Below are 56,373 nucleotides of genomic sequence, written 5' to 3'. Positions count from 1 at the left end.
GTGATCGCGGCCGACTACGAGAGCTACACGGCCGGCAACGTGATGGTCGAGACGGCCGACAAGCTGACCGAGGCCGAGGCGGGTCTGCAGCAGTACCTCCTGCTCGTCGGGGCCCTCCGCTCGCTCGCGCGGCACGAGCACGCCCCCCAGCTCACGCTCGACTCGTACCTCTTGCGTGCGCTCAGCATCGCGGGCTGGTCGCCGAGCTTCGGCGACTGCGCCGTGACCGGTGCCCCCGGGCCGCACTCGGCCTTCGTCGTCCAGCTCGGTGGCGTGGTGGCCGACTCGCACGCGCCTCCCGGCGCTCCGCGCTTGACGCAGGAGGCGCTGGCCCTGTTGGGCGCGCTGCTCACGGGGGACTGGGACCACGCCGAGGACGCACCCGACGCGACCCGTAACCAGGCGAGCGGCGTCGTCGCCGCCTACACGCAGTGGCACCTCGAACGGGGACTGCGATCGCTGCAGCACGTCGACCGGGTGCCCGGAAGAGAGAGACCGTGAAGAAGACCCACCGCGACGCCGCCGACTTCCGCCCCCTCGACTGGACGGGCGTCCACCCGCCCGAGATGCCGCGGGGCGCCGTGCCCGAGCACGTCGCGATCGTGATGGACGGCAACGGCCGCTGGGCGAACGGGCGCGGGCTCACCCGCGTCGAGGGCCACAAGGCCGGCGAGATGTCGCTGCTCGACGTGGTCGCCGGGGCGATCCAGATCGGCGTGAAGCACCTCAGCGTGTACGCGTTCTCGACCGAGAACTGGAAGCGCTCGCCCGACGAGGTGCGCTTCCTGATGGGCTTCAACCGTGACGTGCTGCACCGACGTCGCGACCAGCTGAACGCTTGGGGCGTGCGGGTCCGCTGGGCCGGGCGGAAGCCGCGGCTGTGGGGGTCGGTGATCAGGGAACTGCAGTTCGCCGAAGAGCTGACCAAGGGCAACGACGTCCTGACGTTGACGATGTGCGTCAACTACGGCGGGCGGACCGAGATCGCCGACGCGGTGCGCTCGATCGCCGACGACGTCGCCGCCGGTCGGCTCAAGCCCTCGGCCGTCGGCGAGAAGCTGATCCAGAAGCGGCTGTACGCTCCCGAACTGCCCGACGTCGACCTCTTCGTGCGCAGCTCGGGCGAGCAGCGCACGAGCAACTTCATGCTCTGGCAGTCCGCCTACGCCGAGATGGTGTTCCTCGACCGGCTGTGGCCGGACTTCACCCGGACCGACCTCTGGCAGGCCGTCGAGACCTATGCCTCGCGCACCCGTCGTTTCGGGGGAGCGGTGGACGCCCCCGGTCCGGCCTGACCGGACGCCCGTCAGAACTGGATGTTCGCGCCCAGGAAGATCCGCTCGGCCGGCCACAGGAACTGCAGGGTCAGCGGTCCGTCGCTCGCCCGGTGGAACCAGGCGTTGGCGAAGACGGTCGACTCGCCCGGCAGCAGGTACCAGTTCGCGCTGTCGGCGGGGAACTTCGACTCGAGCGAGGTCTCGTAGCCCAGCTGGGTCAACAGATCCTGCCCGGCGAAGACGTCCTGCGTGGCGAGGTCGTTGCCGTACGACGAGTAGTCGGCGCTCAGGTCGGTCAGGTCGAGCCGACGCTGCGAGTTGTTCGTCAGCACGTAGGCCGTGACCTCGACGTCGGTGCCCGCGGGGTAGGGGTCGGTGCCGTCGGGGCGGGCGTAGATCGAGGGCGCCGAGGTCGTCAGCTCGCCGACGCCGTAGACGTAGATGGTGAGGTCCTTGTAGTTGACCTGGCCGAGCAGCGTGCCTCCGGGGGCGAGGGCGTCGGGCTGCGACCCCGTGCCGCCGCCGGTGCCGGGAGCCCCGGTGACCTGGGGCTGCGGCGCGCCGGTGGCTCCCGGGCCGGGGGTCGACGCCGATCCGCCCGCACCGGCCGGCGTGAGGTCGTCGAGGCTCGGGAAGCAGCCGGTCAGCCCGACGAGGGCCAGCACCGAGACGGCGATGCCGACGGTCAGTCTTGTGCGCACGACCTGCACCTCTCCTGGTTCGTCGGGCCAGCCTAACCCGGAGGCACGGACGGCTCGCCCCGTGGCGCCGGCACGAGGCCCAGCGCGTCGCCGTCCACCTGCTCGAAGGCGTCGAGGACCGCCCGCACGCTCGGCACGCGGTCACCCCCACGCCCGTGGACCACGTGCACGACGCGGGCGAGGCCGTCGTCGAGCTCCACCACCCGCACCCCGCGAGGCACGGCGGCGGACACGAGCGAGAGCCCCGGCAGCAGGGCGACGCCGAGGCCCGCCGCGACGAGGCCGAGCACGGCCAGGGCGTTGTCGGTCTCGAGCACGATCTCGGGCTCGAACCCGGACGCGGCGCAGGTCGCGAGCAGTTGGCTCCGGCAGCGGGGGCATCCGCCGATCCACCTCTCGTGCGCGAGGCCGCCGAAGTCGTCGCCTCGCGTGAACGGGTGGGCAGACGGCACGGCGAGCACCGTGCGGTCGACGAAGGAGGCGCGGTGCAGCAGACCGTCGAGGTCGCGTTCGCCCCCGGGGTCGCCCCCGTGACGGAAGGTGACCGCGACGTCCGCCGAGCCGTCGCGCAGTCGTGCCAGCGCCTCCGGGGGTTCCGCCTCGACGTAGTCGACCGTGAGGCCCGGGTGTCGGTCCCGCAGGCGCGAGAGCACGTCGGGGACGATCGTCGACGACGCGCTGGGGAACCCGGCCAGGGTGACGTGGCCCGTGGCGACGCCGCCCAGGTCGTCGAGGTCCTGCCGCGCGGCGTCGAGGGCCGCCTGCACGTGGACGGCGTGCGCGGCGAGCCTGTGCCCGGCCTCGGTGAGGGCGACGCCGCGCCCGGCGCGGAGCACGAGCGGTTGCCCGACCTGGCGTTCGGCTCGACGCAGCTGCTGGCTGACGGCGGGTTGGCTGTAGCCGAGCAGGGCGGCCGCCGCCGTGATGGTGCCGGTGTCGGCCACGGCGCGGACGACGCGCAAGGACGCGAGGTCGAGATCGTCGGGCACGGTCGAATCATAAGCCGTGGTGATGATCGGCCTCAGACACTGGTGGTTGTCCTCCGGTCTCGACGGGGGGAACCTGAGGACATGACCGAGCCCCGACCCGACCTCTTCGCCCCGGCACCGGGTTACCTCGCCGCCTGCACCATGGGCCTGCCGCTGCGGTCCACGGTCGAGGCGTCGCGCGCCGACCTCGACCGGTGGTCGTCCGGTCGGGCCGGCCCGGTCGCCTACGGCGCCGTCGTCGAGGAGGCGCGTGCGGCCTTCGCCCGACTGGCCCGGGTCGGCGTCGACCGCGTGGCCATCGCGTCGCAGACGTCGGCGATGGTCGCCGTCATCGCGGCCTCGGTCCCGGACGGCGCCGAGGTGCTGGTGCCCACGGGCGACTTCAGCTCGATCGTCTACCCCTTCGTGGTGCAGGAGGCGCGGGGCGTCCGGGTGCGGAGCGTCCCGCTGGCCGAGCTGGCCGGCTCCGTCGGGCCCGGCACGCACCTCGTGGCCTGGTCGGCCGTCCAGTCCGCCACCGGCGAGGTCGCCGACGACGCCGCCATCGTCGCCGCGGCGGCCCGACACGGGGCGTTGACGCTGTGCGACCTCACGCAGGCGGCGGGCGTGCGGCCCGTCGACGCCTCGCGGTACGACGCCAGCGTCACGCACGCCTACAAGTGGTTGTGCTGCCCGCGAGGGGTGGCGTTCCTCACCGTGGGGGAGCGGCTGCAGGAGGCCATGGTCCCGGCCCAGGCCGGCTGGTACGCGGGCGATGACGTGTGGGCCTCGTGCTACGGCCCCGACATGAGCCTCGCCACGGACGCGCGGGCCTTCGACGTGTCGCCCGCCTGGCAGGCCTGGGCCGGGGCGCTGCCCGCGCTCACGACGTTCGCCGCGCTCGACCCCGACGAGACCTGGGCGCACGCCGCCGGGACGGGCGACGCGCTCTGCTCGCGGCTCGGGATCGAGGCGCAGGGCCGCGCGATCGTGACCTGGGCCGATCCCGACGGACGCGACCAGCGCCTCCTCGGCGACGCCGGTCTCGTGGTCTCGGGGCGCGCCGGTCGCGTCCGCGTGGCCTTCCACCTCTGGAACGACGAGGGCGACGTCGAGGCCGTCGCCGTCGCGCTCGGCCGGTGACGCACCGCCGGTAGAGTTGCCGGGTACCTCGACCGACCGGGCACCCAGCTCGGGCCTCAACTCATCGGAGCATCACACGTGGCAGCACCCAACCGTCTCGATTCCGTCATCGCCCTGGCCAAGCGCCGCGGCTTCGTCTTCCAGTCGGGAGAGATCTACGGCGGTTCGCGCTCGGCTTGGGACTACGGGCCCCTCGGCGTCGCCCTGAAGGAGAACATCAAGCGTCAGTGGTGGCAGACCATGGTGCAGGGCCGCGACGACGTCGTCGGCCTCGACTCGGCGGTCATCCTGCCGCGCCAGGTGTGGGAGGCCTCCGGGCACGTCGAGGTCTTCAGCGACCCGCTGGTCGAGTCGCTGCACACCCACAAGCGCTACCGCGCCGACCACCTGCTCGAGGCGTACGAGGCCAAGCACGGCCACCCGCCCGAGAACGGCCTGGCCGACGTCCGCGACCCCGACACGGGCCAGCCCGGCTCGTGGACCGAACCGCAGAACTTCTCCGGTCTGCTCAAGACCTTCCTCGGCCCGGTCGACAACGAGCAGGGCATGGCGTACCTGCGACCCGAGACCGCGCAGGGCATCTTCACCAACTTCGACAACATCCTGCAGTCGTCGCGCATCAAGCCGCCGTTCGGCATCGGCCAGATCGGCAAGAGCTTCCGCAACGAGATCACGCCCGGCAACTTCATCTTCCGCACGCGCGAGTTCGAGCAGATGGAGATGGAGTTCTTCGTCGAGCCCGGCAGCGACGAAGAGTGGCACCAGTACTGGATCGACCAGCGGTTCCAGTGGTACGTCGACCTCGGCATCGACCCCGAGAACCTGCGCCTCTACGAGCACGCGGCCGAGAAGCTCTCGCACTACTCCAAGCGCACCGTCGACATCGAGTACCGCTTCCGGTTCGCCGGCGGCGAGTTCGGCGAGCTCGAGGGCATCGCGAACCGCACCGACTACGACCTCAAGACCCATGCCGCCGCCTCGGGCAAAGACCTGACCTACTTCGACCAGGCCAAGAACGAGCGCTGGACCCCCTACGTCATCGAGCCCGCGGCAGGTCTCACCCGCTCGCTCATGGCGTTCCTCGTCGACGCCTACACCGAGGACGAGGCGCCGAACGCCAAGGGCGGCGTCGACAAGCGCACCGTGCTGAAGCTCGACCGTCGCCTGGCACCGATCAAGGTGGCCGTGCTGCCGCTCAGCCGCAACGAGCAGCTGTCGCCGATGGCCCGCGGGCTCGCCGCCGACCTCCGCAAGTACTGGAACATCGACTTCGACGACGCGGGCGCCATCGGCCGACGCTACCGCCGCCAGGACGAGATCGGCACGCCGTTCTGCGTCACGGTCGACTTCGACTCGCTCGAGGACGACGCCGTGACCGTGCGCGAGCGCGACACCATGGCCCAGCAGCGCATCCCCCTGGCCGGGCTGCGCGCCTACCTGGCCGAGCAGCTGCTCGGCGCGTAGCCGCCGGGGCGCCTCGCGCCCGCCCCTCCGAGACGGGCCCCCGTCGTGCACGCGTTGCACGACGGGGGCCCGTCTGTCGTCGGCAACTCCTGCCTCCCGCCGCGACCCGCGCCGCCCACGCGGCGTGTCGCTGATCCACGAGGCACGGGGCAGGAGTTGCCGACCGCCCAGCGCCTCCGCACCCCCTCGCGCTCAGCCGATCGCCGTGCGGCTCCGCACCCCCTCGCGCCGCCCCGCCGCTCCGCGCACCCTCGTGCCGCCCCGCGCCCGGTCGCGTCGACCCGTGCCGCCCTTCGCCTCCGCGCCCGGTCCGTTCGTGGGGCGATGCGTCGGCAACTCCTGCCTCGTGCCGCGACCCGCGCCGCCCACGTGGCGTGTCGCGGGCCCACGAGGCACGGGGCAGGAGTTGCCGTCGCCCGAGTCGCAGTCCCCGCGACGAGGTCTCGGCCCCAGGGGAGCGATGTGACGCCGCCGTCCCCAAGCCGCCCTCGGACGCCCCGGGAGAGGGGCACCGCTCGGCACGCTGTCGGCATGACCACGATCGCCGAACTCGTCTCCGACGCCGGTGGCCTGCTGCACAAGCGTGACCTGGTCGCGCTCGGTGCCACGGACCGCCACCTGACCGTCGCCGTGCGCGCCCGCACGGTTCGTCGTCCCCGACGTGGCTGGTACTCGACGTGGCCGCCCCACGACCCGAGGTTCGTCGCCGTCGCAGTGGGTGGCCGGCTCACGGGGGCAGCTGCCCTGCACCAACTCGGCGCTTGGTCGTGGCGACGCCCGCGGATCACGGTCTCGGTACCCGAGACCGCCTCCCGCCTCCGACGTCGACGGGGCGTCCGGGTGGTCTGGGACCCCGTCGCTCTGGGAGCCCGCGGCTCGACCTGGATGGTGGACCCACGTGACGCCCTCGCCCGCGCGGTCGTCGAGGCGGCATCGCTCGAGGACGCGGTGATCCTGGTCGACTGGGCCCGCAGCATGGGCCTCGTCACCGACGACGAGGACGCCGCCGAGGTCCTCGCCCGGAAGCGTGCCGATGCCGTGGGCCTGGTGGCCTGGAGCGACGGGGGAGCACAGAGCATCCTCGAGTCGGCGGCCGGGACGCGGCTCCGGTTGGCCGGGCACCACGTCGTGCGGCAGGTGCCCGTCGGCACCACGGGCAAGGTCCTCGACATGCTCGTCGACGGCATCGTCGGTCTCGAGACCGACGGTCGCGAGCACCACGAGAGGCGGTTCGACCAGGATCGCCTCAAAGACGCCGACATCGCTCTCGACGGGCTCGTCCCGTTCCGTGCGGGGACGATCATGGAGCGTGACCTGTGGGCTCGCACCTCGGCCGCGATCGACGCCCTGGTGGCCACGGCGGGTGGCCCCACGCCCGGGTCACGTGTCGGCAACTCCTGCACGCCCCGGGTGCTCGGCCCCCGCGGCCGCAGGAACTGGCGGCTCGCCGTACTCGGGCAGCGCACGAGGCAGGAGTTGCCGACAGGGGAGGAGCCGGAGGGGGAGGAGCCGGAGGGGGCGCCTGAGGGGGGCGGAGGGACGGCGCGGGGAATGGCGGGGCACGGCCGAGGGTTGGGCCTGCCGTGACCGCAGACCCAGCCACCCCGTCCGCGACCGTCAAGGTCGACATCTGGTCCGACATCGCCTGCCCGTGGTGCTTCATCGGCAAGCGCAAGTTCGAGGAGGCCGTGCGACGTTTCGACGGCCCCGTCGAGGTCGAGTACCACTCGTTCGAGCTCTCGCCCGACACCCCGGTCGACTTCGAGGGCGACGAGGTCGACTTCCTCTCGAAGCACAAGGGCATGCCCGCCGACCAGGTCCGCGGCATGCTCGACACCGTCGCCGGCATCGCGTCCGAGGTCGGCCTCGCCTACGACTTCGAGCACCTGCAGCACACCAACACGGTCAAGGCGCACGAGCTGCTCCACTTCGCCAAGGCGAACGGGCGTCAGGCCGAGATGAAGGAACGCCTCCTCCACGCCTACTTCGAGGAGGGCCGCCACGTGGGCCGCGTCGACGATCTCGTCACGTTGGCCGCCGAGGTCGGCCTCGACGAGCAGGAGGCGCGCGACGCTCTCGAGACCGGGCGTCACCTCGACGACGTGCGGGGCGACCAGGCCCAGGCGCAGGCCTTCGGCATCACCGGCGTCCCGTTCTTCGTCCTCGACGGCAAGTACGGCATCTCGGGCGCCCAGGCTCCCGAGACGTTCGTCCAGGCCCTCGAGCAGGTCGCCTCCGAGGTGGCCCGATGAGCGATTCCCGCGGGGCCGGGGCCGGGTCCGTGGCCGGGCTCGCGACGCCGTCCGCGCCGTTGACCATGCTCGGGGCACCGGGCGCCGTCGCCTGCGAGGGGGACTCCTGCCTGGTCGTCCCCCCGGTCGCCGAGGGCACGTCCGCGGTCGGGTCCCCGGCCGCCGAGCCCGGGAGGCGCGGCGTCAGTCGCTGACGTCGGCCACGGTCGCGTCGTACGCGGCGACGAGGTCGTCGGCCTCGACGAAGGCGCTGAAGCCGTGTGCTCCGGCACCCAGGGCGACGCGCCTCCCCACGATTCGGGAGTCCGCGACCACGGGCCACGCGGTCGAGCTGCCCAGGGGGGTGATGGTGCCCCGCTCGTACCCGGTGACCTCGAGGGCGACGTCGGCGCTCGGCATCGACAGCTTGTTGACGCCCACGACGGCTCGGAGCTTCGCCCACGAGATCTGTCGGTCGCCCGGCACGAGCGCGAACAGGAACGAGCCGTCGTGTCGCTTGACCACCAGGCTCTTCACGATGTCGGACGGCTGCAGCCCGAGCAGAGCGGCAGCGGCCTCGAGCGAGTCGGCCGCGGGGCGCGCGACGATCTCGACCGCGAGACCGCGCGCAGCGGCGTCCGCCCGCACCCGGTCCGCGCCGTCGGGTCGACCCTGGTCGCCCCCGACGTCCGCGTCGTCCACACCACTCGTCAGCCCGCCGTCGCTCATGGGAGAATCGTAACGATGTCCACCACCACCCTGCCCTCGCGCGGCCTTTCGATCGGACCGATCGACGTGGCCTCGCCCGTCGTGCTCGCCCCCATGGCCGGAATCACCAACACGGCGTACCGCCGCCTCTGTCGCGAGTACGGCGCCGGCCTCTACGTGAGCGAGATGATCACGAGTCGGGCGCTGGTCGAGCGCACGCCCGAGTCGATGCGCCTCATCCAGCACCACGAGTCCGAGACGCCGCGCAGCATCCAGCTCTACGGCGTCGAGCCGAACACGGTGGCCGAGGCGGTCACCATGCTCGTCGCCGAGGACCGCGCCGACCACATCGACCTCAACTTCGGCTGCCCGGTGCCCAAGGTCACGCGCAAGGGCGGTGGCTCGGCCCTGCCCTGGAAGATCGGCCTCTTCCGCGAGATCGTCGAGGGTGCCGTCAAGGCCGCCGGCGACATCCCGCTGACCGTCAAGATGCGCAAGGGCATCGACGACGACCACCTCACCTATCTCGAGGCCGGTCGAGCCGCCCAGGGGGCCGGCGTCGCGAGCATCGCGCTGCACGCCCGCACGGCCGCCGATTTCTACTCGGGCACCGCCGACTGGTCCGCCATCGCCACCCTGAAGCAGACCGTGACCGACGTGCCGGTCCTCGGCAACGGCGACATCTGGTCGGCGGCCGACGCCCTGCGCATGGTCGACGAGACCGGGTGTGACGGGGTCGTCGTGGGTCGCGGCTGCCTCGGTCGGCCGTGGCTGTTCGGCGACCTCGCCGCGGCCTTCCGCGGCGAGGACCTGAAGGCCGAGCCGACGCTCGGCGAGGTGGGACGGGCCTTCCGGCGCCACGCCGAACTCATGGTCGAGTTCTGGTCGGGCGACGAGGGCCGCGCCTGCCGTGACATGCGCAAGCACGTCGCGTGGTACTTCAAGGGCTACCCCGTGGGCGGTGAGGTCCGGGCGGCTCTCGCCCTCGCCGACTCGTTGCAGCAGATCGACGACCTGCTCGCCACGATGGACCCCCACGAGCAGTACCCCGGCGAGGCGGCCGAGGGGCCGCGTGGCCGTGCGGGCAGCCCGAAGCGGCCCGCCCTGCCCGACCGCTGGCTCGAGAGCCGCGAGCTCGACGAGGCCTTCAAGGCCGAGCTCGCCGCGGCCGAGCTGCACCACAGCGGCGGCTAGGCACCCCCTCCCGAGATCCCTTCCCGTCCCGACCGAGAGGCCCCGGTGTCCACCGAAGCCCTGCCGAGCGCCACCCCCGGGTACGACCCCGCCGACTCCGAGCGCTGGGCGCCCGAGCAGCACTCCAACCGGCGAAGCGACTTCGCCCGCGACCGGGCCCGGTTGCTGCACTCCAGCGCGCTCCGGCGCCTGGCGGCCAAGACGCAGGTGCTGAGCCCGACGGCCGGCCTCGACTTCGCCCGCAACCGGCTGACGCACTCGCTCGAGGTGGCGCAGGTCGGTCGCGAGCTCGCCACGAGCCTCGGCCTCGATCCCGACGTCGTCGACACGGCCTGCCTCGCGCACGACCTCGGCCACCCGCCGTTCGGGCACAACGGCGAGCGGGCCCTGAACGACTGGTCGACCGACATCGGCGGCTTCGAGGGCAACGCGCAGACCCTACGACTGCTGACCCGCATCGAGCCGAAGGTCATCGACGCGACGGGACGCAGCTTCGGGCTGAACCTCACCCGTGCCAGCCTCGACGCCAGCTGCAAGTACCCGTGGCCCGCGGCCCAGGGCATCCCCGACCCGGGCGGTCGCATGAAGTTCGGTTTCTACGACGACGACACGGCCGCGTTCGAGTGGCTGCGTCGGGGTGCCCCGCGTCGACGGCGGTGCGTCGAGGCCCAGGTCATGGACCTCAGCGACGACATCGCGTACTCGGTCCACGACTTCGAGGACGCCGTGGTCAACGGCTACGTCGACGTCGCCGCCCTCGGGGCGCGGGTCGACCACGACTCGCTCGTGACGGCCATGCACGAGTGGGTCGGCGGGGAGCTCAGTCGCGACGAGTTGACCGAGGCCTTCGACCGGTTGCAGGCGCTGCCGTTCTGGCTCGAGTCGTACGACGGCAGCCGGTTCGCGCAGGCCCGTCTCAAGAACCTCACGAGCCAGCTGATCGGACGCTTCGCCGGTTCGGCCACCCAGGCGACCCGTGAGTCCTATCCCGGTGACGCCCTGATGCGCTTCGGCGCGTCGGTGGTCGTCGCCCCGGACGTGATCGGCGAGATCGCCGTGCTCAAGGGCATCGTCGCGGCCTTCGTCATGACGCGGGACAACCGGCAGCCCATCTACCTGCGTCAGCGCGAGGTCCTGACGAGCCTCGCCGACGCCCTGTGGCAGGCGGGCCCGTCAGAACTCGACCGTGGCTTCGCCGCCGACTGGGCCTCGGCGGACGACGACGCCGCGAGGCGTCGGGTCGTCGTCGACCAGGTCGCCTCGCTGACCGACCAGAGCGCCATGGCATGGCACGACCGGCTCACCGCCGGCCGCTGACGGCGGGTCGCCGAGGAGGCGCGGGTCCCGACCGGCCGCACCGCGCCTCCTCGTCCTCCCGCGGCCGACCTCCCGGGTCGGCGTGGTCGGTGGCTCGACCTACAATCGACACGTGCCCGGCCTGATCAAACGCAACGACATCGACGAGGTCCGGTCGCGCACCAACATCGCCGACATCGTCGGCGACCACGTCACGCTCAAGGGGGCGGGCGTGGGGTCGCTCAAGGGGCTCTGCCCGTTCCACGACGAGCGCAGTCCGAGCTTCCACGTGCGGCCCCAGGTGGGGCGATACCACTGCTTCGGCTGCGGTGAGGACGGCGACGTCTTCAGCTTCGTCATGAAGACCGACCACACGACCTTCCAAGAAGCGGTCGAACGCATGGCGGCGCGCATCGGTTTCGAGCTCCACTACGAGGACGGCGGGCAGGCCAGCGACCACGGCAACAGGGCGCGTCTGATCTCGGCGAACGAGGCCGCGCGCGAGTTCTTCGTGGACCACCTCACGGCCGCCGACGCCGAGCCCGCCCGCCGGTTCCTCGGCGAGCGGGGGTTCGACCCGGCCGCGGCCGAGCGGTTCGGCGTGGGGTTCGCCCCCAAGTCGTTCGACGCCCTGCGGTCGCACCTCAAGGGGCTCGGTTACCGCGACGACGAGCTCGTCACCGCGGGGTTGCTGAGCCAGGGCGACCGCAGCCCCTACGACCGCTTCCGCGGGCGGCTGGTGTGGCCGATCCGCGACGTCACGGGGTCGACCATCGGGTTCGGCGCGCGTCGGTTGCTCGAGGACGACAAGGGCCCGAAGTACCTCAACACCCCCGAGACGCCGATCTACCACAAGTCCCAGGTGCTCTACGGGCTCGACCTGGCCCGTCGGGACATCTCGAAGGGCAAGCAGGTCGTCATCGTCGAGGGCTACACCGACGTGATGGCGTGCCACCTGGCCGGGGTCACGACGGCCGTCGCGACCTGCGGCACGTCGTTCGGCGTGGACCACATCAAGGTGCTGCGACCCATGCTCGGCGACGTCAGCGGGGCCGACACCTCGACCGGCGGCGAGGTCGTCTTCACCTTCGACCCCGACGAGGCGGGCCAGAAGGCGGCGTCACGCGCGTTCGCCGAAGAGCAGCGGTTCGCCGCGCAGACCTTCGTCGCCGTGGCCCCCGACGGGCTCGACCCGTGCGACCTCAGGCTGAACCGCGGCGACGACGCCGTGCGCCGCCTCATCTCGACCAAGCGTCCGATGTTCGAGTTCATGATCCGCCGGCTCATCGACGGGCACGACCTCGAGACGGTCGAGGGTCGCGTGTCGGCGCTCCGGGCGGCCTCGCCGGTGGTGGCGGGCATCCGGGACCGTTCGATGACCCAGGGCTACGTGCGGTCGCTGGCCGGGTGGCTGGGGCTCGACCCGGCCGACGTCGCGCGGTCCGTCGACGACGCGGGTCGCGCCTCCTCGGCCCAGAACGCGCTCGAACGGTCGCAGCCCAAGAACGCCACCGACGGCCGACAGTCGATCACGAGCCTGCCGCCGGTGCCCGACGAGCCGGCCGGCCCGAGCCTGTTGACGCTGCCGGCCGACCTGACGACCCGCACCGAGCGCGACGCGCTCATGGCGATGCTCCAGCACCCGGCGACGGTCGGCTTCGAACTCATGCAGCGGGCGGCACGGGCACGCATCGAGAACGGTGCGCTGGCCGTCGTCCGCGACGCGATCGGCGCGAGCCTCGACCGGTTCGACTCGGCCGACTGGCTCGACGTCGTCCTCGGCCAGACGCCGTCGCCGTTCGACGCCCTGGCGAAGGAGCTCGCCGTCGCCCCCATCCCCGAGCGCGAGGGACGCGAGATCACGACCTACTGTCGCGGCATCGTCGTCTCGATCGTCGAGCGCGACCTGATCCGCGAGAAGTCCGAACTGCTCGGGCAGTCGTTCCGCACCGACATGAAGACCGAACCCGAACGCTGGCGTGAGATCCAGGTGCGGATCGCCGCCGTCGAGGCCGAGCGCCGGTCCATCCGCCAAGAGTGAGGTCGGCAGCCGTCACGCGGTGCCCCGGCCTGAACGCGCATACATCACGAGGATGCGCCGCCGGCCTCGAGACGACCAGTTGGCAAGGGTTCGTTGCGGGCCTGTAAACAGTTGCGCGATGAGCCCGTCTCGCGCTCACGTGTGTGTTACCAATGGACGTTCCCTGAAACGGCCGCGTCCACAGCACGGCCCGGGGCCCCTTGCACACAGAGAAAGAGGTAACCGGATATGACATCCGACTCCACGCTCGCCCGACGCGCCCTCGCCGTCGTCGGTGGCGCCGCTGCCACCGCACTCGTCCTCTCGGGCTGCGCCTCCGGTGGTGACGCGACCGACGCCCTCGACGGTCTCAGCATCGGCACGACCGACGTCATCACGTCGCTCGACCCGGCCGGTTCGTACGACAACGGCTCGTTCGCCGTCCAGAACCAGGTGTTCGGCTTCCTGACGAACGCCCCGTACGGCAGCCCCGACGTCGAGCCCGACCTGGCCGAGTCCGCCGACTTCACCAGCCCGACCGAGTACACGGTCAAGCTCAAGGACGGACTGACCTTCGCGAACGGCAACGCGCTCACCTCGAGCGACGTCAAGTTCAGCTTCGACCGCCAGCTGGCCATCGCCGACCCCAACGGCCCGTCGTCGTTGCTCGGCAACCTGGCCAGCACCGACGCGCCCGACGACACGACCGTCGTCTTCACGCTCAAGTCGGCCGACCAGACCTGGCCCCAGGTGCTCTCGAGCCCCGCCGGCCCGATCGTCGACGAGGACGTCTTCTCGGCGACCGGGCTCACCGACGCCGACGACATCGTCAAGGGCAACGCCTTCTCGGGTCAGTACACGATCACCGACTACTCGCAGAACGAGACGATCGCCTACGAGGCGAACGACGCCTACGACGGCGTGCTCGGTGCCCCGAAGACCGACTCGGTCACGGCGACCTACTACACCGAAGAGACCGACCTCAAGCTCGCCGTCCAGAACGGCGACGTCGACGTCGCGAACCGCAGCTTGAGCCCGACCGACCTGGCCGACCTGGCCAAGGACGACGCGCTCACCGTGCACAACGGCCCCGGCGGCGAGATCCGCTACCTGGTGTTCAACTTCAACACCATGCCGTACGGTGCCACGCAGCCCGACGCCGACCCGGCCAAGGCCCTCGCCGTGCGTCAGTCCGTGGCCGACACGGTCGACCGTGCCGCCCTGGCCAAGGACGTCTACAACGACACCTACACGCCGCTCTACTCGGTCGTCCCCGACGGCCTGACCGGTGCGACGACGCCCCTCGAGGGCCTCTACGGCGACGGCCAGGGCGGCCCGGACGTCGACAAGGCCGCCGCGGCCCTGTCGGCCGCCGGCGTCAGCACCCCGGTGTCGATCGACCTGCAGTACAGCCCCGACCACTACGGTGCGTCGAGCGACGAGGAGTACGCGCTGATCAAGTCGCAGCTCGAGGCGAGCGGCCTGTTCACCGTCAACCTCCAGTCGACCCTGTGGGACACCTACAGCACCGAGCGCCGCGAGGACGCCTACCCCGTCTACCAGCTGGGTTGGTTCCCCGACTTCTCGGACGCCGACAACTACCTGACGCCGTTCTTCAGCGCGGACAACTTCGTCGGCAACCACTACGACAGCCCGACCGTCCAGGGTCTGCTGACGAAGGAGATCGGTGAGCAGGACGCCTCGGCTCGTGAGGCGACCATCGGGGACATCCAGGACGCCGTCGCGGCCGACCTGCCGACCCTGCCGCTGCTGCAGGGCACGCAGGTCGTCGTCTCGCAGTCCGACGTGAAGGGCGTGGACGACACGCTCGACGCGTCGTTCAAGTTCCGTTACGGTGCGCTGAGCCGCTGACGCGCCTCCCCGTCCCCTGAGTCCCGCCGGTCCGCCGGTCGGCCTCCGGGGTCGGGGGACTCCGCACCACGGCCGTACGCCGAGGGGGCGACCCGCGACACCGCGGGGCGCCCCCTCCGGTCTGCGACCGGCACCACACCATCGAAAGGCCCAACGACGTGACCCTGATCACCGACGGTTCCCTCACGGCACCGCCCACCTCCAGTCCCGGGAAGTCCCGGAGTTCCGGCGGCGGCGGCCTCGGACGCTACATCGTGATCCGCGCGATCCTCATCGTGCCCACCGTGTTCATCCTCGTCACGCTCGTGTTCTTCCTGATGCGCGTGGTCGGCAACCCGATCACCGCCTCCGTCGGCGGGCGTCTCACCGAGGCCCAGCTGCAGGAGCGTCTCGCCGCCGCCGGCTACGACCGCCCCGTGATCGTGCAGTACCTCGAGTACCTCGGCCAGATCGTCCGAGGCGACTTCGGCACCACCGCGACCGACAACCGCGAGATCAGCGGCATCCTGCTCCAGTACGGCAGCGCCACGATCGAGCTGGTCTTCTACGCGCTGATCGTCGCGCTCGTGCTGGGCATCCCGCTCGGCATGCTCGCCGCGTACGTGCGCGACCGTTGGCCCGACGCGATCCTGCGCGTGCTGGCGATCCTCGCCTATGCGACCCCGGTCTTCTTCGCCGGCCTGCTGCTCAAGCTCACCTTCTCGGTCTGGCTCGGCTGGCTCCCGCTCGGCGGTCGTGCGAGCACGCGGGTCGCCATCGCCCTGGGGCGCATCGACAACCCCACGGGCATCTACATCGTCGACGCCCTGCGGACCGGCAACTCGACGATCATCGTGGACGTCCTCTCGCACGCGGTGCTGCCCGCCCTCGCGCTCGGCGTGCTGACCGCCGGCATCTTCCTGCGCCTGGTGCGCACCAACGTCATCGGCACGCTCGGTTCCGAGTACGTCGACGCGGCGCGGTCGCGGGGCGTCAGCGAGTTCCGGCTCGTCCGGGCTCACGCGCTCAAGCCCGCCCTGATCCCGATCATCACCGTCATGGGGCTGCAGATCGCGATGCTGCTCGGCGGCTCGGTGCTGACCGAGACCACCTTCGGCTGGCGGGGGCTGGGCTTCCAGCTGCAGCAGTACCTGTCGGCCCGCGACTTCATCGCCGTGCAGGGCATCGTCGCCGTGCTCGCCGTCATCGTCGCCGTCACCAACTTCGTGGTCGACGTGATCGCCGCCCTGATCGACCCCCGCGTGAGGTACTGACCATGACCGATTCGACCGTCGCGGCCGACCGCCGCGAACCCCTCTACAAGCGCCTCCCCGTCGTCGCCCAGATCCGCCGTTCGGTGGGGCTGCAGCGCGGCATGCTGCTGACCGGCGTCGTGATCGTCGCCGTGTTCGTGCTGCTGGCGATCTTCGCCCCCCTCATCGCGCCCTACGGCTTCGGCCAGCTGCGCGGTGCCACCGAGGCCTTCCCGCGCCAGGCGCCACCGTCGGCCGAGCACCTGTGGGGGACGACTGTCGGCGGCTACGACGTGTTCAGCCGCGTCATGTGGGGCACCCGGACCGCCGTGGCCGTCGTCATCGTGGCCGTGGTGCTGTCGATCACGATCGGCGTGACGCTCGGCCTGATCTCGGGCTACCTCGGCGGGTGGCTCGACCGCGTGCTCGTCGTCGTCGCCGACGCGGTCTACGCGTTCCCCTCGCTGCTGCTCGCCATCGTCGTCTCGATCGTCATCAGCGGGGGCCAGTCGAGCCTCTGGGGCGGCATCGTCTCGGCGGGCATCTCGATCACCGTGGTGTACGTCCCGCAGTACTTCCGCGTCGTCCGCGCCGAGGCCACGAGGCTCAAGGCCGAGGCGTTCGTCGAGTCGGCCAAGGTCAACGGCAGCAGCACGGGCCGCATCATGTTCAAGCACGTGCTCCGCAACGCCACGCGGAGCCTGCCCCTGATCCTCACGCTCAACGCGTCCGAGGCGATCCTGACCCTGGCGGCCCTCGGCTTCCTGGGGTTCGGCATCGGCCCGACCGCGGCGGCCGAGTGGGGGTACGACCTGAACCGCGCCCTCTCCGACACCGCCAGCGGCATCTGGTGGACCGGCGTCTTCCCCGGTGCGGCGATCGTGCTGATGGTGCTCGGCATCACGCTGATGGGCGAGAGCCTGAACGACCTGGCCGACCCGCGCCTCCGGACCCGCCGTCGCGCGAAGCGCAAGACCAAGGGCACCCGACGCACCGAGCAGGCCCCGACCACGACCCACGACGAGGTGACCGCATGACCGCCGACACGACCACGACCGGCCGACCCGCGACGCCGCGCGACGAGCGCCCCGTCGCCGTCGGCATCACCGACCTCGAGGTGACCTTCGCGACCGACGGCGGCGACGTCGCGGCCGTCCAGGGCGTGACGCTCGACGTCCGCGCCGGCGAGGTGCTGGCGATCGTCGGCGAGTCGGGGAGCGGCAAGACCGTCACGGCGAAGACGATCCTCGGCCTCTTGCCCGAGACCGCGGTCGCCACCGGTGCCGTGCTGCTCTCGGGGCAGAACGTCCTCGAGGTCGGCCCGAAGAAGGTCCGCGAGCTCCGCGGCACCGACGTCGCCATGGTCTTCCAGGAGCCGTCGACCGCGCTCAACCCCGTCTACACGGTGGGCTGGCAGATCGCCGAGGGCCTGCGGGCCCACGGCAAGGTCGGACGCAAGGAGGCGCGGGTCAAGGCGATCGACATCCTGCGTCGCGTGGGCATCCCCGACCCCGAGACCCGCGTCGACTACTACCCGCACCAGTTCTCGGGCGGGCAGAAGCAGCGCGTGGTCATCGCGATGGCGCTCGTGCTCGACCCGTCGGTGATCGTCGCGGACGAGCCGACCACGGCCCTCGACGTGACCGTGCAGGCCGAGATCCTCGACCTGTTGCGCCGCTGTCGGGACGAGTTCGGCACGGCCATCGTGCTGATCACCCACAACATGGGCGTCGTCGCCGACCTCGCCGACCGCGTCGCCGTCATGTACCTCGGCAAGGTCGTCGAGCAGGCCCCGGCCGTCGAGCTGTTCGCGAACCCGCAGGACGACTACACGAAGCGCCTGCTCGGCTCGGTGCCGAAGCTCGAGGCGCGCGGCCACACGCAGCAGGAGCAGCCCGCCGACAGCGAGGTCGTCGTACGTGCCCGCGGTCTCGAGATCGAGTACCCCGGTCGCCTCGGCCGCGGCGGCTTCCGAGCCGTCAAGGGCGTCGACTTCACCATCGCCCGCGGCGAGGTCCTCGGCCTCGTCGGCGAGAGCGGTTCCGGCAAGACGACGATCGGACGGGCCATCGCCGGGCTGACGAAGGTCACCGGGGGATCGCTCGAGGTGCTGGGCATCGAGATGAACGGGGTGCACGAGCGTGACTTCAAGCCGAAGCGCGCCGACATCGGCTTCGTCTTCCAGGACCCCGCGTCGAGCTTCAACCCGTTGCTGACGATCGCCGAGTGCGTGGCCGAGCCGCTCATCGTGCACGGTCGTGCGAAGGACGCCCGGGCCGCCCGTCCGCGCGTCGACGAACTGCTCGAGGCGGTCCAGCTGCCCAAGTCGTTCGCCGACCGGTACCCCCACGAGCTCAGCGGCGGGCAGCGTCAGCGGGCGAGCCTCGCCCGGTCGCTCGCCCTCGACCCGACGCTGTTGATCGCGGACGAGCCCACCAGCGCGTTGGACGTCTCCGTGCAGGCCCGGGTGCTCGAGCTGTTCACCGAGTTGCAGTCGCAGCTGGGCTTCGCCGCCTTGTTCATCAGCCACGACCTCGCGGTCGTCAACATGCTGGCCGACCGGATCGGCGTGCTGTTCCACGGCGACCTGATCGAGAGCGGACCGAACGACCAGGTCCTCGGCGCGCCCGAGCATCCCTACACGCAGCGCCTGCTGGCGTCGCTGCCGGTGCCCGATCCGATCGAGCAGGCGTCCCGCCGCGAGCGGTTGGCCGAACTCGACCGCCGGGCGGCGGGCGACCCGGAGCGCGGAACCGACACCGTCGGGGCGGCCTGACGGTGCCGGGTCGCGAGCTCGACCTCGACCAGCCGGTCGTCACCGACGACCTGTCGCTGCTCTACCCCGCCCGGGCGGGCCATCCGGCCGTGCGTGCCGTCGACGGGGTCACCCTGCGGGTCGAGCCGGGCGAGATCGTCGCCGTGCTCGGCGAGAGCGGTTCGGGCAAGTCGACGCTCGCGATGGCCCTCGCCGGACTGACCGGCACGGGCCGCGTCGACGAGGGGCGCCCGCGTCTGGTCGGTGGGACCGCACGGGTCTTCGGCCAGGACGTCGGCAAGCTCTCGGGCCGGCGCCGGGACCGGCTCTCGGCCATGGTCGGCTACCTGGCGCAGGACGACGGCGAGCGGCTGAGTCCCGACCTGACCGTCGGCGAGGCCATCGCCGAGCCGATCTACCAGCGCGACCGCAAGTTCGACCGCACCGAAGCCGGGCGCATCGTCGCGACGCTCGTCGACGGCGTGCACCTGCCGCTCGGCACCATGCTCAAGCAGACCTGGGAGCTCAGTTCCGGTCAGCGACAACGCGTCGCCCTGGCCCGCAGCCTCGTCCTCGAGCCCCCGCTGCTGATCGCCGACGAGCCCGCCCGGGGGGTGGACGTGCTCGTCCGCCAGGCCGTCCTCGACGTCATCGGGAACCTGCACGAGGGGCGTCAGTTCTCGGCGCTCGTCGTCACCTCCTCGGTGGCCGAGGCCCGAGCGATCACCGACCGCGTCGCCGTCATGCGCGGTGGCCGTCTGGTCGGACTGGGCGACATCGACGAGGTCCTGCGGACCGGCATCGACCCCTACGTCAAGGTGCTCTCGCAGACGACCCCGATCGACATCATCCGCCCGGAGGAGCGCGAGGCCGGGCGACCGCTCGACCCCGACGCCGGCCTCCGCGGAGACCGGCCCTCGTGACCGCCGAGCCGGCCACGGGCCCGACCACCTCGGACGCCGCAAGGGCGACGAGCCCGGGAGGCGCGCGCGGCCACCGCGCGGTCGTCACCGCGGGCCCCGTCCTCGCCCCGGGGCGACGCCCGACCCCGGGTGCCGTCTCGGTGGCCCCCCGCCCCACCCCGGTCTTCGTCGACGCCGTGAGGGCCGGGGGAGCGGACGTCGTCCCCCTGGGCCCGGAGACCCGTGGCCTGGTCTGGCTCTCGTACCGCGACCCCGACGGCCTGGCCCGCGCGCTGGACGAGAACCCGGGCATCGAGTGGGTCCAGCTGCCCTACGCCGGGGTCGACGCCTTCTCCGAGGTCATCACGGCCCGTGCCGACCGCGCGCTGCCGCTCTGGACGAGCGCCAAGGGGGCGTTCGCCGAACCCGTCGCCGAGCACGCCCTCATGCTCGTGCTGTCGCTGCTGAGGGTCGTTCCCCAGCGCGTGCGCGCCACCTCCTGGGCCACCGAACAACAGGGCCGGTCGCTCTACGGACGGCACGTCGTCATCGTCGGGGCGGGGGGCATCGCGATCGAGCTGATGCGCCTCCTGGCCCCGTTCGACGTCCGGGTTACCATCGTGCGCCGGTCGAGCGAACCCGTGCCCGGGGCCGACCGGACCGTCCCCGTCGAGCGACTCGACGAGGTGTTGCCCGAGGCCGACGTCCTCGTCCTCGCCGCCGCCGCGACGCCCGGCACGGCAGGCCTCCTCGACGCGCGTCGGCTCGCCCTGCTGCCGGCGACGGCCGTGCTCGTCAACGTCGCGCGGGGCAGCCTGGTCGACACGGACGCCCTCGTCGAGGCGGTCAGGGCGGAGCGACTCTGGGGCGCGGGGGTCGACGTCACCACGCCCGAGCCGCTCCCCGACGGGCACCCGCTCTTCGGCGAGCCGCGTGTCGTCGTCACGCCGCACCAGGCGGACACCCCCGAGATGACGGCCCCGCTGCTGGCCGAGCGCATCCGGCTCAACGTGCGGGCCTTCCTCGGCGACGGGGAGTTCGTCGGCGTGGTCGATCCGCACGACGGGTACTGACGCGGCGGTCGGAGCCGTGCGACGCGCCGCGTCGTCGGCGTGGTCCCTCGGGGGCTCAGATCTTTGCTAGTGTTGTCTCCGCTGTCACGGACGAAAGTCCGGGGCGGTTGCCATTCCTCGATAGCTCAATTGGCAGAGCAGCCGGCTGTTAACCGGCAGGTTGTTGGTTCGAGTCCAACTCGGGGAGCGAAGGCCCAGAGGCTCCACCCTCTGGGCCTTTTCTCTTTCCCGGTCCGTCCTGGGCCTTTCTCGCCGTTCCGTTCCGTTCCGTGCCCGAACGAAAAGGAGGCGCGTCCTGCGGTTCGCAGGACGCGCCTCCTCGGTCTCGGGGTCGGCCGGGGCCGGCCGTCAGTCCTCGAGGTGGTCGACGCCCGGCAGCCAGGTGCTGCCCGGTTGTCCCCAGCCCTTCTTGCGGACCGCCTTCGCGGCCGCCTTGTGGAAGGGATGCTCGAGCCGGTCCGCGTACAGGATGCCGTCGAGGTGGTCGTACTCGTGCTGGAAGACGCGGGCGAGCCAGCCCCAGGCCTCGATCTCGACCGCGTCGCCGTCGAGGTCGGTGGCCCGCAGCACGACGCCGTCGGCACGCCGCAACGGGAACCTCTCGCCGGGCACCGAGAGGCAGCCCTCGGACTCGGAGTCGTCGTCGAGCGGCTCGATCGAGAGCGGACTCTGCCAGAGCGTCGGGTTGATGGCCACGCCGCGCCACAGCTCGCCGTCGTCGTCGGTCCACGAGTAGACGAACAGGCGCTTGCCGACGCCGACCTGCGGGCCCGCCAGACCGACGCCCGGGGCGGCGTCCATCGTCTCGAACATGTCGGCGACGAGGGTGCGCAGGTCGTCGTCGACGACGGTCACCTCGGAGGCGGGGGAGTGGAGCACGGGGTCACCCGTGATGGAAATGGGTCGAACGGCCATTCGTCCAGACTATCCAGCGCCACGGCACTACCGTGGACGCCGTGACGACGGACATCGGGGAGCTCACCCAGCAGGTATCCCTGACCCCCTATCAGGCGCTCGGCATCCCGATCGCGCTGATCGGCGCGGTGTTCCTCTCGATCGGCGCCCAGCTCCAGCACCAGGGCGTCGCCAAGGTCGAGCGACGGATCGGTGCGGCGAAGAGCGGCATGAACGTCCGCCAGGTGCTCGCCCTCGTGGGCCGCCCCTCGTGGGTGCTGGGCACGCTGATGCTCGGCCTCGCGATCCTCTTCCAGCTGACCAGTCTGCGCATCGCACCGCTCCTCGTGGTGCAGCCGCTCGGGGCGGTCGCCCTCGTCATCACGGCGGTCCTCAACTCCCGTTCGACGGGTCGACGACTCGACCGGCGCGCCAAGCGGGCCATCCTCTTCTGCGTCGGCGGCGTCGGGCTCTTCGTCACCGTGGCGGCCTTCACGGCCATCGAGCCCGAGATCACCACGCGGCAGCTCGTCACGGTCCTCGTGATCCTTGCCGTCGTCGGCTCCGTGCTGGGCGTCGCCTTCGCCCTGTTGCGCCGCCGTCGCAGCGCGCTGTTCTACATCATCGCGGCGGGCGTGCTCTACGGCTTCGTCGCGACCCTCGCCAAGGTCGTCCTCAACCGGGTCTTCGCGGGCAACTTCGACTGGTTGACGATCGTGTGCATCGTGTTCCTGCTCGCGGCCGGACTGCTCGGCGGGTACTTCGTGCAGAACGCCTACTCGTCCGGCCCACCCGACCTCGTCATCGCCGGTCTCACGGTCGTCGATCCGCTCATCGCGGTCGGCATCGGCATCATCGTCCTGGGCGAGGCGCAGAACGCCCCCGCGATCGCCGGCGTCTTCTTCGTCGTCGCGGCCGCCATCGCGGTCTACGGCGTGTTCCAACTCGCCAAATACCATCCCCAGACCCGAGCCTGAGCTAGCGTGGGGTCGTCTCGCCCGCCGGTCGACGATCGTCCGGGCGAACGACGCGCCGCACACCCCACCGAGCACGAGAAGGACGCCACGACCCGTGACACCTGCCCCGACGCCCTCGGAACCCGGCCGACCCGACGACGCGACGTCGGCTGACGTCGCGACCCGCGCCTCCTCGGGGTCGTCCGACCGCCTGACCGTCCTGATCGCGGGCGACACCTTCCCGCCCGACGTCAACGGCGCCGCCAACTTCACGGAGCGGCTCGCCGTGGGGCTCGCCCAGCGCGGCCACGACGTGCACCTCATGGTGCCCGCGGCCAGCCGGCACCACGGCACCTTCCTCGAGCAGCACGGCGGCGTGACCCTGACCGTCCACCGGCTGTACTCGACGCGGTGGCCGCTGCACGACTGGCTGCGCTTCGCCACCCCGTGGCGCGTGCAGGAGCACGCCGAGGCGATCTTCGACGAGATCCACCCCGACGTCGTCCACATCCAGTCGCACATCGTGATGGGCCGGGGCGTCGCCCAGGTCGCCGAACGCCGGGGCGTGCGGATCGTGGCCACGAACCACTTCATGCCCGAGAACCTGCTCGAGCACACCGGTCTGCCGAAGGGGTTGCGCGCCAAGGCGACCCAGATGGCGTGGAACGACGCGAGCAAGACGTTCCACAAGGCCGCGGCGATCACGACCCCCACGCAGAAGGCGGCCACGTTCCTCGAGAAGTCGGTCGCGGTCACCGGAGTGCTCGCCGTCTCCTGCGGCATCGAGGCCGGGCACTACACCGCCCTCGACACCCGTCCGTCCGAGAACCGCATCGTGTTCGTCGGCCGCGTCACGGCCGAGAAGCAGATCGACGTGCTGCTCAAGGCGATGACCCTGCTCGACCCGGCCCTCGGCGCGACGCTCACGATCGTGGGCGGCGGAGACCTCTTCAAGCAGCTCCAGACGACCAGCCGCGACCTCGGCCTCGCCGACGTCGTCACCTTCGCCGGGTACCTGTCCGACGACGAGTTGCGGCGCACGCTGACCGAGTCGACGGTCTTCGCCATGCCGTCGATCGCCGAACTCCAGAGCATCGCCAGCCTCGAGGCGATGGCGTCGGGGCTGCCCATCGTCGTGGCCGACGCCATGGCCCTGCCGCACCTGGTCGATGAGGGCCAGAACGGCTACCTCTTCCGCCCGGGCGACAGCCGCGACCTCGCCGACAAGCTCACGACGGTGTTGACCGCCCCCGACGACGAGTACCTCGCGATGCGCCGGGCCAGCCTGAAGATGATCGAGGGGCACGACATCGAGCGAACGCTCAGCGTGTTCGAGAGCCTGTATCGTGGTCAGCCGGTGGTCCCCTCCACCGACGCGGCGTCCGACCGCGCGCACTGACGGTCGACCGCGGCACCGCCCCGGCCGGCCACGGCTCGCACCGGTGGGCCGACGCGAGGGGCGGTAGCTCAGCCGGTTAGAGCAGTCGACTCATAATCGATCGGTCACGGGTTCAAGTCCCGTCCGCCCTACTCGTGGTGTCCGGTGGCGCCTGCCCCGGTTCCGGTCGGTTCGCGGCCTCCGGGCCTGCTGTGAGCGCGGCCGCGTCGTCGCCCGGCGTCCGTCGTGCGTGGCACGATGTCGTCCATGTTCACCAAGCGGCCCCGACAGCCGGAGCCCGACCCCGACGCCTGGGGCGGCGCCTCCTTCGACGACGCCGGGCGATCCGGCCCGGCGCGCATGGGCGTGGCGGCCCAGGTGTACGTCCTCGACTCCGACGAGGACCCTTCTACGCCGTTCCCGTACGGCCCGACGGGCATCGTGGTCCGGGCTGGGGGCAGCGCCTGGCAGGGGGTGTCGGCCATCGGCGGCTCGGCCCGGACCTGGTGGGTCGAGTTCGACTCGCCCCAGATCGACCGCGACGGCGACGGGCCCGTCTCGCAGGCGCAGGTCGCGGAGCGCTGGCTGCGCCTCGCCCCCCTCGCCTGACCCGCCGCCGCACCGCCTCGCCCCGCCCCGGCGCGCCCCACCCCCTCCGCACCGCCCGCTACGGCGTGTGCCGCGCTTCCTGCATGACTTCTCGCCATGGTGACTTCGGCCACCCCGCCGCGTGGTCGGCAATTCCTGCCCCCTGCTGCGTCGGTCGGCGCGGGCCCCGTGTTTCCGGGCCCGGGCGTTCGGGGTGGAGCGCGAGTCCGGAGTTGCCGACACGTCCCACGTCGCGCACGGGGGTCGAGGTCGAGGCCAGGTCGTCCGCTGCACGTTCCCAACGGCCGTCGCACGCCCCGGGAATGCCACGGCCCACCCCGAGGTTCACCGAAGTGCATGCAAACGCATGCAGAGGTTCTAAGGTGGAGCAATGCAGTTCGGAATCTTCAGCGTCGGCGACATCACGACCGACCCCACGACCGGTGCCACCCCGACCGAGGGCGAGCGCCTCCAGGCGATGGTCACCATCGCGAAGAAGGCCGAGGAGGTCGGCCTCGACGTCTACGCCGCAGGCGAGCACCACAACCCGCCCTTCGTGAACTCGAGCCCGACGACCCTCCTCGCCTACATCGCCGCGCAGACCGAGCGCATCGTGCTCAGCACGGCGACGACGCTCATCACGACGAACGACCCGGTCAAGATCGCCGAGGACTTCGCGATGCTCCAGCACCTCGCCGGTGGCCGGGTCGACCTGACGCTCGGTCGCGGCAACACGGGCCCGGTCTACCCCTGGTTCGGTAAGGACATCCGCCAGGGCATCAACCTGGCGATCGAGAACTACGCCCTGTTGCACCGTCTCTGGCGCGAGGACGTCGTCGACTGGAAGGGCCACTTCCGCACGCCGCTGCAGGGCTTCACGGCGACCCCGCGTCCCCTCGACGGCGTCGCGCCCTTCGTCTGGCACGGGTCGATCCGCAGCCCCGAGATCGCCGAGCAGGCCGCCTACTACGGCGACGGCTTCTTCGCCAACCACATCTTCTGGCCCGCCTCGCACACGAAGCAGATGGTCGAGCTCTACCGCAGCCGCTTCGAGCACCACGGGCACGGGCGTGCCGACCAGGCGATCGTCGGTCTCGGCGGTCAGGTCTTCCTGGCGAAGAACTCGCAGGACGCCAAGCGCACCTTCCGTCCCTACTTCGACAACGCCCCGGTCTACGGCCACGGCCCCTCGATGGAGGACTTCACGAGCCAGACCCCGCTCACCGTCGGCAGCCCCCAGGAGGTCATCGACCGCACCCTCGGCTTCCGCGACTACGTCGGCGACTACCAGCGCCAGCTCTTCCTCATGGACCACGCCGGCCTGCCCCTGAAGACGGTCCTCGAGCAGCTCGACATCCTCGGCAGCGAGGTCGTGCCGGTCCTCCGTCGCGAGTTCGCCGCGAACCGTCCGGCCGACGTGCCCGACGCCCCCACGCACGCCTCGCTCGTCGAGGCCGCGACCCGGGCGTCGCGGTCCACGGCCACACCCACCGCGCACGACGCGCTCACCGCGTCGTCCGCCCGCTGAGACACGCAGGAGGCGCGCCATGAGCACCAAGAGGATCGTCGCCCTGTCCGCGGGGCTGGGCCAGCCGTCCTCCACCCGTCTGTTGGCCGACCGGCTGGTGGAGGCCACCACGCGTGACCTCGTCGGCCGCGGCTCGTTCGTCGAGGTCGAGGTCGTCGAGCTGCGCGACCTCGCGCACGAGGTGACGGACGCGATGCTGACCGGCTTCGCGCCTCCCGCCCTCGCCGAGGCGCTCGAGAAGGTGACGAGCGCCGACGGTGTGATCGCGGTCACGCCCGTCTTCTCGTCCTCGTACAGCGGCCTGTTCAAGTCGTTCGTCGACGTGATGGACCACAAGGCGCTGACCGGCACGCCCGTGCTGATCGGGGCGACCGGCGGTACGGCCCGCCACTCGTTGGCCCTCGAGTACGCGGTGCGACCCCTGTTCGCCTACCTCCAGGCCGTCGTCGTGCCCACCTCCGTGTTCGCGGCGTCCGAGGACTGGGGCGAGGGCGACGGCACCTCCACGACGCTGTCCGAGCGGGTCACGCGCGCCGCGGGGGAGTTCGCCGAGCTCGTGGCACGGCACGAGGGCGCGCTCGACGACCCGTTCGCCGCGGTCGTCCCGTTCGACGAGCAGCTCCGGCGCCTCGCCGTGGGCGGCGACGACCTGCAGGACTGAGACGTCGGACGAGGAGGCGCGGTGCCGGTCCCGACCACGTCCCGTCCGTCGGGGCATGAACCGCGCCTCCCCGGCGTTGCCCCTCGTCAGACCCCAGGAGGACCGATGACCGACAGCACCGCCGACACCACCCGCCCGTCCGAGCACGCGGCCGCGCAGGCCGAGCTCGACCGCTTCCACGTCCTGCGCCGCACCCGCGCGGTGTCGCCGCAGGGTCCGCTCGCCCTGACCGGCACGCAGTGGGTCGACCACGAGCAGACCGTCTGGGGCGTGCCGGGCCGCTGGGCGCCGACCCCTCAGGGCGTGTCGGGATTGGCGTTGACGGCCGCCGCCGCGGACGGCATCCACGTGGACGGCGACCTGGTCGACGGCACCGTCGTCGTGGCGGGTGACGACGCGATGGTCCCGAGCAGCCTCCGGTTCTCGGAGACCACGACCGGCACGGTGATCGCGAACGACGACCACACCGGGTACGCCCTACGCGTCTGGGACTCCGCGTCGGACGCCGTGACGGGCTTCGGGTCGATCGACGCCTTCCCGTTCGACCCGGACTGGGTCGTCACGGCCGACTTCGTGCCGACCGCGCCCGACACCCAGGTCGACATCCGTCACCAGGCGGACCTCGAGCTCAGTCGGCCCAAGCCGTTGCCCGGGCTCATCCGCTTCACCCGCGACGGGGTCGACCACGAGCTCGCGGCGTTCCCGTCGGGTGACGGTGACCGGTTGCAGCTCGTCTTCGGCGACGCGACCAACGGCGACAGCACGTACTCGGTCGGGCGGTTCCTCTTCCCGACCCCGAACGGCGACGGCACCATCACGCTCGACTTCAACCGGGCCGTCCTGCCGCCCTGCGCCTTCTCGTACGCCTTCAACTGCCCGATCCCGCCGGCCCAGAACCGGTTCGCGTCGCCGATCGAGGCGGGCGAGAAGAACGTCCTCGACGCCGCCGGACAGCCGCTGCACTGAGAACGGGCCGGCGGTGTCGGCGCGGGGTGGGATGATCAGGCGGTGTTCTTCCTGCTGCGCCGACTGCCCGACGGCGACGTCGAGCTGACACGGTACGAGCGCGGCGCGTCGGGGTTGCTCGAGGCGGTCGGCGTGGAGACCATCCCCGCGGCCGACCTGCCGGCGCGCGTGGCCGGCCTCGAGCGCGAGGCCTCGCCCCGCTGGGTCTGGGACGACACCCCGCGGTGGTACCCGCGCCTCCTCGACGCCGGGGTCACGCTGGCGCGCTGCGTCGACCTCCGGCTCGTGCACGCGATCCTGCGACGGTCGACGTCGGCGCCCGCCTTCCCCCTCGGAGGCGCGGCTCCCGGGCCGTGGGACGTCGCCCAGGCGTCGCCGGGGGAGTCCGACGGCCTCTTCGAGGTCCTCCCCGAGTCGCTGCCCGACCCGGCGGCCGAGTTCCTCGCCCAGCGCGAGGCGGTCGAGGCGTCGCCTGCCCGGGGTCGACTCGAGCTGCTCGTCGCCGCCGAGTCCACCGGTGCGTTGATCGCGGCCGAGATGCGCCACCGGGGCATCCCGTGGTCGCCCCGGGTGCACGACGAACTGCTGACCGCCGCCCTCGGGCCGAGGCCCGCCCCGGGAGAGCGACCGGCCCGCATGCGCGACGCCCTCGACGAGGTGCGGCAGGCGCTCGACGCGCCCGATCTCAACCCCGACTCGCCCGCCGAACTGATCAGGGCCCTGAACCGGGCGGGCGTGCTCGTGCAGTCGACGCGGCAGTGGGAACTGCAACGGCACGAGCACCCCGCCATCGAGCCGCTGCTCCGCTACAAGAAGATGCAGCGCCTGCTCGTCGCCAATGGCTGGGCCTGGCTCGACGCCTGGGTGCACGGCGGGCGCTTCCGTCCCGACTACGTGCCGGGCGGCGTCGTGACCGGCCGGTGGGCCACGAGCGGAGGAGGCGCGCTGCAGCTTCCCCGGGCGGTCCGCGGGGCCGTCGTGGCCGACCCGGGCTGGAAGCTCGTGGTCGCCGACGCCTCGCAACTCGAGCCGCGCATCCTGACCGGCCTGTCCGGCGACCGCTCGATGGCCCGGGCCGGGTCGGGCGACCTGTACGAGGGCATCGTCGCCAGCGGAGCCGTCGCCACGCGGGCCGAGGCCAAGGTCGCGATGCTCGGCGCGATGTACGGCGCGACCCAGGGCGAGAGCGGCCGACTCGTGCCCCGCCTGGCGCGGCGGTTCCCCGACGCCATGGCGCTCGTCGAGACTGCGGCACGCACGGGCGAGGCCGGGGGAGTCGTCGACACCCTGCTCGGCCGCAGTTCACCGCGGCCGTCCGACGACCCGGACGCCTCCGGGGGCGCCGGGGTGGGCGCGCTGCCTCCCGAGATGGGCGTGCGGCCGGCCGATCGCGACGCACGCTCGTGGGGTCGGTTCACGCGCAACTTCGTCGTGCAGGGCACCGCCGCGGAGTGGGCCCTCTGCTGGATGGGCGCCCTGCGCCGTCGTCTGCACGCGCGCTGGGGGACCGGCGTCCCGGCACCCCACTTCGTGTTCTTCCTGCACGACGAGGTGGTGGTGCACGCCCCCGCGGCCGCCGCCGACGAGGTCGCCGCGCTGGTCGCCGACAGCGCGGTCGAGGCCGGCCGGCTGCTCTTCGGCGACGCCCCGGTGGCCTTCCCGGTCACGGTCGCGGTCGTGGACGACTACTCGCAGGCCAAGTGAGCCGACAGGCCGTGCGAGACGCCGCACCATTCGCAGGTGTTACACAGTTGTGATTTCTCAGGCGGGTCGGTCATAATTCACAGAACGGGCACCGTCCCGCGCATCACCGGGTCCCGGCCCGCACAATCGAAGAACGCACACGAATCACGTCTGACAGGTCGATGGGGAAGTCGCACCTGAACCAGATGGAGGAATCGTGGCTGCTGCAACCGCTCGGGGAGTGCTCTACGTGCACTCGTCCCCTCGTGCACTGTGCCCACACGTCGAGTGGGCCGTCGGTCGTGCCCTCGGGCACGGCGTGAACTTCGCCTGGGTCGACCAACCCGTGCTGCCCGGCGCCCAGCGCACCGAGTTCTCGTGGCAGGGTGACGAGGGTTCCGGCGCGCGCATCGCCTCTGCTCTGCGGGGCTGGGAGCACCTCCGCTACGAGGTGACCGAAGACCCCGGCGAGACCCACGACGGGGGGCGCTGGATGCACTCTCCCGACCTGGGCGTGTTCTTCGCCCAGACCGACACCGCCGGCAACACGGTCATCCCCGAGGACCGCATCCGCTACGCGATGGAGATCGCCGGGTCGAACACCCTCGAGTTGCACCGCGAGCTGCGTCTCGCCCTCGGCCAGGCCTGGGACGACGAACTCGAACCGTTCCGCTACAGCGGCGAAGGCAACCCCGTCGTCTGGCTGCACAAGGTCAGCTGACCCGCCCCTGCCCGGGGAGGGGCGTCCCGGGCGCACCGGGTGACGACGCAGGAGGCGCGGGTGGCGTGATCATGCCACCCGCGCCTCCTGCGTCGGTCGCCTCGTTCAGACCGAGCGGAACCCGACGACGGCGTTGTGGCCGCCGAAGCCGAACGAGTTGCTGATGGCCACGATCTCGCCCTCGGGCAGGGGGCGCGGTTCTCCGACGACGACGTCCATGTCGATCTCGTCGTCCATCTGCGTGACGTTGATCGTCTGCGGTGCCACGCGCTCGTGCAGCGCCTTGACCGTGAACAGCGCCTCGATGCCGCCCGCGCCGCCGAGCAGGTGGCCCGTGGCCGCCTTGGTCGCCGAGACGATCAGCTTCGAGGTGTGGTCGCCGAAGACGCGCTTGATGGCGTGGTACTCGGCGATGTCGCCGACCGGGGTGCTCGTCGCGTGGGCGTTGACGTGGACGACCTGGTCGCGGTCGACCCCCGCGTTCTCGAGCGTCGCGATGACGGCCCGGGCGGCGCCGGTGCCCTCGGGGTCGGGAGCGGTGATGTGGTACGAGTCGCTGGTGACCGCACCACCGATGAGCTCGGCGTAGATGCGGGCCCCGCGGGCCAGGGCGTGCTCCTCGGTCTCGAGGACGAGCGCCGCGCCTCCTTCGGCGAGGACGAAGCCGTCGCGCGTGACGTCGTAGGGACGCGAGGCGGTGGCGGGGTCGTCGTTGCGCTTCGAGAGGGCCTGCATGGCCGCAAAGGAGGCCAGGGGCATCGGGTGGATGGCCGCCTCGGAACCGCCGGCGACGGCGATGTCGGCGAGGCCGGACTGCAGGTGCTCGTAGGCCATGGCGATCGACTCGGTGCTGGAGGCGCAGGCCGACACGACCGTGCGGGCTCCGGCGCGCGCACCCAGGCTCATCGAGATGGCGGCGGCGGGGCCGTTGGGCATGAGCATGGGGACGGTCATCGGCAGGACGCGTCGCGGGCCCTTCTCGCGCAGGGTGTCCCACCCGTCGAGCAGCGTCCAGACACCGCCGATGCCGGTGGCCCAGTCGACGATGAAGCGTTCGGGGACGACCTCGGGCGAGCCGGCGTCGGCCCAGGCCTCGCGGGCCGCGGTGAGCGCGAACTGGCTCGACGGGTCGAGGCGCTTGATCTCGCGGCGGTCGAGCACGTCGGCCGAGGGGGTGCGTGCCTGGCCGGCGAAGGTGACGGGCAGCTCGTACTTGGCGACCCAGTCCTGTTCGAGCGTGGTGATGCCCGACTGGCCGGCGAGCAGGTTCTGCCAGCTCTCGGTGGCGGTGCCACCGAGCGGGCTCGTGGCGCCGAGGCCGGTGACGACGATCTTCTTGGTCATTGACGTTCCTTCTGGGAGGGCCGGTCGGTGGGCTGTGCCGATGTACGACGACGCCGTGACCCGGGCTGCAGCCGAGGCTGGTGGCGTGGGGTCGACGGCGTCGAGGGCACACCGGCGGGGCCCGGTCGCCGTGACGGCGACCGGGCAGCCGACGTCTTAGTTCTGCGCCTTGTGGATGTACGTGACGGCGTCGCCGACGGTCTTGAGGTTCTTGACCTCTTCGTCGGGGATCTTGACGTCGAACTTCTCTTCGGCGTTGACGACGATGGTCATCATGGAGATCGAGTCGATGTCGAGGTCGTCGGTGAACGACTTGTCCATCTCGACGGTGTCGGTGGCGATCCCGGTCTCGTCGTTGACGAGCTCGGCGAGGCCGGCGAGGACTTCTTCGGTGGACAGTGCCATGGTGTTGTCTCCTTGAGGGGGTGTCGTTGTGACCGGGGTAAAGCCTATACAGCGCCCCGCGGTCGGGTGGGCAGCGGCGCGCTAGGGCAGCACGACCACCTGGGCGCCGAACACGAGTCCGGCACCGAAACCGATCTGCAGCGCGAGACCGCCACTGAGTTCGGGGTGTTCGTCGAGCAGTCGGTGGGTCGCGAGCGGGATGCTGGCGGCCGAGGTGTTGCCGGTGGTCGCGATGTCGCGACCGATCACGACGGACTCGGGCAGGCCGAGCTGCTTCGCGAACTCGTCGATGATGCGCATGTTGGCCTGGTGGGGCACGAAGGCCGACAGCTGGTCGGCGGTCACGCCGGCGCGTTCGAGGGCCTCCTTCGCGACCTTGGCCATCTCCCAGACGGCCCAGCGGAAGACCGTCTGACCTTCTTGGCGGAGGGTCGGCCAGGGGATCTCGCCGGCACCCTCGCGGTACTCGGTCATGGTGTTGGTCATGCCGATGGCGTCCCACTTCGAGCCGTCCGAGCCCCAGACCGTCGGGCCGATGCCCGCGGTGTCGGACGGGCCGACGATGGCCGCACCCGCTCCGTCGGCGAGCAGGAACGAGATCGTGCGGTCGGTCGGGTCGATGACGTCGCTGAGCTTCTCGGCACCCACGACGAGGACGTACTCGGCGAGGCCCGACTTGACGAACGAGTCGGCCTGCGCGATGCCGTACGTGAAGCCGGCGCAGGCGGCCGAGATGTCGTAGGCGGCGGCCGGGTTCGCACCGACGCGCTCGGCGAGCAGTGAGGCGACCGACGGGGTCACGACGCCGGCACCGATGGTCGACACGAGGACGGCGCCGATCTGGTCGGGGCGGATGCCCGACTTGGCGATGGCCTCGTTGGCGGCGGTCTCGGCGAGGTCGACGACCTTGACGTCCTTGCCTGCCCGGCGGCGGGTGATCACACCGGTGCGCTGCTGGATCCACTCGTCGCTGGAGTTGATCGGCTCGATGATGTCGGCGTTCGGCACCACGTTCTCACCGCGGGCGGCGCCGAGTGCGTAGATCCGGGTGAACTGCGCACCGGTGGTCTGGTTGAGCTGGGGGGTGGTCATGCTGCTCCCTCGATGAGGTCGACGGCGGCCTGCAGGTCGTCGGGTGTCTTGACGGCGACCGAGGGGACACCCCTCAGCGCGCGCTTGGCCAGGCCGGTCAGGGCTCCGGCCGGGGCGAGTTCGACGATGCCCGTCACACCGGCGTCGGCGAACGATCGCATGGTCGCATCCCATCGGACGGGAGACGAGACCTGCCCGACGAGCAGCTCGAGGAAGCGCGCGCCCGAGTCGACGGTGCTGCCGTCGTGGTTGGTCCAGAGCGTCGTCGAGGGGTCGGCGGCCGTGACCGAGACGGCGGCGGAGCGGAGGCGCTCGACGGCGGGCTCCATGTACCGCGTGTGGAAGGCGCCGGCGACCTGGAGGGGCACGACGCGGCTCTTGGCCGGCGGGTCGGCCGCCAGCTCGGCGAGGGCGGCGGTCTCGCCGGCGACGACGATCTGGCCGCCACCGTTGTAGTTGGCGGGGAAGAGCCCGAGGGCGTCGAGACGGGCGAGCAGTTCGTCTTCGTCACCGCCGAGCACGGCGCTCATGCCGGTCTCGACGAGTGCGGCGGCGTCGGCCATGGCCCGGCCCCGTTCGGCGACGAGCGTGACGGCGTCGAGGTCGCTCAGCACGCCGCTGACGGCCGCGGCGGTGAACTCGCCGACCGAGTGGCCCGCGACGCCGGCGACGGCGGAGCGCTCGACACGGCCGAAGAGGGCACGGGCGGTCAGGATGCCGGCCGCGACGATGAGGGGCTGGGCCACGGCGGTGTCGCGGATCGTGTCGGCGTCGGACGTGGTGCCGTGGGCGACGAGATCGAGGCCGGCCGCGTCGGAGAGCGACGTCAGCAGCTCACGCTGGTCGGGGTCGGCCAGCCAGGGGTCGAGGAAACCGGGAGTTTGGGAGCCCTGACCGGGCGCTACGACAACGATCACTGGACCATCATGCCAATGAGTCGAGGGTCTGCGGTGTAGCAACTCGACCAAAGATGAGCGAGAACGTTGTCGAAGCGCACAGCCGTCCTCGCGGTCAGCCCGACGGTCACTTGCGTCGGACCCCTGAGCCCTCGGGGTCGGCGATCGATCCGAGCACGAGCGCCGACTGGAGGATCAGCGCCTCACGGGCGCCGGTCGCATCCCAGCCGATCACGTCCGTGACGCGCTTCAGGCGATACCGCACGGTGTTCGGGTGCACGAAGAGTTCGCGTGCCGTGGCCTCGAGCGAGCGCCCGTTGTCGAGGTAGCACCACAAGGTCGTCAGCAACTCGGTCGAGTGCGTCTTGAGGGGCTTGTAGATGCGGTTGACGAGGGTCGACCGTGCGACCGGGTCCCCGGCGAGGGCGCGCTCGGGCAGGAGGTCGTCGGCGAGGACGGGGCGGGGCGCGTTGCGCCAGGCCCGTGCAACCGCGAAACCGGCGAGGGCGGCCTTGGCGCTCTTCGAGGCGTCGACGAGGCTCGGCACCTCGTGGCCGAGCACGAGGTGGCCGTCACCGAAGCCGGGTTCGAGGGCACGCGCGATCTCGGTGAAGCTGGGGTGGGTCGAGGAGGCGCTGCCCTCGTCGAGCGGATCGGCCCGCCCGATGACGAGCACCAGTCGGCTGCCCTGCACGCCGATGAGCACGTCGGCCTCCCGGTGCCGGGCCGTGCGTCGCAGCATGTCGACGTCGAGCATCCGCGGAGCCGTGCCGACCAGGACGGCGACCTCACCGTGCCCGTGCCATCCGAGCGCAGCGATGCGGCTGGGCAACTCGTCGTCGTACTCGCCGCTCAGGATCGAGTCGACGACCAGGGCCTCGAGTCGGGCGTCCCAGAGGCCGCGGGCCTCGGCGGCCCGGGCGTAGACGTCCGCCGAGGCGAACGCGATCTCGCGGGAGTAGAGGAGGATCGCTTCGCGCAGCGAGTCGTCGCCGTCCTTGACGCGTTCTTCGACGACCTCGACGGTGATGCGGATGAGCTGCAGGGTCTGCGTGAGGCTGACCGAGCGCAGCAGTTCGCGCGGGGCCGAACCGAAGACGTCGGCCGCGATCCACGGGGTGGATCGCGGGTCGGCGAACCAGCTGATGAACGAGGTGATGCCGGCCTGGGCGACGAGCCCGACCGCCGAGCGGCGCCCGGGAGGCATGTCCCCGTACCAGGGCAGCGTCTCTTCGAGGCGCTTGATGGTCGCGGTGGACAACTCACCCGAGACCGTCCGCAGCCACGCGAGCGTGCGCTCTTTCGTGGCCGCGGACGGCTGCAGGGGCGATGCGGGCACCCGCTCGGCGCTCACGGGGTCGTCAGGCCTCCCCGCCGGCGGTGCCGCTGGTGCCGGCCGTGACGTCGTGCAGCTGGTACCGATCGATCGCCTGCTGGACGACACCGGGGTCGACCTCGCCGCGACGGGCCAGGGCCTGCAGGGTGCGGACGACGACCGACGGTCCGTCGATCTTGAAGAACCGGCGGGCGGCGGCCCGGGTGTCGCTGAAACCGAAGCCGTCGGCCCCGAGGGTCAGGTAGTCGCCGGGCACGTACTCGCGGATCTGGTCGGGCACGGCGGCCATGAAGTCGCTCGTGGCGATGACGGGGCCCTCGGAGTCCTTCAGCTTCTCGGTGACGTAGGGCGTCTTCGGCTCCTCGTTCGGGTGCAGGAAGTTGTGCTCCTCGGCGGCCAGGCCGTCGCGGCGCAGTTCGTTCCAGCTCGTGACGCTCCAGACGTCGGCCGCGACGTTCCAGTCGTCGGCGAGCAGCTGCTGCGCTTCGAGAGCCCACGGCACACCGACGCCGGACGCCAGGAGCTGGGCGCGGGGGCCCAGGTTCTCGGCGTCCTTGAGCTTGTAGATGCCGCGCACCACACCGTCGACGTCGAGGCCCTCGGGCTCGACGGGCTGGGCCATCGGCTCGTTGTAGACGGTGATGTAGTACATGACGTTCGGGTCCGAGTGCGACGCGTTGCCGTGCTCGTCGGTGCCGTACATGCGGTCCATGCCCGACTTGACGATGTGCCCGAGCTCGTAGCCGAACGCCGGGTCGTACGAGACGACCGCGGGGTTCGTCGACGCCAGCAGCGGGGAGTGGCCGTCGGCGTGCTGGAGGCCCTCGCCGGTCAGCGTCGTGCGACCCGCGGTGGCACCGATGATGAAGCCGCGCGCCATCTGGTCGCCGGCGGCCCACATGGCGTCACCGGTGCGCTGGAACCCGAACATCGAGTAGAAGACGTAGACCGGGATGAGCGGTTCGCCCTGCGTCGAGTACGAGGTGCCGACGGCCGTGAAGGCCGCGAACGCGCCGGCCTCGTTGATGCCGACGTGGATGATCTGTCCCTGCGGGCTCTCCTTGTAGGCGAGCAGCAGTTCGCGGTCGACCGACGTGTAGTGCTGACCGTTCGGGTTGTAGATCTTGGACGTCGGGAAGTACGCGTCCATGCCGAAGGTGCGGGCCTCGTCGGGGATGATCGGCACGATGCGGTGGCCGAAGTCGGGCGAGCGCAGCAGGTCCTTCAGGAGCCGCGCGAAGGCCATCGTCGTGGCGACCTCCTGCTTGCCCGACCCCTTCTTGACGACGTCGTAGGTCTTCGCCTCGGGGACCGCGATCTGGGTGTACTTGGTCCGGCGCTCGGGCACGTAGCCGCCCAGCGCACGACGACGCTCCTGCATGTACTGGATCGCGTCGTCGTCCTGACCGGGGTGGTAGTACGGCGGCAGGTACGGGTTCTCGTCGAGCTGGGCGTCGCTGATCGGGATGCGGAGCTCGTCGCGGAACTGCTTGAGGTTGTCGAGCGTGAGCTTCTTCATCTGGTGGGTGGCGTTGCGCCCCTCGAAGGACGGCCCCAGGCCGTAGCCCTTGACCGTCTTGGCGAGGATGACCGTGGGCTGTCCCTTGTGCTCGGTCGCGGCCTTGAAGGCGGCGTAGACCTTGCGGTAGTCGTGGCCACCGCGCTTGAGGTTCCAGATGTCGTCGTCCGAGTAGTCCGCGACGAGTTCGAGGGCGCGCGGGTCGCGACCGAAGAAGTTGTCGCGGACGTAGCCGCCGCTCTCGGCCTTGTAGGTCTGGAAGTCGCCGTCGGGCGTGGTGTTCATGAGGTTGAGCAGTGCGCCGCTCGAGTCGTTCGCGAGCAGGGTGTCCCACTCGCGACCCCAGACGACCTTGATGACGTTCCAGCCGGCGCCGCGGAAGAACGACTCGAGTTCTTGGATGATCTTTCCGTTGCCGCGGACCGGGCCGTCGAGGCGCTGCAGGTTGCAGTTGATGATGAAGTTCAGGTTGTCGAGGCCCTCGTTGGCCGCCACCTGCAGCTGACCGCGGCTCTCGACCTCGTCCATCTCGCCGTCGCCGAGGAACGCCCAGACCTGCTGGTCGCTGGCGTCTTTGATGCCACGGTTGGTGAGGTACTTGGCGACCTGCGCCTGGTAGATCGCGTTGATCGGACCGAGGCCCATCGACACGGTCGGGAACTGCCAGAAGTCGGGCATGAGGCGCGGGTGCGGATACGAGCTGAGCCCGCCCGAGGCGTGCGACTTCTCTTGGCGGAAGCCGTCGAGCTGGTCCGTGCCGAGCCGGCCCTCGAGGTAGGCGCGGGCGTACATGCCGGGGGAGGCGTGGCCCTGGAAGAACACCTGGTCGCCGCCACCGGAGTGGTCCTGACCGCGGAAGAAGTGGTTGTTGCCGACCTCGTACAGGGCGGCCGACGAGGCGTACGTCGAGATGTGGCCACCCACCGAGACGCCGGGGCGCTGGGCGCGGTGCACCGTGATGGCGGCGTTCCAGCGGACCCACTTGCGGTAGCGGCGCTCGAGGTCTTCGTCGCCGGGGAACTCGGGCTCGTCCTCGGGGGCGATGGTGTTGACGTAGTCCGTCTTCGGCACCATCGGCACGCCCAGGTGCAGCTCGCTCGACCGGGTGAGCAGGCTCTTCATGATCTCGCGGGCACGTTCGTGACCCTGCGCCTTCACGAGAGCGTCGAGCGACTCACGCCACTCGGCGGTCTCTTCGGGATCGCGATCGGCCTTGTCGACCGTGTACGGGTCCTGATCGTTAACCGTCACCCTTGACCTCAATCATCTGTGTGGAGCAGCCGTCTCTTGGAGGGCCACCGCGTGGAGTGGACAAACAGATGTCAGGCCCGTCGTGCCCGGGTTCCGAGACGCACTCCGCCTGACCAGCCCACTCTAGTTGCCCGGACCGGGACAGGCTCGGCACGCGCTGGGAACGTCCGGCCACGCCACCGTGTGGAAACCGACGAGTGAGGCGTAGGATCGGCGATCGTGTCAGTCGCCGACCGCCCGGGTCGACGCGAAAGGAACGCACCCATGGCTTTGGAGAACGCCATCCAGGCTCCCGACTTCGACCTGCCGAACCAGTTCGGCGAGCGAGTCCGGTTGAGCGACTTCCGGGGCGTCAAGCCCGTCGCGCTGGTGTTCTTCCCCCTGGCGTTCAGCAGCACCTGCACGAAAGAGCTCTGCACCCTCCGCGACAACCTCGCGATGTTCCAGGACCACCGCGTCGAGTTGCTCGTCGTCTCCGTCGACTCCAAGGCCACGCTGCGCGCCTTCGCCGAGGAGAAGGGCTACGACTTCACCCTGCTGGCGGACTTCTGGCCGCACGGCGAGGTCTCGAAGGAGTACGGCGTCTTCCTCGAGAACAAGGGTTTCGCGACCCGCACCACCTTCCTGATCGACGTCGACGGGGTGATCCGCGAACACTTCGGCACGGAGCCCGGCCAGGAGCGCTCGCTCGCCGACTATCGCGCCGCGCTCGACCTCCTCGTCCCCGTCTCGGCCTGACGACCGCGATCACGACCGCAGGAGGCGCGGGTCCGTTCATCCACCCGCTAACCTGTAGTCGCTCGCCCGGCTCGTCCCGGTGCGAGGGCCTTTAGCTCAGTTGGTAGAGCGCCACGTTTACACCGTGGATGTCATCGGTTCGAGCCCGGTAGGGCCCACCTCACGAACGGTGGTCAGACGACCGCGGTTCTCCTCGGTCGCACGGCCCGTCGGGGCACGGACGCCCTGTCGGGCCGCGCCTGCGGGCGTCGTCGTCGGCGCGTGGCTGGCGACGGTCCGACGGCAGCACCCGGAGGAGAAAGCAAGCCCCTTGTCGCCGCGAAGTCGGTGACGTAGGACTGCCTCGTGGCGATTCCCGTCGAGGAGGGTGACCAGGTGAGCGATCAGCAGGACGACGACGCCGGATCGACGCGGGGTATGCGCGCCGTCTTCTGGCTGTGGATGAGCGTGATCGTCGCAGGACTCGTCGTGATGATCGCCGTCCCGTTGACGGCTCGGTGACGAGGATGCGTCGAGCCATCCGAGACCAGGGGCTCAGCACGGCCTTCCTCGTGATCTTCGTCGCCGCCCTCGTGGGCCAGTCGTTCGCCGGCCTCGCCGCCACCAACGAGGAACTCGCGGTGCACGGTCTTCCGCCCCTCGCCTACTGGGACTTCGTGTCGTCGTCGAGTTTCCTGGTGGACGTGGCCGAGAACTGGCAGTCCGAGTTCTTGCAGTTCTTCCTGTTCATCGCCGCGACGATCTGGCTGGTGCAACGCGGGTCGCCCGAGTCGAAGCGACCGGGGGACGAGGGCGTCGGCAGCGACGAGGCACAATCGGTCGGAGACCACACGCGGCCGGGGTCGCCCGCGTGGGCGCGCCGGGGCGGATGGGCATCCTTCGTGTACTCGAACTCGCTCCTGTTGGTGATGGGCGCCCTCTTCGTGTCGTCCTGGCTCGCACAGTCCCTCGGCGGGACCGTGGTCGCGAACGAGGAGAACGCGGAACACGGCGCACCACCCGAGACCTGGCTCCAGTACGTCACGTCCCCGGATTTCTGGAACAGGACCCTGCAGAACTGGCAGTCGGAGTTCCTGGCGGTCGGAGCGATGATCGTGTTCTCGATCTTCCTCCGCCAGCGTGGCTCGAGTGAGTCCAAGCCCGTCGGGGCACCGCACACCACGAGCGCGGAGGAGTCCGCCTGAGCACGAGGTCGTCGTTCCGTCCTGCGGGCAGTGGTTGCCGCCGGCAGGACGATGCCCTCGGGGCGGCCGTCCGCGGCCGCCCCGACCGGGACCGGGGTCAGCGGCGAGCGGCGCCGCGGCGGCCCGAGACGGCGACCCAGACGACCAGGACGACGATCGCGCCGATGATCGAGCCGATGATGCCGGCGGGCTGGAAGAACCCGTCCGTGGGGTCGTGCTGGAACAGCAGGAAGCCTAGGAACCCTCCGACGAACGAACCGATGACGCCCAGCAGGATCGTCATGGCGATCGAGAGGCCCTGGCGACCCGGGACGACCGCGCGGGCGATGAACCCTGCGATGAGGCCGACGACGAGCAAGCTGATGATGAGACCGATCATGGTGTTCTCCTTCCGGGAGAGATGGGCGACCGGCACCGTCGGTGCCGTGGTGTCGCAGGACCCAGCAGACCACCCCTGGAGGTGTGGCGGCACACCCCTCGGGGTGGGATGGTGTCCTCATGCCCCTCGCTCCGACCCGGTCGATCACCGTCGCACTCGTCGACGACTACGACGTCGTGCTCGCCGGTCTCGCCCACATGTTCGACCGCTACCGCGACCGGGTCGTCGTCGCCGAGATCGACGCCACGACGTCCCTGTCCGACCGGGTCGACGTCGTTCTCTACGACTCGTTCGCCCAGCCGGAGTCCGACCATCACGAGCTCGCCGAGCTGGTCGCCAACCCGGCGGCCGGCAAGGTCGTCGTCTACACCTGGAACTTCCACCCCGAGCTCGTCGAGTCGGCTCTGGCGCAGGGCGTGCACGGGTACCTGTCGAAGACCCTCGGTGCCCGCGAGCTGGTCGAGGCGCTCGAGGCGGTCCACCGGGGCGAGCGGGTCGTCAGCGAGGTGCGGGGGCGAGCGCCGAGTGCACCGGGCCTCGACTGGCCCGGCCGCCGCGAGGGCATCACCGACCGCGAGTCCGAGATCCTGGCCCTCATCACCCAGGGGAAGAGCAACGCCGAGGTCGCGGCGCTCACCTACCTCAGCCCGAACACGGTCAAGTCCTACATCCGGTCGGTCTACCGACGCATCGGCGCGACGAGCCGGACGCAAGCCGTGCTGTGGGGCGTCCAGAACGGTTTCCGCCCGGACCACCACCGCATCGACCACTGGCTCGGCGGCCCGTAGGAGGCGCGCTGCGGTCTGGCCGTCGGACGCGCGGCTCAGTGCGCCAGGGGTTCGCCGTCCCACGAGAGGGCGACCCAGCCGGCCTCGGTCGAGCCCTCGAGGACGACCGACCCCGTGTTGCGGAGTCCGTGGGTGCGACTGAACGCGGCGTCGAGGTTGCGGGCGGTGTCGGCCGCCCAGACGCAGATGGCGGCTTCGTGCGAGACGAGCACCGCGGTCGAGTCGGCCGGTGTCGACGCCACGACCCGATCGACCGCTCCGCGGAACCGGGCCGTGAACTCGGTGCCGCTCTCGCCACCGGGGATGCGCGCCTCCGGGTCGGTCCACCACTGCTGCATGGTGCCGGCGTACCGGGGCAGGGCCTCGGCGTAGGGCAGACCCTCCAGGTCGCCGGCGTCGATCTCGTGGGCACCCTCGACCTCGTGGTGGGGGAGGCCGAGACCCTCGGCGACGATCGCGGCGGTCTCACCGGCCCGGCGCAGGCGCGAGGAGTGCACGGCGACGATCGCTTCGCCCGCCAGAGCCGTCCCGAGGTCGGCGGCCTGTTCGCGGCCGAGCGGGGACAGCGGCGGGCCTGGGGGGCGCGAGCCGATGGTGCGGGCGACGTTGTCGGAGGTCTCGCCGTGGCGGATCAGGAGGAGGCGCATCGTGGCTTTCGGTCGGGGCGGAGCGTCCATCGTGCCACGGCGCCCGCGGGCTCCTAGCGCGCGGTGCGATCCGCCAGCACGGCCCGGGCCGCCATCCCGATCACCGCGCTGTAGGTGGGGTAGGCGAAGCGCACCTCCGCCAGCGTGGCGACGTCGACGCCGCCGGCCATGGCGGTGGTGACCGCCTGGACCACCTCGACGGCGTTCTCACCGACGGCATGGGCACCGAGCACGAGCTCGCGACGGCGGTCGGCGATCAGCTTGAGGAACCCCGTCTCGCGGTCGTCGATCACGGCCCGGTCCACGGTCGAATACGGGATCGTGACGACCACGCACGACTCGTCCGCTTCGCGAGCCTCGTCCTCGGTGAGGCCGACGCCGGCGTAGTCCGGGTCGGTGAACCCACCGGCGGGCAGGAGGTGGTGCGGCGTGCGGCGGTTGGCGCCGAGGACGGCGTTCTCGGCGGCGGCCTCCCCCTCGAACTGGGCGGCCTGGACGAGCATGTCGCGGCCGTTGGCGTCGCCCACGGCGAAGACGTGCGGGACGACGGTCCGGAAGTACCGGTCGACGGGGACGGACGAGCGCTCCACCTCGATCCCGGCGTTCTCCAGGCCGAGGTCCTCGACGTCCGCCGGCCACCCCGTGGCCATGACGACCACGTCGAAGTCGGCCCGGGCGTGCGCGTCGTCCTGCCGCCAGGTCAGGGTGATCGAGCCGTCGTCGGCTCGGGCGAGGCTCTCGACGCCGTCGATCCCGGTGCGCACGTCGATGCCCTGCTCGGTGAACGCGACGGAGACCGCCTCCGAGATCGACGCGTCCGACGTCGTCAGCACCCGCGGGGCGACGTCGAGGAGCGTCACGTCGCTGCCGAACGCGTCGAACACCGTCACGAGTTGTGCGCCCGTGTTGCCCGCGCCGATCACGGCCACCCGGTGGGGGAGGGACGGCAGGTCGAGGACGTGCTCGGGGACCGTCGCCAACTCGTTGCCCGGGATCGGCAGTCGGCGCGAGTGACCGCCGACGCAGATCAGGATCGACGCCGCCGAGATCGTCCGCCCACTGTCGAGGACGAGGGTCGAGTCGTCGACGAACCGGGCCCTGCCCTCGTGGACCAGCTCGACGCCCGCGGCCTCGAACCGCTCGGCCTCCCGCTTGATCGACCGCACCGCGTCGACGCGCTCCCGGACGCGCGCGACGGTCGTCGCCCAGTCGATCGTCGGGGGAGCGACGCCGACGCCGTAGACGTCCGCGTGCCGGGTCTCGCGGATCAGCCGGGCCGTCTTCGCCAGCACCCTGGTGGGCACGCATCCGGTGTTCACGCAGGTGCCTCCCTCGCGCCCTGCCTCGAGGACGACGACGCGGGCCCCGAGTTCGGCTGCGCGCAGGGCCGCCGCGGTGCCCGCCGGACCGGCGCCGATGACGGCGACGTCGTAGTCCTTCTCCGAGATGCCCATGTGCTGCCTGCCCCTTCGTCGAGTCGGTCGTCAGGTCGAACTCAACCAGCTGCGGATGGGCGGACGCCCGTGCAGGCGAGTCGAGGCGGACGAGCAGACAGGTCCGTCCCGACTCGCTAGCATCACCACGTGACCATCGACCTGAAGACGACCCGGCCCGACGGCACGCCCCGCACGGTGCCGCTCACGGACGACGACATCGCTCGGGGTCGGGTGCTCGTCCGGTGGATGCGCGTGGCCCTCGTCGTCGGCATCGTCCTCTCGCTCGGCCTGGTCGTGTTCGTCTGGACCCAGGTCCCGGTGTGGACGACCACCCCGTACCGGCGACACGGCGTCGAACACTCCTTGCCGACCTTCGCGCTGTTGCTCTTCCCCGGCCTCGGGGTCGGGATGCTCGCGTCGACCCTGCGGAAGTCGAGTGCCTACGTCCCGCCCCGCGAGAGGACGTTCCTGCTGGTCGCGATGCCGATCTTCGTCGTCTTCATCGTGGGTGCGACGGCCTACCTCGCGTCCACGTACCTGGCAGCGGGGGCGTCGTCCTGATCGGTCGATCGATCGCTCACCGGCCCGCGACGATCTCGTCGGCGTTGTCGAGAATCCAGTCCATGAGCGGCACGAGGCGGGCGGCCAGGTCGGTGCCGCGCTCGGTCAGCGAGTAGTCGACCCGCGGCGGGATCGTCGGCTGGGCGGCGCGATGGACGATGCCGTCGGCCTCGAGGGTCTTCAGGGTCGAGGCGAGCATCTTCTCGCTGACGCCCTCGATCTCGCGTCGCAACTCGCCCCACCGCATCGGCCCGCGTTCGAGCGCCAGCAGGATCAGCACTCCCCACCGACTCGTCACGTGGGTCAGCACCACGCGGCTCGGGCACTCCGCCGGGAAACGACTCGAGGGTGCAGGGCGGGCAGGGTTCACGATTCCGACGTCCACGTCAGTAGCTTACGAAAAGGTGCGTACCTGCAGATGGGAAGTCCCGGTGGATCGTCGTCGTTGTCCCAGGCACGCAACCGAAAGGAACACCATGTCCACGATCGTCACCGCCGCCTCCGGTCAGCTCGGCCGCCTCGTCGTCGAGTCCCTCCTCGCCCGCGGCGCAGCCCCCGACAGTGTCATCGCCACGTCGCGCGACGTCTCGAAGCTGGCCGACCTCGCCGAGCGCGGCGTCCGCACCGCCGAGCTCGACTACACCCGACCCGACACGATCGCGGCCGTCATCGACGCAGGCGACGTCGTCGTCCTGATCTCGAGCGACGCCGTGGGCCAGCGCGTCCCGCAGCACGCCGCCGTGATCGACGCCGCGAAGGCCGCCGGTGCCGCCCGCATCGTCTACACGAGCGTCCTCGCGGCCTCGACCTCGCCCCTGATCCTCGCGCCCGAGCACAAGGCGACCGAGGAGCACCTCGCCGCCTCCGGCGTGCCCGTCACGCTGCTGCGGAACGGCTGGTACACCGAGAACTACGTCGGCGAGATCGCCACCGCCCGCGACTCCGGCGTGGTCGCCGCGAGCGTGGGGGCGGGCCGTCTCGCCAGCGCCAGCCGTCGGGACTACGCCGAGGCCGCCGCGGTCGCGGCCCTCGACGAGTCGACCGCCGGTCGCACCTTCGAGCTGTCCGGCGACCACGCCTGGGACTTCGACGAGTTCGCCGAGGCGCTCACGACCGTCACGGGCCGACCCGTCCGCTACGAGTCGCTCACGCCCGAGCAGCACGCCGAGCGCCTGCGCGGCTTCGGCCTGGACGAGGGCACGGTCGGCTTCGTCGTCGCGCTCGACGGGAACATCCGCGACGGGCTGCTCGCCGACACGAGCGGCGACCTCGCCCGCCTGATCGGCCGTCCGACGACCCCGCTCGTCGAGGCCCTCACCGCCGCCACCGCGTAGTCCCGCCGAGACGCCGGGGCGGCAGCCCGCAGGAGGCGCGGTTCCGGTCGTCCGGGCACCGCGCCTCCTCGTCGGCCCCTCCCCGGCGCCGAGCGGCCGGCGTCCGGCGTCGACGGCGGGTCCCGGTGTCTAGGCTCGACGCATGGCCACCCTCGTCCTCGTCCGACACGGACGCACCACCGCCAACGCGAGCGGCGTGCTCGCCGGACGGACGGCCGGCGTCCGGCTCGACGACGTCGGACGCGAGCAGGCGCGGCGGACCGCCGACCGGCTCGCCGTCGTGCCGCTCGTCGGCGTCGTGTCGAGTCCTCTCGAACGCTGCCGTCAGACGTCCCGGGCGATCCTCGACCGTCAGACCGGGACGCCGGCGACGCCCGTCGAGCGGGGCATCACGGAATGCGACTACGGCGACTGGCAGGGTCGGCCGCTCAAGGACCTGGCGGGCGAGGCCCTCTGGTCCGTCGTGCAGAACCAGCCGTCCGCCGCGGTCTTCCCGGGCGGCGAGTCGCTGCAGACCATGCAGTCCCGGGCGGTCGCCGCGGTCCGCCGGCACGACGCCGCGTTCGAGGCCGAACACGGTCCGGGCGCCGTGTGGGTCGCCGTCAGCCACGGTGACATCATCAAGTCCATCCTCGCCGACGCCTACGGCATGCACCTCGACCTGTTCCAGCGCATCACCGTGGGTCCGGCCTCGGTGTCGATCGTGCGCTACGGGCCGAACCGCCCCGACGTCGTCGCGACGAACACGGACTCGGGCGACCTCTCGTGGCTGCGGCAGGCGGCTCCCGCCGCCGACGCCGCCGTCGGGGGAGGCGCGGGTCCGGCCGGCGGCGACGCCGTCGGCGACGAGCCTCCCGCGACCTGAGCGTCGGCGGCGGGGCGCTCGTAGACTCGCGGCATGCCCTCCATCGTCCACACCTTCGACTGGCCGGATCGGGTCGTCGTCGGGACCATCGGCCGTCCCGGCTCCCGCGCGTTCTACCTCCAGGCCCGTGACGGGTCGCGGGTCACGAGCGTCGGCCTCGAGAAGATGCAGTCGGCCGCCCTCGCCGAGAAGATCGACGAGATCCTCGACCAGGTGATGGCCGCCGACGGCAACCCGGTCAGCGTGCCCACCGGCATCCCGGTCGAGCTCGTCGACAACGAGCCCCTCGACCAGCCCGTCGAGCCCGAGTTCCGGGCCGGGGCGCTCAGCCTCGGCTGGGACCCGTCCACCGCCCAGGTCGTCATCGAGGCGTTCCCGCTGGTCGAGGTGGCGGACGACGCCGACGTCGACGAGGCCGAGCTCGAGCCGGACGAGGTCCTGGTCGTCCGCATCCCCGTCGGCACGGCGAGGGCGTTCGCGGCTCGGACCCTCGAGATCGTCGGGGCCGGTCGACCGCTCTGCCCCTTCTGTGGGCAGCCGATCGACCCCGAGGGCCACGTCTGCGTCCTGTCCGGCGACCTCTGATGTCCTCGGCGTCGGCCGAGGACGCTCCCCCCGAGGCGTCCGCCACCGTTCCGCCGGACGACGTCGACCTCGAGCTCACCGGTCGCATCCGCACGGCGTCGAACGCGTCGTTCCTGGCCCGCCTCGGCGACGTGTCGGTCATCTACAAGCCCGTCGTCGGCGAACGGCCGCTCTGGGACTTTCCCGACGGTCGCCTCGCCGATCGTGAGGTCGCGGCCTACCTCGTCTCCGAGGCCCTGGGTTGGGACGTCGTCCCGCGCACCTGGCTGCGCGACGGCCCGCTCGGCGAGGGCATGGTCCAGCTCTGGCAGGACGTCGACCCGGAGCAGGACGCCGTCGACCTCGTCCCGGTCGACGACCTGCCCGACGACGGGTGGCGCCTCGTGCTGGAGGGCGAGGGCGACGACGGGCCGGTCGCCCTGATCCACGAGGACACCGATGCCCTCCGACGCATGGCCGTGTTCGACGTCGTGGTCAACAACGCCGACCGCAAGGGCGCCCACGTGCTCGCGCTGCCCGACGGTCGGCGGCACGGCGTCGACCACGGCCTCACGTTCCACGCCGAGCACAAGCTGCGCACGGTGCTCTGGGGCTGGATCGGCGATCCGCTCACCATCGACGAACTCGCCGGGGTCGAGCGCGTCCGGGCCGGTCTGTCCGGTGGCCTGGGGACGGCCCTCGCGCCGCTCGTGACGTCGGACGAACTCGAGGCGCTCGACGACCGCTGTGCGCGCCTCCTCGCGTCGCCCGTCTTCCCCGAGCCGCACGGTCCTATGCCGGCGGTTCCGTGGCCCGTGTTCTGACGTACGACCCGACGACGGCCGCCCCGAGGTCGTCCAGGTCGGGGGCGGTCACCGTGCCGTCGACCCGCCGCGCCATCCCGTCGACGAAGCGGGCGAGCCCCGGGTCGTCGCCGAGCCGGAAGAACGTCGTGTGCGCGCCGAGGCGGCGGGCCACGTCCAGTTGCTCCACGGCCCGCAGGATCGTCACGGGGTGCGGCGGGTAGTCGAAGAAGACCTCACCGCCAGGCTCGAGGTGGGAGGTCGGCTCGCCGTCGGTGACGATCAACAGGACGGGTTGCGCGGTCGGGTGCTTGCGGAAGTGCCGATTCGCCAGCAGAAGGGCGTGGTGGAGGTTCGTACCCTTGTCCCACTTCGCGTCGAGGGCGACGAGCTGCTCGATCGGCATGACCTCGGCGTGCCGGCCGAACCCGATGAGCTGCAGGTCGTCGCCGCGGAAGCGCGACGTGATCAGGGTGTGCAGGGCGAGGGCCGTGCGCTTCATCGGCACCCAGCGGTCCTCCATCGCCATCGAGAACGACGTGTCGACGAGCAGGGCGACGCAGGCCTGCGTCCGGGCGTCGGTCTCGTGCACCTCGACGTCGCCGATCTCGATCCGCACCCCGCCGCCGGTCCGGCCGCCCCCGGCGGCGGTCCGCGTGACCGCGTTCGTGATCGTCCGGGTGACGTCCCACGGCTCGGTGTCGCCGAAGGCCCATTCACGACTCGCGCCGGAGCGGTCGCCGAGGCCTCCCGCGGACCGCAACTCGCGCCTCCCCGCTCGTCCCGACATCTTCGCCGCGACGTCGCGCAGCAGGTCCTTGCCGAGCTGCCTCATGGCCCGGGGCGTCAGGGCCAGCGTGCCGTCGGCCCGGCGGCGGAGGGCACCCGAGTCGCGGAGGGCCTTCTCGAGCCGCCGCAGGGCCGCGGCGTCGACGGCGGCCTGCTCGCCCAGTTGGCGGCGCAGGGCGTCGAGGTCGACGTCGTCGAGCGACGAGCCGCTCGACTGCTGGGCCAGCTGCTCGGCGAGCGCGTCGAGGTCGGCGAGGTCCTGGAAGACCCCCGTGCCGTCGCCGAGCCCGAGGCCCTGTTCGCCGTCCATGCCCTCGGAGCCGCTCCAGTCCTGCCCTGGTCGGAGCGCACGCAGGGTGCCGTCGAGCCGTTCGAGGGACTGCATCAGGTCGGGGGAGCCGAAGGCCTGCTGGGCCAGGGCGTCCAGCTCGGCCCGTTGCTCGGCCGTCATCGAGTTGCGGAGGCGCTGGGCGGCGGCCGCACGAGCGGCCAGGGCGTCGATCAACGCGTCGACGTCGCCCGGCTGCTCGGGGAACGACGCCCCGTGCTTCGCCATGAAGTCGTCGAATTGCTCGGGAGTGTCGTCACCACGGGCGTGGGCGTCGAGCAGGTCGTCGAGGTCGCGCAGCATCTCGGCCACGCCCTCGCGGTCGGCGTCCGAGGCGTTCTCGAGGGCGGTCTTCATCCCCGCGAAGCGCTGGTCGAGCATCTCGCGACCGAGCAGGTCCTTGATCTCGTCGTAGGCGTCCCGGGCCTCCCGGCTCTGCCACCGGTACTCCGACAGCTCGGCGACGGCGCCGGCGGGGGACGGCGGAAGGCTGTCGAGCTGGAGCTCGGCGAGCGCGCGGTCGCCGTCGTCGAGGTCGACGTCCCGGGCGAGCTGGGCGCGCTCGGCCCGTAGGGCCCGGTCGAGGAGCTCACGGACCTCGTGGAGCGTGCCGTCGAGGTGGTGGTCGCGGGTCAGGGCCCGCCGACGTTCCGCGACCCGGCGGGCGAGGTCGTCGAGACCGGTCTGGTCGCGACCACCGCGCCGGAGGAACTCACGGAGCGCCGCCTCGGCGCTCGTGCCCGCCATGACGTCCCGTCCGACGGCGTCGAGTGCTTCGGAGAGATCGGCAGGAGGCGCGAGCGGGTCGGGCCCGTCGGCGTACCTCTGGTAGCGCGCGGCCCGGTGCAGGCGACGGTTCGCCCTAGCCACGTCGCACCTCAGAACCCGTAGGCCGCTTCACCGTCGCCGCTCTCCTTGCTCACGCGTCGGGCCAGGAAGAGGCCCTCGAGCGCCAACTCGACGGCGCCGGCCCGACCGCCGTCGGTCGTCGCGCCGAGCCGTTCGGCGACGCGGTCGTAGAGGTCGTCCTCGCCGAGCGAGGGCAGACCGGCCAGGAACTCCCGGGCGGTGACCTGCTCACCGGTGGTCACCATGACACCCGACTCGAGGGCGTCGACGAGCCCGTCGAAGTCGAGCCCGCGGAAGTGGGCACGGACGGTCTCGGCGGTGGACGTCCGCAGCAGGTGCTCGAGGACCTCCTCGGCACGGTCCTCTTCTCCGGACTCGAACTCGATCTTGCCGCCGAGCACGTCGACGGCCGTCTCGAGGTCGATCGGTCGTGCCACGGCCTCGTCCTCGCCCTGTCGGGTCGCGCGGTGCAGGGCGGCGGCCGCGATGGTCTCGGCTCCGGCGATCGCGAAGCGGGCGCTGACGCCGCTGCGCTGGTCCACCGAGGGGGACTCGCGGAGCGCGCGCGTGAAGCGCGCCAGGATCTCGACGAGGTGGTCCGGCACCTCGGCGACGAGGTCGGCCTCCTGACGGACGACCGCGACCTCGTCGGCGAGCTCGGCCGGGTAGTGCGTCCGGATCTCGGCACCGAAGCGGTCCTTGAGGGGCGTGATGATCCTCCCGCGGTTGGTGTAGTCCTCGGGGTTGGCGCTGGCCACGACGAGCACGTCGAGCGGGAGGCGGAGGACGTAACCGCGGATCTGGATGTCGCGCTCCTCCATCACGTTGAGCATCGCCACCTGGATGCGCTCGGCGAGGTCGGGCAACTCGTTGACCGCGACGATGCCGCGGTGGCCCCGGGGGATGAGCCCGAAGTGAATCGTCTCGGGATCGCCGAGGCTGCGTCCCTCGGCCACCCGCATCGGATCGACGTCGCCGATCAGGTCGGCGACGCTCGTGTCGGGCGTCGCCAGCTTCTCGACGTAGCGCTCGTCGCGTCCCCGCCAGGCGACGGGCAGGTCGTCGCCGAGCTCGGCGGCGCGACGGCGGCTCTCGCTCGTGATCGGCTCGAACGGGTGCTCGCCCAGCTCGGACCCCTCGATCACGGGGGACCACTCGTCGAGCAGACCGGCGAGCGTCCTGAGCAGGCGGGTCTTGCCCTGACCGCGCTCTCCCAGCAGGACGATGTCGTGGCCCGCGATCAAGGCCCGTTCCAGCTGCGGGATGACCGTGGACCGGAAGCCGTGGAGTCCTGGCCAGGGATCACGTCCCTCGCGCAGGGCGTCGAGCAGGTTGTCTCGGATCTCGGTGCGGAGGGGCTTGGGGACGTGCCCCGAGCGCCTGAGTTCGCCGACGGTTCTCGCGGAGGGAGGCATCACCCCGGTGACGCTACGCTCCCGACCCGGACCTGGCGAGGGGCGCCTCCTGCGAGCTTGCCGAGACGTCACGATTCGACGACATCCGTCGCGCGTCGGTGGTCGCCTCTCGTCGGAGCCGGTTGACTGGCCGACATGGCTGCCGACGACGACGCCCTCCGGACACCCGACCTCACGACCCCCGTCTCGACGAAGAGATGGCGCGTCATCGGCCCCGGGCTGGTGGTCGCGGCCACCGGCATCGGGGCGGGAGACCTCGTCGCCACCCTCGTCGCGGGCTCCCGCTTCGGCTACGCCCTCGCCTGGACCGTGGTCGTGGGCGTCGTCGTCAAGATCGCCCTCGTCGAGGGCGCCGGGCGATGGTCGCTGGCCACGGGGCGGTCGATCTTCGAGGGGTGGCGATCGCTCGGGCGCTGGACGAGCGTGTACTTCGGCGTCTACGTCGTCGTCTGGGGCTTCGTCTACGGGGCCGCCGCGATGAGCTCGACCGCGCTGCCGTTGCAGGCGCTCTTCCCGGGGGTCGACCTCAAGGTGTTCGCGATCGGCGCCGGCGTGCTCGGCGGCGTCATGGTGTGGTTCGGCAAGTACTCGTTCTTCGAGAAGGTCATCGCCTTCTTCGTCGGCCTCATGTTCGTCACGGTGGTCGGCTCGGCGATCGTCACCTTGCCGAACCTCGGCGAACTCGCGGCCGGTCTCGTGCCGACCATCCCCGAGAACGGGCTGGTCGTCGCGCTCAGCGTCACCGGCGGGGTCGGCGGCACCATCACGCTCGCCGCCTACGGCTACTGGTTGCGCGAGAAGGGCTGGCACAGTCCGGGCTGGATGAAGGTCATGCGACTCGACAACGGCGTCGCCTACGTCGTGAGCGGCGTCTTCGTCCTCGCGATGCTCGTGGTCGGGGCCGAGCTCCTGTACTCCGGCGGCATCGCGTTGGCCGACGGAGAAGGGGGGCTGGTCCAGCTCGCGGCCGTCCTCGGCGAGCGCTACGGCACCTTCATGACCTGGTTCTTCCTGATCGGGTTCTTCGCGACCTCGTTCTCGTCGATCCTCGGCGTGTGGAACGGCGTGTCGCTCATGTTCGCCGACTTCGTGGGGACCCTTCGCGGTCTCGACGCGGACGACCCCCGACGCCGCATCGGCGGCCTCTACTACCGGGTCTTCGTCGTCTGGCTCACGGTTCCTCCGATGGCGATCCTCTTCCTGGACCGGCCGATCGGCTTGATCGTGCTCTACGGCGTGCTCGGGGCGCTCTTCATGCCGTTCCTGGCGATCACCCTGCTCTGGCTGCTGAACTCGTCACGCACGCCGGCCGAGTGGCGCAGCCGGTGGGTGAGCAACTCGCTCATGGGGATCTGCGCCGTGCTCTTCGTCGTGCTGGGTGCGCAGCAGCTCGTGACCGAGGTCGGCAAGCTGTTCGCCTGACCCGCGCGTCGGCAACTCCTGGTCCCTGCGGCGGTACGGGCCGCCCGCGGGGCGGTCAGGCCGGTCTCGCGCCGGGAGGCAGGAATTGCCGACGTCACGGGTCAGGCGCACGCGGGCCCGTGGCGGACGGTGGCGCGGGGCGCTCAGTGACCTGCGGCGCGGGCGGCGGCCTCGACGCGGTCGTGGTGTCGTCGCCATCCGTCGGCATCGCGGTCCGGCACGTTCGGGTCGGCGGGGCCGTTGCCGAGGCCGCCGTCGATCAACTCGCGGACGACGTCGGCGTGGCCGGCGTGCCGGGCGGTCTCGACGGTCAGGTGCACGAGGATCTGGTGCAGCGTGACGGCACGGCGGTCGGGTCCCCACCAAGAGACGTCACCGGGCGCGTCGAGCAGCAACGCCCGGACGGTCTCGTCGGCGTGGGCGTTCGACCGCTGCAGGAGGTCGACGACGAAGCCGCGGCTCTCGTCCGGTGTCGCCCACAGGTCGGCCTCGGGTTCGCTCTCGTCGGTCAACCACGGCGTCTCGATGCCGCTCGGTCGCCCGAAGACGTCGCCGAGGTAGCCGAGCTGCACGGTGGCGACGTGCTTGACCAGCCCGAGCAGGTTGGTGCCGCTCGGCACCAGCGGGCGACGGACGTCGTACTCCGACAGTCCGTCGAGCTTGCGCACCAGGTCGTCGCGCGAACGGGTCAGGTACCGGCTGAGGTGTTCCTTCTGGTCCATGCCGACACTCTGCCCCTCAGGGCGTCGACCGTCCACCGGCCGACCACCCCTGGCCGGGCCGCCCGGAGACGGCGGACCTACTGCACCGCCGCCGTGAGGCGCGCGACGTTGTCGAGCACCTGCAGGGGAGCGGGCCTCGTCAGCCAGCTCGCCAGGGTGATCTCGTGCGACTTCGCGCGGTAGTCCGCCTCGACCTCGCGGACCTGGTCGACGAAGCCCGCTCCGCGCACCATGAGCGACACCTCGAAGTTGAGGCTGAACGACCGCATGTCCATGTTGCTCGAGCCGATCACCGCCACGTCGTCGTCCACCGTGAAGTGCTTCGAGTGCAGGACGATCGGCTTCTCGTAGAGGAAGATCCGCACCCCCGCCCGCAGCAGCGTCTCGTAGTACGAGCGTTGCGCGTGGTAGACGAGGAACTGGTCGGCGACCTCGCAGGCGAAGAGTTGCACGTCCACCCCGCGCTCCGCCGCGGTGGTGATGGCGTAGAGCATCGACTCGTCGGGCACGAAGTAGGGGCTCGCGATGATGAGGCGTTCCTGCGCGCCGTAGACCAGGGCGTTGAACAACCGGAGGTTGTTCTCCCCGTCGAACCCGGGTCCGCTCGGCACGACCTGGCACTCGTAGGCGTCGTCGCCCCCGCGTCGTTCGACGGGCGGCTCGGCCCCGGCGTCCGTCGGCAACTCGTCCGTCTCGCTGTACCAGTCGGTGATGAAGAGTGCGTTGAGGCCGATGGCGGCGGGACCGTCGAGCCGCACCATGAGGTCCTTCCACTGCAGGCCGCGTCGGATGTTGCCGCGCTTGTTGTAGCTGGGGTCGGTCATGTTCTGCGAGCCGGTGAACGCCACGTCGCCGTCGACGACGACGATCTTGCGGTGGTTGCGCAGGTCGGGTCGGCGCCACATGCCCTTCGTGGGGTGGAACGGCAGCATCTCTTCGAAACGGATGCCGGAATCGCGGAGCCAGGTGCGCGTCACCCGGCCCTGGGGGTTGCGGATCGTGGCCCAGTGGTCGTAGAGCACCCGCACCTTGACGCCACGGTCGTGGGCACGCTTCAGCGCGTCGAAGAAGAGGAAGGTCGACTCGTCGCGCGTGAAGATGTAGAACTCGACGTGCACGTATCGTTCGGCCGCGTCGACGGCCTCGGTCATGGCCGCGATCGATCCGGCGTAGTCCGGCAGCAGCCGCGTCGTGTTGCCCGGGATGAGGGGCATGGCACCGAGCGTGCGGTTCAGCTGGACCACCGTCCCGAACCACGGCGGCTGGGTGTCGGTCGGCACGCGGTTGTCGAGACCCTGCGTGTTCTCGAGGATGAGCGAGTTGATCTCGCGCTGTTTGTCCCGCCGGTCCTTCGGCAGCTTGGTGCTGCCCAGGAGACCGTAGAGGACGCTGCCCGGGATGGGGGCGACGAAGATCGCCAGCAGCCACGCCATGGCCGAACTCGGTCGCCGGTTGCGCGGCACGACCGCCACCGACACGATCCTGATGAGGATGTCGACCACCAGGATCACGGTGGGGAACGCCTTGAGGAGCTTGCGCCAGGTCATCCGCCGATCATCGCAGGTCGACGGGGGACGGGGCCGCCCCGTTCGTTTCGCCGGTTCGACCCCGCCCCGCAGGTCAGCGCCCGCTGCCCGCCCCGCAGGTCAGCGCCCGCTGCCCGCCAGGCTGGCCGACTCGCCCTCGGGTGCGGTCGCGAGGTAGCAGGTGACCTCGCGGTCGCCGGTGGCCCAGGTGTCCTCGGTCGGCGTGAACCAGCCGTAGTCGAGGGCCGAGTCCTCCCAGGCGGACCCGACGTAGTCGTCGAAGACCTCGAAGCACGCGTCGTCGCCGAGCTGCCCGACCTCGTCGTCGCCGGGGAACGCCTCGTCGTCCAGGACCGGTTCGGCGAACACCTCGAAGTGGTGCACCTCGCCGCAGGCGGTCACGTCGACGAACGTCTGGTACTCGTCGTCGATCCCCTCCGTCATGTCGAAGCAGTCCCCGGTGGTGAGCTCGCTCACGAGCTCGGAACCGGTCTCGATCACGCCTCCCTCGCCCCCGTTCGCCTGGTAGAGGGCGAAGCAGATCCCGCCGAAGGCGAGGACGCCCACCGCACCCAGCACGCCGAGGAGCACGCCCCGCCGTCGCCTCGGTGCCGGGGCACCCGCGACGGCACCGGACGCGAACGCCTGCGGTGTGGGCCAGGCCGTGCCCAGACGGGACGCGGGCGGGACCAGGGCGGCCCACCGTCGCACCATGGCCGAGGCCGCGTCGAGCACCACGGACGTCTCCTCGCCCACCCCGACGCCGAGGGGGTCCCGGCGCCGCTGCTCGAGGGGCGTGGGCCCCGAGGCGTCGATGCGCAGGGGCACCGCGAACCAGTGCGATCCGTCGTGCCCCAGGTCGACGAACTCGGTGGCGCCGAGCCGGACGCGCAGCATCTCGGGGTGGCCGGCTCCCGGGACCCCGACGGCGCCGGCGGGGTAGTCGCTCGGCAGGACGCGCATCTCGAGCGGACCGAACCGCTGCACGAGTCCTTCGGCCACGACGGACACGGGGGTCGCGTCCGAGGCCCCCTCGGTCGTCGTCCGGTCGTCTGGTCGGTCCACGAGTTCCCCCTGCTGCTGCGCGAGCCGCGTCCCGTGGCGGCCGTCGAGGGATGTTACCGGCACGCGGCCCGGCCACAGCAGCCCCCGTCGGCGGGCCAGGGGACGGGCGTGCCACGGGGCGTGAGCCGGGGGCGCCGCCGCACCGCGCCTCCTATGCTCGGGGGATGTCGTCCGGTCAGCCGAGTCCGTCCCGCGTCGACGTCGACCTGGTCGTGGTCGGCGGCGGCGCCATGGGCCTCGCGACGGCCTGGCAGGCCGCGTCGCGCGGACACGAGGTCGTGCTCGTCGAGCGCTTCGAACAGGGGCACCACCGGGGTGCCTCGCACGGCGCGACCCGGAACCTCAACGTCGCCTACGACGACGCCGACTACGTCGCCCTCGTGCAGGAGGCGCGGCGGCGGTGGGACGCGCTGGCCGACGAGACCGGCACCCCGCTGCTCGACCTCGTCGGGGTGGTCAACCACGGTCGCCCGGCGATGCTCCGTCGGATGCGGGCCCTGCACGTCGACGCGGGCGTCCCCAGCGAACTGGTCGACGCCGCCGAGGCGGGGGAGCGGTGGCGGGGCATCCGCTTCGAGACCGAGGTGCTGCACGTGCCGGGCAGCGGACGCATCCGGGCCGCCGAGGCACTGACGGTCCTCGCCCGGGCGGCCGAGGCCCACGGGGCGCGACTGCGCTGGTCGACGCCGGTCACGGGCCTGCACGTCGAGGGGCCGGAGCGCGTCCGGGTCGTCACGGCGGACGACGAGATCGTCGCCCGGCGGGTCGTGGTGACGGCGGGCGCCTGGACCGAGGACGTCGTCGGGGGCCTCGTCCGCCTCCCCCGCCTCACCGTGACCCAGGAGCAACCGGCGCACTTCACCGTGACCGACGCCGAGGCCGTGTGGCCGAGCGTCAACCACCG

Annotated in this window: 54 protein-coding genes and 3 tRNA genes (2 of these 57 only partly in view); 38 read left to right on the top strand and 19 right to left on the bottom strand. The window is 71.5% G+C overall.

Annotation, left to right across the window (positions count from 1 at the left end; genetic code table 11):
* Both recO and ASL10_RS06640 read left to right on the top strand, forming a co-directional pair.
* Positions 1-501, top strand: the 3' portion of a protein-coding gene (recO, locus tag ASL10_RS06645; protein ID WP_056045648.1) for a DNA repair protein RecO. The gene continues 243 nt to the left of window position 1, outside the view; the window shows 501 of its 744 coding nt (coding positions 244-744); its start codon lies beyond the left edge, outside the window; it ends in the stop codon at positions 499-501.
* Positions 498-1,295 (top strand): isoprenyl transferase, encoded by a 798-nt coding sequence (locus ASL10_RS06640; protein WP_056045644.1) that lies wholly within the window; start codon positions 498-500, stop codon positions 1,293-1,295. The genes recO and ASL10_RS06640 overlap by 4 nt, the downstream gene beginning before the upstream one ends.
* 11 nt (positions 1,296-1,306) lie before the next feature.
* Here the strand turns inward: ASL10_RS06640 and ASL10_RS06635 are convergent, their stop codons facing one another.
* Together ASL10_RS06635 and ASL10_RS06630 are read right to left on the bottom strand one after the other, a co-directional pair.
* On the bottom strand, positions 1,307-1,978 hold the full coding sequence (locus ASL10_RS06635) for a hypothetical protein (protein ID WP_148053616.1): 672 nt from the start codon (positions 1,976-1,978) through the stop codon (positions 1,307-1,309).
* A gap of 32 nt (positions 1,979-2,010) precedes the next feature.
* The gene (locus ASL10_RS06630; protein WP_235452491.1) at positions 2,011-2,967 is read right to left on the bottom strand and encodes a LysR family transcriptional regulator; all 957 of its coding nucleotides are present in this window, start codon (positions 2,965-2,967) and stop codon (positions 2,011-2,013) included.
* Positions 2,968-3,048: 81 nt separating this feature from the next.
* Between ASL10_RS06630 and ASL10_RS06625 the strand changes: the two genes are divergently transcribed.
* The 5 genes from ASL10_RS06625 to ASL10_RS06605 all read left to right on the top strand — a co-directional run bounded on the left by ASL10_RS06625 (position 3,049) and on the right by ASL10_RS06605 (position 7,999).
* Positions 3,049-4,089: an aminotransferase class V-fold PLP-dependent enzyme gene (locus tag ASL10_RS06625; protein WP_056047530.1), complete on the top strand. Its 1,041-nt coding sequence runs from the start codon at positions 3,049-3,051 to the stop codon at positions 4,087-4,089.
* 78 nt (positions 4,090-4,167) lie between these two features.
* Positions 4,168-5,553 carry a glycine--tRNA ligase gene (locus tag ASL10_RS06620; RefSeq protein WP_056045637.1) on the top strand — a complete coding sequence of 462 codons (1,386 nt, stop codon included), beginning with the start codon at positions 4,168-4,170 and terminating at the stop codon, positions 5,551-5,553.
* A 531-nt stretch (positions 5,554-6,084) separates the two neighbouring features.
* Complete coding sequence (locus tag ASL10_RS06615) at positions 6,085-7,140, top strand: hypothetical protein (protein WP_056045634.1); 1,056 nt, start codon at positions 6,085-6,087, stop codon at positions 7,138-7,140.
* Positions 7,137-7,805 carry a DsbA family protein gene (locus ASL10_RS06610; protein WP_056045630.1) on the top strand — a complete coding sequence of 223 codons (669 nt, stop codon included), beginning with the start codon at positions 7,137-7,139 and terminating at the stop codon, positions 7,803-7,805. Before ASL10_RS06615 ends, ASL10_RS06610 begins: the two co-directional genes overlap by 4 nt.
* Entirely contained in the window at positions 7,802-7,999 is a 198-nt protein-coding gene (locus tag ASL10_RS06605) for a hypothetical protein (protein WP_056045627.1), read from the top strand. Before ASL10_RS06610 ends, ASL10_RS06605 begins: the two co-directional genes overlap by 4 nt.
* Here ASL10_RS06605 and ASL10_RS06600 read toward each other — a convergent pair.
* Positions 7,989-8,513, bottom strand: a complete 525-nt coding sequence (locus ASL10_RS06600; protein ID WP_082460244.1) for an aminoacyl-tRNA deacylase — start codon at positions 8,511-8,513, stop codon at positions 7,989-7,991. The genes ASL10_RS06605 and ASL10_RS06600 overlap by 11 nt on opposite strands.
* 15 nt (positions 8,514-8,528) lie before the next feature.
* Between ASL10_RS06600 and dusB the strand changes: the two genes are divergently transcribed.
* The 10 genes from dusB (at position 8,529) to ASL10_RS06550 (ending at position 21,023) form a co-directional block, all read left to right on the top strand.
* The gene (dusB, locus tag ASL10_RS06595) at positions 8,529-9,686 is read left to right on the top strand and encodes a tRNA dihydrouridine synthase DusB (protein WP_056045623.1); all 1,158 of its coding nucleotides are present in this window, start codon (positions 8,529-8,531) and stop codon (positions 9,684-9,686) included.
* 45 nt (positions 9,687-9,731) lie between these two features.
* Positions 9,732-11,003, top strand: coding sequence for a deoxyguanosinetriphosphate triphosphohydrolase (locus ASL10_RS06590; RefSeq protein WP_082460243.1), 1,272 nt, complete (start codon positions 9,732-9,734; stop codon positions 11,001-11,003).
* Between the two features lie 112 nt (positions 11,004-11,115).
* Positions 11,116-13,023: a DNA primase gene (dnaG, locus tag ASL10_RS06585; protein ID WP_056047525.1), complete on the top strand. Its 1,908-nt coding sequence runs from the start codon at positions 11,116-11,118 to the stop codon at positions 13,021-13,023.
* Positions 13,024-13,251: 228 nt separating this feature from the next.
* Entirely contained in the window at positions 13,252-14,874 is a 1,623-nt protein-coding gene (locus ASL10_RS06580; RefSeq protein ID WP_056045617.1) for an ABC transporter substrate-binding protein, read from the top strand.
* Between the two features lie 158 nt (positions 14,875-15,032).
* Positions 15,033-16,127 (top strand): ABC transporter permease, encoded by a 1,095-nt coding sequence (locus ASL10_RS06575; protein ID WP_055972446.1) that lies wholly within the window; start codon positions 15,033-15,035, stop codon positions 16,125-16,127.
* Between the two features lie 2 nt (positions 16,128-16,129).
* A complete protein-coding gene (locus ASL10_RS06570; protein WP_056045614.1) occupies positions 16,130-17,143 on the top strand; it encodes an ABC transporter permease in 1,014 nt (337 codons plus the stop codon).
* On the top strand, positions 17,140-18,882 hold the full coding sequence (locus ASL10_RS06565) for an ABC transporter ATP-binding protein (protein ID WP_082460242.1): 1,743 nt from the start codon (positions 17,140-17,142) through the stop codon (positions 18,880-18,882). The genes ASL10_RS06570 and ASL10_RS06565 overlap by 4 nt, the downstream gene beginning before the upstream one ends.
* Positions 18,883-18,884: 2 nt before the next feature.
* Positions 18,885-19,784 (top strand): ATP-binding cassette domain-containing protein, encoded by a 900-nt coding sequence (locus tag ASL10_RS06560; RefSeq protein ID WP_157485310.1) that lies wholly within the window; start codon positions 18,885-18,887, stop codon positions 19,782-19,784.
* Positions 19,781-20,836: an NAD(P)-dependent oxidoreductase gene (locus tag ASL10_RS06555; RefSeq protein ID WP_082460241.1), complete on the top strand. Its 1,056-nt coding sequence runs from the start codon at positions 19,781-19,783 to the stop codon at positions 20,834-20,836. The genes ASL10_RS06560 and ASL10_RS06555 overlap by 4 nt, the downstream gene beginning before the upstream one ends.
* A 114-nt stretch (positions 20,837-20,950) precedes the next feature.
* Positions 20,951-21,023 (top strand) — tRNA-Asn (locus tag ASL10_RS06550).
* Between the two features lie 161 nt (positions 21,024-21,184).
* On the opposite strand, the gene def is transcribed toward ASL10_RS06550, so the two are convergent.
* Complete coding sequence (gene def, locus ASL10_RS06545) at positions 21,185-21,751, bottom strand: peptide deformylase (RefSeq protein WP_056045610.1); 567 nt, start codon at positions 21,749-21,751, stop codon at positions 21,185-21,187.
* 41 nt (positions 21,752-21,792) lie between these two features.
* Between def and ASL10_RS06540 the strand changes: the two genes are divergently transcribed.
* The 9 genes from ASL10_RS06540 to ASL10_RS06500 all read left to right on the top strand — a co-directional run bounded on the left by ASL10_RS06540 (position 21,793) and on the right by ASL10_RS06500 (position 30,211).
* Entirely contained in the window at positions 21,793-22,707 is a 915-nt protein-coding gene (locus ASL10_RS06540) for a DMT family transporter (RefSeq protein WP_056047514.1), read from the top strand.
* A gap of 94 nt (positions 22,708-22,801) precedes the next feature.
* A complete protein-coding gene (locus tag ASL10_RS06535; protein WP_056045607.1) occupies positions 22,802-24,085 on the top strand; it encodes a glycosyltransferase in 1,284 nt (427 codons plus the stop codon).
* 57 nt (positions 24,086-24,142) lie between these two features.
* Positions 24,143-24,216: transfer RNA gene (locus tag ASL10_RS06530), tRNA-Ile, on the top strand.
* 115 nt (positions 24,217-24,331) lie between these two features.
* The gene (locus tag ASL10_RS06525; RefSeq protein ID WP_157485308.1) at positions 24,332-24,673 is read left to right on the top strand and encodes a hypothetical protein; all 342 of its coding nucleotides are present in this window, start codon (positions 24,332-24,334) and stop codon (positions 24,671-24,673) included.
* 370 nt (positions 24,674-25,043) lie between these two features.
* Positions 25,044-26,180, top strand: coding sequence for an LLM class flavin-dependent oxidoreductase (locus ASL10_RS06520; RefSeq protein ID WP_056045601.1), 1,137 nt, complete (start codon positions 25,044-25,046; stop codon positions 26,178-26,180).
* Positions 26,181-26,199: 19 nt separating this feature from the next.
* Positions 26,200-26,841 (top strand): FMN reductase, encoded by a 642-nt coding sequence (locus ASL10_RS06515; RefSeq protein WP_056045597.1) that lies wholly within the window; start codon positions 26,200-26,202, stop codon positions 26,839-26,841.
* A 105-nt stretch (positions 26,842-26,946) separates the two neighbouring features.
* Positions 26,947-27,807 (top strand): DUF1684 domain-containing protein, encoded by an 861-nt coding sequence (locus tag ASL10_RS06510; RefSeq protein WP_056045594.1) that lies wholly within the window; start codon positions 26,947-26,949, stop codon positions 27,805-27,807.
* Between the two features lie 42 nt (positions 27,808-27,849).
* A complete protein-coding gene (locus ASL10_RS06505) occupies positions 27,850-29,511 on the top strand; it encodes a bifunctional 3'-5' exonuclease/DNA polymerase (RefSeq protein WP_056045591.1) in 1,662 nt (553 codons plus the stop codon).
* Positions 29,512-29,707: 196 nt separating this feature from the next.
* A complete protein-coding gene (locus ASL10_RS06500; RefSeq protein ID WP_056045587.1) occupies positions 29,708-30,211 on the top strand; it encodes a DUF3145 domain-containing protein in 504 nt (167 codons plus the stop codon).
* Positions 30,212-30,316: 105 nt separating this feature from the next.
* Here ASL10_RS06500 and ASL10_RS06495 read toward each other — a convergent pair whose 3' ends face one another.
* The 6 genes from ASL10_RS06495 to aceE form a co-directional block, all read right to left on the bottom strand.
* Positions 30,317-31,555 carry a beta-ketoacyl synthase gene (locus ASL10_RS06495; protein ID WP_055972470.1) on the bottom strand — a complete coding sequence of 413 codons (1,239 nt, stop codon included), beginning with the start codon at positions 31,553-31,555 and terminating at the stop codon, positions 30,317-30,319.
* Between the two features lie 156 nt (positions 31,556-31,711).
* A complete protein-coding gene (locus tag ASL10_RS06490) occupies positions 31,712-31,960 on the bottom strand; it encodes an acyl carrier protein (protein ID WP_043592609.1) in 249 nt (82 codons plus the stop codon).
* Between the two features lie 81 nt (positions 31,961-32,041).
* Complete coding sequence (locus ASL10_RS06485; protein ID WP_056045584.1) at positions 32,042-33,052, bottom strand: beta-ketoacyl-ACP synthase III; 1,011 nt, start codon at positions 33,050-33,052, stop codon at positions 32,042-32,044.
* On the bottom strand, positions 33,049-33,969 hold the full coding sequence (locus ASL10_RS06480) for an ACP S-malonyltransferase (protein WP_056045581.1): 921 nt from the start codon (positions 33,967-33,969) through the stop codon (positions 33,049-33,051). The genes ASL10_RS06485 and ASL10_RS06480 overlap by 4 nt, the downstream gene beginning before the upstream one ends.
* Before the next feature lie 106 nt (positions 33,970-34,075).
* Complete coding sequence (locus tag ASL10_RS06475; RefSeq protein ID WP_056047511.1) at positions 34,076-35,287, bottom strand: CdaR family transcriptional regulator; 1,212 nt, start codon at positions 35,285-35,287, stop codon at positions 34,076-34,078.
* 22 nt (positions 35,288-35,309) lie between these two features.
* Positions 35,310-38,054: a pyruvate dehydrogenase (acetyl-transferring), homodimeric type gene (gene aceE / locus ASL10_RS06470; protein ID WP_056045578.1), complete on the bottom strand. Its 2,745-nt coding sequence runs from the start codon at positions 38,052-38,054 to the stop codon at positions 35,310-35,312.
* Between the two features lie 264 nt (positions 38,055-38,318).
* Here aceE and ASL10_RS06465 point away from each other — a divergent pair, with 264 nt between their 5' ends.
* The 4 genes from ASL10_RS06465 to ASL10_RS06455 all read left to right on the top strand — a co-directional run bounded on the left by ASL10_RS06465 (position 38,319) and on the right by ASL10_RS06455 (position 39,976).
* Positions 38,319-38,792 carry a peroxiredoxin gene (locus tag ASL10_RS06465; protein WP_056045573.1) on the top strand — a complete coding sequence of 158 codons (474 nt, stop codon included), beginning with the start codon at positions 38,319-38,321 and terminating at the stop codon, positions 38,790-38,792.
* 85 nt (positions 38,793-38,877) lie between these two features.
* Positions 38,878-38,950: transfer RNA gene (locus ASL10_RS06460), tRNA-Val, on the top strand.
* A 217-nt stretch (positions 38,951-39,167) separates the two neighbouring features.
* Complete coding sequence (locus tag ASL10_RS16650; protein WP_255350786.1) at positions 39,168-39,293, top strand: hypothetical protein; 126 nt, start codon at positions 39,168-39,170, stop codon at positions 39,291-39,293.
* Positions 39,294-39,298: 5 nt separating this feature from the next.
* Entirely contained in the window at positions 39,299-39,976 is a 678-nt protein-coding gene (locus ASL10_RS06455; protein ID WP_082460239.1) for a DUF6766 family protein, read from the top strand.
* Between the two features lie 97 nt (positions 39,977-40,073).
* Here ASL10_RS06455 and ASL10_RS06450 read toward each other — a convergent pair whose 3' ends face one another.
* Positions 40,074-40,355, bottom strand: coding sequence for a GlsB/YeaQ/YmgE family stress response membrane protein (locus ASL10_RS06450; RefSeq protein WP_056047508.1), 282 nt, complete (start codon positions 40,353-40,355; stop codon positions 40,074-40,076).
* Positions 40,356-40,474: 119 nt separating this feature from the next.
* On the opposite strand from ASL10_RS06450, the gene ASL10_RS06445 reads away from it, so the two are divergent.
* The gene (locus ASL10_RS06445; protein ID WP_043592622.1) at positions 40,475-41,143 is read left to right on the top strand and encodes a DNA-binding response regulator; all 669 of its coding nucleotides are present in this window, start codon (positions 40,475-40,477) and stop codon (positions 41,141-41,143) included.
* Between the two features lie 35 nt (positions 41,144-41,178).
* Here the strand turns inward: ASL10_RS06445 and ASL10_RS06440 are convergent, their stop codons facing one another.
* A complete protein-coding gene (locus ASL10_RS06440; RefSeq protein WP_056045566.1) occupies positions 41,179-41,790 on the bottom strand; it encodes a histidine phosphatase family protein in 612 nt (203 codons plus the stop codon).
* A gap of 53 nt (positions 41,791-41,843) precedes the next feature.
* A complete protein-coding gene (locus ASL10_RS06435; protein ID WP_056045563.1) occupies positions 41,844-43,244 on the bottom strand; it encodes an NAD(P)/FAD-dependent oxidoreductase in 1,401 nt (466 codons plus the stop codon).
* 129 nt (positions 43,245-43,373) lie between these two features.
* On the opposite strand from ASL10_RS06435, the gene ASL10_RS06430 reads away from it, so the two are divergent.
* Positions 43,374-43,787, top strand: coding sequence for a hypothetical protein (locus tag ASL10_RS06430; protein ID WP_056045559.1), 414 nt, complete (start codon positions 43,374-43,376; stop codon positions 43,785-43,787).
* A gap of 16 nt (positions 43,788-43,803) precedes the next feature.
* Here ASL10_RS06430 and ASL10_RS06425 read toward each other — a convergent pair whose 3' ends face one another.
* Positions 43,804-44,172, bottom strand: coding sequence for a helix-turn-helix domain-containing protein (locus tag ASL10_RS06425; RefSeq protein ID WP_082460238.1), 369 nt, complete (start codon positions 44,170-44,172; stop codon positions 43,804-43,806).
* A 91-nt stretch (positions 44,173-44,263) separates the two neighbouring features.
* Here ASL10_RS06425 and ASL10_RS06420 point away from each other — a divergent pair, with 91 nt between their 5' ends.
* The 4 genes from ASL10_RS06420 (at position 44,264) to ASL10_RS06405 (ending at position 47,374) form a co-directional block, all read left to right on the top strand.
* Positions 44,264-45,121: an NAD(P)H-binding protein gene (locus ASL10_RS06420; protein WP_056045556.1), complete on the top strand. Its 858-nt coding sequence runs from the start codon at positions 44,264-44,266 to the stop codon at positions 45,119-45,121.
* A gap of 142 nt (positions 45,122-45,263) precedes the next feature.
* The gene (locus tag ASL10_RS06415; protein ID WP_056045553.1) at positions 45,264-45,986 is read left to right on the top strand and encodes a histidine phosphatase family protein; all 723 of its coding nucleotides are present in this window, start codon (positions 45,264-45,266) and stop codon (positions 45,984-45,986) included.
* A gap of 33 nt (positions 45,987-46,019) precedes the next feature.
* The gene (locus tag ASL10_RS06410; RefSeq protein ID WP_056045550.1) at positions 46,020-46,571 is read left to right on the top strand and encodes a DUF3090 domain-containing protein; all 552 of its coding nucleotides are present in this window, start codon (positions 46,020-46,022) and stop codon (positions 46,569-46,571) included.
* The gene (locus ASL10_RS06405; RefSeq protein WP_056045547.1) at positions 46,571-47,374 is read left to right on the top strand and encodes an SCO1664 family protein; all 804 of its coding nucleotides are present in this window, start codon (positions 46,571-46,573) and stop codon (positions 47,372-47,374) included. The genes ASL10_RS06410 and ASL10_RS06405 overlap by 1 nt, the downstream gene beginning before the upstream one ends.
* Here the strand turns inward: ASL10_RS06405 and ASL10_RS06400 are convergent.
* On the bottom strand, positions 47,343-49,340 hold the full coding sequence (locus tag ASL10_RS06400; RefSeq protein ID WP_056045544.1) for a VWA domain-containing protein: 1,998 nt from the start codon (positions 49,338-49,340) through the stop codon (positions 47,343-47,345). The two genes, ASL10_RS06405 and ASL10_RS06400, sit on opposite strands and share 32 nt — an antisense overlap.
* Before the next feature lie 8 nt (positions 49,341-49,348).
* The gene (locus tag ASL10_RS06395) at positions 49,349-50,734 is read right to left on the bottom strand and encodes a hypothetical protein (RefSeq protein WP_056045542.1); all 1,386 of its coding nucleotides are present in this window, start codon (positions 50,732-50,734) and stop codon (positions 49,349-49,351) included.
* A 135-nt stretch (positions 50,735-50,869) separates the two neighbouring features.
* Between ASL10_RS06395 and ASL10_RS06390 the strand changes: the two genes are divergently transcribed.
* Positions 50,870-52,156, top strand: a complete 1,287-nt coding sequence (locus tag ASL10_RS06390; RefSeq protein ID WP_056045539.1) for an Nramp family divalent metal transporter — start codon at positions 50,870-50,872, stop codon at positions 52,154-52,156.
* Between the two features lie 143 nt (positions 52,157-52,299).
* On the opposite strand, the gene ASL10_RS06385 is transcribed toward ASL10_RS06390, so the two are convergent.
* The 3 genes from ASL10_RS06385 to ASL10_RS06375 form a co-directional block, all read right to left on the bottom strand.
* On the bottom strand, positions 52,300-52,878 hold the full coding sequence (locus tag ASL10_RS06385) for a DinB family protein (protein WP_056045536.1): 579 nt from the start codon (positions 52,876-52,878) through the stop codon (positions 52,300-52,302).
* Between the two features lie 77 nt (positions 52,879-52,955).
* Positions 52,956-54,425 carry a cardiolipin synthase gene (gene cls / locus ASL10_RS06380; RefSeq protein WP_056045533.1) on the bottom strand — a complete coding sequence of 490 codons (1,470 nt, stop codon included), beginning with the start codon at positions 54,423-54,425 and terminating at the stop codon, positions 52,956-52,958.
* A 99-nt stretch (positions 54,426-54,524) separates the two neighbouring features.
* Positions 54,525-55,469, bottom strand: coding sequence for a septum formation family protein (locus ASL10_RS06375; protein WP_056045528.1), 945 nt, complete (start codon positions 55,467-55,469; stop codon positions 54,525-54,527).
* A 164-nt stretch (positions 55,470-55,633) separates the two neighbouring features.
* Here ASL10_RS06375 and ASL10_RS06370 point away from each other — a divergent pair, with 164 nt between their 5' ends.
* Positions 55,634-56,373, top strand: partial view of an FAD-dependent oxidoreductase gene (locus ASL10_RS06370; RefSeq protein ID WP_056045525.1) — the 5' portion only. 400 nt of this gene lie beyond the right edge of the window; only the first 740 of its 1,140 coding nucleotides appear in the window; it begins with the start codon at positions 55,634-55,636; its stop codon lies off the right edge, out of view.

The sequence above is a fragment of the Frigoribacterium sp. Leaf8 genome, assembly GCF_001421165.1.
Taxonomy (GTDB): Bacteria; Actinomycetota; Actinomycetes; order Actinomycetales; family Microbacteriaceae; genus Frigoribacterium.
Note: the sequence above shows the minus strand (reverse complement) of the source record. Positions and strands in the feature narration are given on the sequence as shown.

What these genes read in the sequence shown, in the direction of transcription:
- ASL10_RS06385 (WP_056045536.1), bottom strand. Translation starts at nt 52,878, where the DNA reads ATGGACCAGAAGGAACACCTCAGCCGGTACCTGACCCGTTCGCGCGAC.
- dusB (WP_056045623.1), top strand. Translation starts at nt 8,529, where the DNA reads ATGTCCACCACCACCCTGCCCTCGCGCGGCCTTTCGATCGGACCGATC.
- ASL10_RS06440 (WP_056045566.1), bottom strand. Translation starts at nt 41,790, where the DNA reads ATGCGCCTCCTCCTGATCCGCCACGGCGAGACCTCCGACAACGTCGCC.
- ASL10_RS06580 (WP_056045617.1), top strand. Translation starts at nt 13,252, where the DNA reads ATGACATCCGACTCCACGCTCGCCCGACGCGCCCTCGCCGTCGTCGGT.
- ASL10_RS06485 (WP_056045584.1), bottom strand. Translation starts at nt 33,052, where the DNA reads ATGACCACCCCCCAGCTCAACCAGACCACCGGTGCGCAGTTCACCCGG.
- ASL10_RS06565 (WP_082460242.1), top strand. Translation starts at nt 17,140, where the DNA reads ATGACCGCCGACACGACCACGACCGGCCGACCCGCGACGCCGCGCGAC.
- ASL10_RS06465 (WP_056045573.1), top strand. Translation starts at nt 38,319, where the DNA reads ATGGCTTTGGAGAACGCCATCCAGGCTCCCGACTTCGACCTGCCGAAC.
- ASL10_RS06395 (WP_056045542.1), bottom strand. Translation starts at nt 50,734, where the DNA reads ATGCCTCCCTCCGCGAGAACCGTCGGCGAACTCAGGCGCTCGGGGCAC.
- def (WP_056045610.1), bottom strand. Translation starts at nt 21,751, where the DNA reads ATGGCCGTTCGACCCATTTCCATCACGGGTGACCCCGTGCTCCACTCC.
- ASL10_RS06510 (WP_056045594.1), top strand. Translation starts at nt 26,947, where the DNA reads ATGACCGACAGCACCGCCGACACCACCCGCCCGTCCGAGCACGCGGCC.
- ASL10_RS06415 (WP_056045553.1), top strand. Translation starts at nt 45,264, where the DNA reads ATGGCCACCCTCGTCCTCGTCCGACACGGACGCACCACCGCCAACGCG.
- ASL10_RS06410 (WP_056045550.1), top strand. Translation starts at nt 46,020, where the DNA reads ATGCCCTCCATCGTCCACACCTTCGACTGGCCGGATCGGGTCGTCGTC.
- ASL10_RS06445 (WP_043592622.1), top strand. Translation starts at nt 40,475, where the DNA reads ATGCCCCTCGCTCCGACCCGGTCGATCACCGTCGCACTCGTCGACGAC.
- cls (WP_056045533.1), bottom strand. Translation starts at nt 54,425, where the DNA reads ATGACCTGGCGCAAGCTCCTCAAGGCGTTCCCCACCGTGATCCTGGTG.
- ASL10_RS06495 (WP_055972470.1), bottom strand. Translation starts at nt 31,555, where the DNA reads ATGACCAAGAAGATCGTCGTCACCGGCCTCGGCGCCACGAGCCCGCTC.
- ASL10_RS06605 (WP_056045627.1), top strand. Translation starts at nt 7,802, where the DNA reads ATGAGCGATTCCCGCGGGGCCGGGGCCGGGTCCGTGGCCGGGCTCGCG.
- ASL10_RS06420 (WP_056045556.1), top strand. Translation starts at nt 44,264, where the DNA reads ATGTCCACGATCGTCACCGCCGCCTCCGGTCAGCTCGGCCGCCTCGTC.
- ASL10_RS06570 (WP_056045614.1), top strand. Translation starts at nt 16,130, where the DNA reads ATGACCGATTCGACCGTCGCGGCCGACCGCCGCGAACCCCTCTACAAG.
- ASL10_RS06390 (WP_056045539.1), top strand. Translation starts at nt 50,870, where the DNA reads ATGGCTGCCGACGACGACGCCCTCCGGACACCCGACCTCACGACCCCC.
- ASL10_RS06435 (WP_056045563.1), bottom strand. Translation starts at nt 43,244, where the DNA reads ATGGGCATCTCGGAGAAGGACTACGACGTCGCCGTCATCGGCGCCGGT.
- ASL10_RS06520 (WP_056045601.1), top strand. Translation starts at nt 25,044, where the DNA reads ATGCAGTTCGGAATCTTCAGCGTCGGCGACATCACGACCGACCCCACG.
- ASL10_RS06625 (WP_056047530.1), top strand. Translation starts at nt 3,049, where the DNA reads ATGACCGAGCCCCGACCCGACCTCTTCGCCCCGGCACCGGGTTACCTC.
- ASL10_RS06490 (WP_043592609.1), bottom strand. Translation starts at nt 31,960, where the DNA reads ATGGCACTGTCCACCGAAGAAGTCCTCGCCGGCCTCGCCGAGCTCGTC.
- ASL10_RS06450 (WP_056047508.1), bottom strand. Translation starts at nt 40,355, where the DNA reads ATGATCGGTCTCATCATCAGCTTGCTCGTCGTCGGCCTCATCGCAGGG.
- ASL10_RS06515 (WP_056045597.1), top strand. Translation starts at nt 26,200, where the DNA reads ATGAGCACCAAGAGGATCGTCGCCCTGTCCGCGGGGCTGGGCCAGCCG.
- ASL10_RS06405 (WP_056045547.1), top strand. Translation starts at nt 46,571, where the DNA reads ATGTCCTCGGCGTCGGCCGAGGACGCTCCCCCCGAGGCGTCCGCCACC.
- ASL10_RS06600 (WP_082460244.1), bottom strand. Translation starts at nt 8,513, where the DNA reads ATGAGCGACGGCGGGCTGACGAGTGGTGTGGACGACGCGGACGTCGGG.
- ASL10_RS06455 (WP_082460239.1), top strand. Translation starts at nt 39,299, where the DNA reads ATGCGTCGAGCCATCCGAGACCAGGGGCTCAGCACGGCCTTCCTCGTG.
- ASL10_RS06615 (WP_056045634.1), top strand. Translation starts at nt 6,085, where the DNA reads ATGACCACGATCGCCGAACTCGTCTCCGACGCCGGTGGCCTGCTGCAC.
- ASL10_RS06525 (WP_157485308.1), top strand. Translation starts at nt 24,332, where the DNA reads ATGTTCACCAAGCGGCCCCGACAGCCGGAGCCCGACCCCGACGCCTGG.